The sequence below is a fragment of the Streptomyces sp. NPDC006610 genome, assembly GCF_040611575.1.
Taxonomy (GTDB): Bacteria; Actinomycetota; Actinomycetes; order Streptomycetales; family Streptomycetaceae; genus Streptomyces.
Map to the genome: position 1 here is coordinate 1 of NZ_JBEXOP010000041.1, position 57,671 is coordinate 57,671.

46 protein-coding genes and 2 pseudogenes are annotated in these 57,671 nt (G+C 69.9%); 22 read left to right on the plus strand and 26 right to left on the minus strand.

The features are described from left to right. Window positions 1–149 (plus strand): annotated as a pseudogene (locus ABZY13_RS27000) (alkaline phosphatase family protein); the annotation flags it as partial. Between the two features lie 382 nt (window positions 150–531). On the opposite strand, the gene ABZY13_RS27005 reads toward ABZY13_RS27000, so the two are convergent. The 5 genes from ABZY13_RS27005 to ABZY13_RS27025 form a co-directional block, all read right to left on the minus strand. Beyond that, a complete protein-coding gene (locus tag ABZY13_RS27005) occupies window positions 532–1,695 on the minus strand; it encodes an ROK family transcriptional regulator (protein ID WP_356635166.1) in 1,164 nt (387 codons plus the stop codon). 300 nt (window positions 1,696–1,995) lie between these two features. Continuing rightward, window positions 1,996–3,018, minus strand: coding sequence for a LacI family DNA-binding transcriptional regulator (locus ABZY13_RS27010; RefSeq protein WP_356635259.1), 1,023 nt, complete (start codon window positions 3,016–3,018; stop codon window positions 1,996–1,998). Window positions 3,019–3,058: 40 nt separating this feature from the next. After that, a complete protein-coding gene (locus ABZY13_RS27015) occupies window positions 3,059–4,225 on the minus strand; it encodes a Gfo/Idh/MocA family oxidoreductase (protein WP_356635168.1) in 1,167 nt (388 codons plus the stop codon). Continuing rightward, complete coding sequence (locus tag ABZY13_RS27020) at window positions 4,222–4,986, minus strand: ThuA domain-containing protein (protein ID WP_356635170.1); 765 nt, start codon at window positions 4,984–4,986, stop codon at window positions 4,222–4,224. The genes ABZY13_RS27015 and ABZY13_RS27020 overlap by 4 nt, the downstream gene beginning before the upstream one ends. 289 nt (window positions 4,987–5,275) lie before the next feature. Beyond that, a complete protein-coding gene (locus ABZY13_RS27025) occupies window positions 5,276–5,935 on the minus strand; it encodes a ThuA domain-containing protein (RefSeq protein WP_356635172.1) in 660 nt (219 codons plus the stop codon). 598 nt (window positions 5,936–6,533) lie between these two features. On the opposite strand from ABZY13_RS27025, the gene ABZY13_RS27030 reads away from it, so the two are divergent. Both ABZY13_RS27030 and ABZY13_RS27035 read left to right on the plus strand, forming a co-directional pair. Then, window positions 6,534–7,013: an ATP-binding protein gene (locus ABZY13_RS27030; RefSeq protein WP_356635174.1), complete on the plus strand. Its 480-nt coding sequence runs from the start codon at window positions 6,534–6,536 to the stop codon at window positions 7,011–7,013. A gap of 139 nt (window positions 7,014–7,152) precedes the next feature. Further along, window positions 7,153–7,320, plus strand: a complete 168-nt coding sequence (locus ABZY13_RS27035; protein ID WP_356635176.1) for a hypothetical protein — start codon at window positions 7,153–7,155, stop codon at window positions 7,318–7,320. 80 nt (window positions 7,321–7,400) lie between these two features. Here the strand turns inward: ABZY13_RS27035 and ABZY13_RS27040 are convergent, their stop codons facing one another. Then, window positions 7,401–8,285 carry a helix-turn-helix transcriptional regulator gene (locus ABZY13_RS27040; RefSeq protein ID WP_356635178.1) on the minus strand — a complete coding sequence of 295 codons (885 nt, stop codon included), beginning with the start codon at window positions 8,283–8,285 and terminating at the stop codon, window positions 7,401–7,403. Window positions 8,286–8,497: 212 nt separating this feature from the next. On the opposite strand from ABZY13_RS27040, the gene ABZY13_RS27045 reads away from it, so the two are divergent. The 7 genes from ABZY13_RS27045 to ABZY13_RS27075 all read left to right on the plus strand — a co-directional run bounded on the left by ABZY13_RS27045 (window position 8,498) and on the right by ABZY13_RS27075 (window position 14,215). Further along, the gene (locus ABZY13_RS27045) at window positions 8,498–9,514 is read left to right on the plus strand and encodes a zinc-dependent alcohol dehydrogenase family protein (RefSeq protein ID WP_356635180.1); all 1,017 of its coding nucleotides are present in this window, start codon (window positions 8,498–8,500) and stop codon (window positions 9,512–9,514) included. A gap of 28 nt (window positions 9,515–9,542) precedes the next feature. Next, window positions 9,543–9,953, plus strand: a complete 411-nt coding sequence (locus ABZY13_RS27050; protein ID WP_356635182.1) for a cupin domain-containing protein — start codon at window positions 9,543–9,545, stop codon at window positions 9,951–9,953. Between the two features lie 53 nt (window positions 9,954–10,006). Next, the gene (locus ABZY13_RS27055) at window positions 10,007–10,672 is read left to right on the plus strand and encodes an SDR family NAD(P)-dependent oxidoreductase (protein WP_356635184.1); all 666 of its coding nucleotides are present in this window, start codon (window positions 10,007–10,009) and stop codon (window positions 10,670–10,672) included. Window positions 10,673–10,875: 203 nt separating this feature from the next. After that, window positions 10,876–11,223 carry a cyclophilin-like fold protein gene (locus ABZY13_RS27060; protein ID WP_356635186.1) on the plus strand — a complete coding sequence of 116 codons (348 nt, stop codon included), beginning with the start codon at window positions 10,876–10,878 and terminating at the stop codon, window positions 11,221–11,223. Between the two features lie 98 nt (window positions 11,224–11,321). Next, window positions 11,322–12,089 (plus strand): glucose 1-dehydrogenase, encoded by a 768-nt coding sequence (locus tag ABZY13_RS27065; protein ID WP_356635188.1) that lies wholly within the window; start codon window positions 11,322–11,324, stop codon window positions 12,087–12,089. Between the two features lie 61 nt (window positions 12,090–12,150). Continuing rightward, window positions 12,151–12,918 (plus strand): glucose 1-dehydrogenase, encoded by a 768-nt coding sequence (locus ABZY13_RS27070; protein WP_356635190.1) that lies wholly within the window; start codon window positions 12,151–12,153, stop codon window positions 12,916–12,918. A 178-nt stretch (window positions 12,919–13,096) separates the two neighbouring features. Continuing rightward, window positions 13,097–14,215, plus strand: coding sequence for an alpha/beta hydrolase (locus ABZY13_RS27075; RefSeq protein ID WP_356635192.1), 1,119 nt, complete (start codon window positions 13,097–13,099; stop codon window positions 14,213–14,215). 603 nt (window positions 14,216–14,818) lie between these two features. Here the strand turns inward: ABZY13_RS27075 and ABZY13_RS27080 are convergent. The 5 genes from ABZY13_RS27080 to ABZY13_RS27100 all read right to left on the minus strand — a co-directional run bounded on the left by ABZY13_RS27080 (window position 14,819) and on the right by ABZY13_RS27100 (window position 22,127). After that, window positions 14,819–17,542: a hypothetical protein gene (locus tag ABZY13_RS27080; protein WP_356635194.1), complete on the minus strand. Its 2,724-nt coding sequence runs from the start codon at window positions 17,540–17,542 to the stop codon at window positions 14,819–14,821. Window positions 17,543–17,851: 309 nt separating this feature from the next. Then, window positions 17,852–18,676, minus strand: a complete 825-nt coding sequence (locus ABZY13_RS27085; protein ID WP_356635261.1) for a carbohydrate ABC transporter permease — start codon at window positions 18,674–18,676, stop codon at window positions 17,852–17,854. Between the two features lie 26 nt (window positions 18,677–18,702). Next, the gene (locus tag ABZY13_RS27090) at window positions 18,703–19,632 is read right to left on the minus strand and encodes a sugar ABC transporter permease (RefSeq protein ID WP_356635196.1); all 930 of its coding nucleotides are present in this window, start codon (window positions 19,630–19,632) and stop codon (window positions 18,703–18,705) included. Between the two features lie 30 nt (window positions 19,633–19,662). After that, window positions 19,663–20,988 (minus strand): ABC transporter substrate-binding protein, encoded by a 1,326-nt coding sequence (locus ABZY13_RS27095; RefSeq protein ID WP_356635198.1) that lies wholly within the window; start codon window positions 20,986–20,988, stop codon window positions 19,663–19,665. Window positions 20,989–21,092: 104 nt separating this feature from the next. Further along, window positions 21,093–22,127: a LacI family DNA-binding transcriptional regulator gene (locus tag ABZY13_RS27100; RefSeq protein WP_356635200.1), complete on the minus strand. Its 1,035-nt coding sequence runs from the start codon at window positions 22,125–22,127 to the stop codon at window positions 21,093–21,095. A 110-nt stretch (window positions 22,128–22,237) separates the two neighbouring features. On the opposite strand from ABZY13_RS27100, the gene ABZY13_RS27105 reads away from it, so the two are divergent. From ABZY13_RS27105 to ABZY13_RS27115, 3 genes are all read left to right on the plus strand, one after another. Continuing rightward, a complete protein-coding gene (locus tag ABZY13_RS27105) occupies window positions 22,238–24,367 on the plus strand; it encodes a glycoside hydrolase family 36 protein (protein WP_356635202.1) in 2,130 nt (709 codons plus the stop codon). Between the two features lie 178 nt (window positions 24,368–24,545). Beyond that, on the plus strand, window positions 24,546–25,073 hold the full coding sequence (locus tag ABZY13_RS27110; RefSeq protein WP_356635204.1) for a GNAT family N-acetyltransferase: 528 nt from the start codon (window positions 24,546–24,548) through the stop codon (window positions 25,071–25,073). Between the two features lie 131 nt (window positions 25,074–25,204). After that, window positions 25,205–25,510 (plus strand): transposase, encoded by a 306-nt coding sequence (locus ABZY13_RS27115; protein WP_356635206.1) that lies wholly within the window; start codon window positions 25,205–25,207, stop codon window positions 25,508–25,510. Between the two features lie 64 nt (window positions 25,511–25,574). On the opposite strand, the pseudogene ABZY13_RS27120 reads toward ABZY13_RS27115, so the two are convergent. Both ABZY13_RS27120 and ABZY13_RS27125 read right to left on the minus strand, forming a co-directional pair. Further along, window positions 25,575–25,752 (minus strand): annotated as a pseudogene (locus tag ABZY13_RS27120) (transcriptional regulator); the annotation flags it as partial. A 264-nt stretch (window positions 25,753–26,016) separates the two neighbouring features. After that, a complete protein-coding gene (locus ABZY13_RS27125) occupies window positions 26,017–26,379 on the minus strand; it encodes an ATP-binding protein (RefSeq protein WP_356635263.1) in 363 nt (120 codons plus the stop codon). 517 nt (window positions 26,380–26,896) lie between these two features. On the opposite strand from ABZY13_RS27125, the gene ABZY13_RS27130 reads away from it, so the two are divergent. Both ABZY13_RS27130 and ABZY13_RS27135 read left to right on the plus strand, forming a co-directional pair. Beyond that, a complete protein-coding gene (locus ABZY13_RS27130; RefSeq protein ID WP_356635265.1) occupies window positions 26,897–28,966 on the plus strand; it encodes an RICIN domain-containing protein in 2,070 nt (689 codons plus the stop codon). Window positions 28,967–29,064: 98 nt separating this feature from the next. After that, window positions 29,065–30,096, plus strand: a complete 1,032-nt coding sequence (locus ABZY13_RS27135; RefSeq protein WP_356635208.1) for a LacI family DNA-binding transcriptional regulator — start codon at window positions 29,065–29,067, stop codon at window positions 30,094–30,096. Between the two features lie 60 nt (window positions 30,097–30,156). Here ABZY13_RS27135 and ABZY13_RS27140 read toward each other — a convergent pair whose 3' ends face one another. The 8 genes from ABZY13_RS27140 to ABZY13_RS27175 form a co-directional block, all read right to left on the minus strand. Further along, window positions 30,157–32,529: a glycoside hydrolase family 3 N-terminal domain-containing protein gene (locus tag ABZY13_RS27140; protein ID WP_356635210.1), complete on the minus strand. Its 2,373-nt coding sequence runs from the start codon at window positions 32,527–32,529 to the stop codon at window positions 30,157–30,159. A gap of 79 nt (window positions 32,530–32,608) precedes the next feature. Then, window positions 32,609–33,523 (minus strand): carbohydrate ABC transporter permease, encoded by a 915-nt coding sequence (locus tag ABZY13_RS27145; RefSeq protein ID WP_356635212.1) that lies wholly within the window; start codon window positions 33,521–33,523, stop codon window positions 32,609–32,611. Next, window positions 33,520–34,371, minus strand: a complete 852-nt coding sequence (locus ABZY13_RS27150) for a sugar ABC transporter permease (RefSeq protein WP_356635267.1) — start codon at window positions 34,369–34,371, stop codon at window positions 33,520–33,522. The genes ABZY13_RS27145 and ABZY13_RS27150 overlap by 4 nt, the downstream gene beginning before the upstream one ends. A 92-nt stretch (window positions 34,372–34,463) precedes the next feature. After that, window positions 34,464–35,801: an extracellular solute-binding protein gene (locus ABZY13_RS27155; protein ID WP_356635214.1), complete on the minus strand. Its 1,338-nt coding sequence runs from the start codon at window positions 35,799–35,801 to the stop codon at window positions 34,464–34,466. A 1,300-nt stretch (window positions 35,802–37,101) separates the two neighbouring features. Beyond that, window positions 37,102–38,925, minus strand: coding sequence for a sugar-binding domain-containing protein (locus tag ABZY13_RS27160; RefSeq protein WP_356635216.1), 1,824 nt, complete (start codon window positions 38,923–38,925; stop codon window positions 37,102–37,104). Window positions 38,926–38,991: 66 nt separating this feature from the next. Next, window positions 38,992–39,885, minus strand: coding sequence for a carbohydrate ABC transporter permease (locus ABZY13_RS27165; protein WP_356635219.1), 894 nt, complete (start codon window positions 39,883–39,885; stop codon window positions 38,992–38,994). A gap of 2 nt (window positions 39,886–39,887) precedes the next feature. Continuing rightward, a complete protein-coding gene (locus ABZY13_RS27170; protein ID WP_356635221.1) occupies window positions 39,888–40,838 on the minus strand; it encodes a sugar ABC transporter permease in 951 nt (316 codons plus the stop codon). A 20-nt stretch (window positions 40,839–40,858) separates the two neighbouring features. Then, window positions 40,859–42,223 carry an extracellular solute-binding protein gene (locus ABZY13_RS27175; RefSeq protein ID WP_356635223.1) on the minus strand — a complete coding sequence of 455 codons (1,365 nt, stop codon included), beginning with the start codon at window positions 42,221–42,223 and terminating at the stop codon, window positions 40,859–40,861. 262 nt (window positions 42,224–42,485) lie between these two features. Between ABZY13_RS27175 and ABZY13_RS27180 the strand changes: the two genes are divergently transcribed. Then, window positions 42,486–43,547, plus strand: coding sequence for a LacI family DNA-binding transcriptional regulator (locus ABZY13_RS27180; RefSeq protein WP_356635225.1), 1,062 nt, complete (start codon window positions 42,486–42,488; stop codon window positions 43,545–43,547). A gap of 271 nt (window positions 43,548–43,818) precedes the next feature. Next, a complete protein-coding gene (locus ABZY13_RS27185) occupies window positions 43,819–44,385 on the plus strand; it encodes a Ku protein (protein WP_356635269.1) in 567 nt (188 codons plus the stop codon). 253 nt (window positions 44,386–44,638) lie between these two features. Here the strand turns inward: ABZY13_RS27185 and ABZY13_RS27190 are convergent, their stop codons facing one another. From ABZY13_RS27190 to ABZY13_RS27210, 5 genes are all read right to left on the minus strand, one after another. Next, window positions 44,639–44,974 carry an STAS domain-containing protein gene (locus ABZY13_RS27190; protein ID WP_356635227.1) on the minus strand — a complete coding sequence of 112 codons (336 nt, stop codon included), beginning with the start codon at window positions 44,972–44,974 and terminating at the stop codon, window positions 44,639–44,641. Then, complete coding sequence (locus ABZY13_RS27195) at window positions 44,971–46,260, minus strand: SpoIIE family protein phosphatase (protein WP_356635229.1); 1,290 nt, start codon at window positions 46,258–46,260, stop codon at window positions 44,971–44,973. Before ABZY13_RS27195 ends, ABZY13_RS27190 begins: the two co-directional genes overlap by 4 nt. Beyond that, window positions 46,260–47,063, minus strand: coding sequence for an alpha/beta hydrolase (locus tag ABZY13_RS27200; RefSeq protein ID WP_356635231.1), 804 nt, complete (start codon window positions 47,061–47,063; stop codon window positions 46,260–46,262). The genes ABZY13_RS27195 and ABZY13_RS27200 overlap by 1 nt, the downstream gene beginning before the upstream one ends. 1,425 nt (window positions 47,064–48,488) lie before the next feature. After that, window positions 48,489–49,154, minus strand: coding sequence for a LysE family translocator (locus ABZY13_RS27205; protein ID WP_356635233.1), 666 nt, complete (start codon window positions 49,152–49,154; stop codon window positions 48,489–48,491). A gap of 872 nt (window positions 49,155–50,026) precedes the next feature. Continuing rightward, entirely contained in the window at window positions 50,027–50,596 is a 570-nt protein-coding gene (locus ABZY13_RS27210; protein WP_356635235.1) for a hypothetical protein, read from the minus strand. Window positions 50,597–50,849: 253 nt separating this feature from the next. Here ABZY13_RS27210 and ABZY13_RS27215 point away from each other — a divergent pair, with 253 nt between their 5' ends. From ABZY13_RS27215 to ABZY13_RS27235, 5 genes are all read left to right on the plus strand, one after another. Beyond that, complete coding sequence (locus tag ABZY13_RS27215; protein ID WP_356635237.1) at window positions 50,850–52,298, plus strand: GAF domain-containing SpoIIE family protein phosphatase; 1,449 nt, start codon at window positions 50,850–50,852, stop codon at window positions 52,296–52,298. A gap of 3 nt (window positions 52,299–52,301) precedes the next feature. Further along, complete coding sequence (locus ABZY13_RS27220; protein WP_356635239.1) at window positions 52,302–52,679, plus strand: STAS domain-containing protein; 378 nt, start codon at window positions 52,302–52,304, stop codon at window positions 52,677–52,679. Between the two features lie 194 nt (window positions 52,680–52,873). Then, entirely contained in the window at window positions 52,874–54,025 is a 1,152-nt protein-coding gene (locus ABZY13_RS27225; RefSeq protein WP_356635241.1) for an acyl-CoA dehydrogenase family protein, read from the plus strand. Between the two features lie 4 nt (window positions 54,026–54,029). Next, window positions 54,030–56,093, plus strand: a complete 2,064-nt coding sequence (locus ABZY13_RS27230; RefSeq protein ID WP_356635243.1) for a SpoIIE family protein phosphatase — start codon at window positions 54,030–54,032, stop codon at window positions 56,091–56,093. A gap of 177 nt (window positions 56,094–56,270) precedes the next feature. After that, entirely contained in the window at window positions 56,271–57,392 is a 1,122-nt protein-coding gene (locus ABZY13_RS27235) for a hypothetical protein (protein ID WP_356635245.1), read from the plus strand. Window positions 57,393–57,671 lie beyond the last annotated feature (279 nt).

The following is a 57,671-nucleotide window of genomic DNA, read 5'->3' on the forward strand; positions in this document are numbered from 1 at the left end:
CCACACCCGTCCGCGGCAGCCACGGCCGCCTCCCCGCAAACGACGACGAAGGCCCACTCCTCATCTGCTCCACCCCCCACCCCCTCGGCGACCGCATCGCGGCCACCGAGGTCAAGTCCCTCCTCCTCGAACTCGCCGGCCTCGGATGAGACAGCGGTGCGCCGGCTGTCGCCGAGCGCACCCTGGTCGAGCGAGGCGAGCGTGCCGACGGCAGCGGCGTGGAAGCGCCGGAAGGCGGGTCGGGGAAGGTGCGGTTCGATTTCCTGAGCGGGTCACGCATGGCCAGGGCCAGTGAGCCACGCCGGGCGCCTCACCCGGGAGGGTGACAGCCGTAAGGTTCCGGATCGCGATGTGCCCGGGAGCGCCTGTACGGCTCGGGATGAAGCGCCTCGGCGTGGTCTACCGATGTCGGGGGACTGCCATCGGTAAAGGCTCAGGCGGAACTGCCCGTGCCGATCACCATGATCTCCCGCGCTTATGCCTAACGTCAAGCAAAAGTTCGCCCTCCATCAACCTATAGGGGCTGAGGGCCTACCCGCCGGCTACCGAGCGGTCGATCGCGGCGGGACTGAGCACGTGCTCGATCACCATGAGGGACGCTCCGACCACGCCGGCGCGGTCTCCCATCTGGCGGACACGAATGTTCAGGTGTTGGGTGACCAGGGGGAGGGAGCGGCTGTAGATGACTTCCCGCACGCCTGCGAGGAGGTGCTCACCGGCATCGGAGAGCTCACCGCCTATGACGATCGCGCCGGGGTTGAAGAAGTTCACCAGAGATGCCAGTACGTCTCCGATGTCCCGGCCGGCCTGACGGATCATCTGCATCGCGGCGGCGTTTCCGGTCCGGACCAGTCCCAGCACGTCGCGGCTGTCGGCAACGTCCTCGCCGAGGTCCCGAAGCCGTTCGGCGATCGCCCATCCACTGGCGACGGCTTCCAGGCAGCCGACATTGCCGCATCGGCAGACCCGGTCCGGCGCAGTGGTGACCTGGATGTGGCCGATGTCCCCGGCCGCTCCCTGCGCGCCGCGGTGGAGGCGGTGCTCGGTGATGATGCCGCAGCCGATCTCGGTGCCGACTTTGACGAAGAGCAGGTGCTCGACCTGGGGACTGAGCGCGCCGTGCTCGCTGAGAGCCATCACGTTGACGGAGTTGTCGACCAGGACGGGCGCTCCCCATCTGTGCTGGAACCAGCCCGGCACGTCGAAGCCGTCCCAGCCGGACATGACCGGCGGATTGACCGGCCGGCCGGTCGTGTGCTCTACGGGGCCCGGGAGGCCGATGCCGACCCCGCACACGTCGGCGAGGCTGTGCCCGGTTTCTGCCAGCAGGTTCTCGAATTCCTGGACGAGCCACTTCAGGACGTACTCGGGTCCCTCGGTAATGGCCATGTCCTGGCTGCGCTCGGCCAGCACCTGCGTCGCCAGGTCGGTCACGGCGACCCGGGTCTGTGTGGTGCCGACGTCGGCGGAGAGCACGACCCTCGCGCCGGCGTTGAAGGCGAAGGAGACGGCGGGTCTGCCGCCCGAGGAGATCGCGTCGCCCTTCGGCACGATCCAACGGTGATCGAGGAGGGCGTCGACGCGCTGGGCCACCGTGGACCTGGAGAGACCGGTGAGTTGCACCAATTCGGCGCGGGTCTGCGCCTGGCCGTTACGCAGTAGCGCCAGAAGGGCGCCCGCGCCTACCGGTTCCATGGTCAACTCCGTGTCTCCTCGTGTCGCGATACCTCTCTCCAGGGATAAGCATACAGACCGAGGCACTTATGCTTAAGGCTTCGCGTAAACCCTCCTTGTGATCCAAATTGCGGCCAATATCAGACGGGATTCGGTGAAAGTCCGCGCTGTAGCCATCGCAACTCGGACCGGCTCGCACCATGCTCACCCGACCCGGAACCTCCCGTGAGACGGAGACCCACCACGCCGCGACAGCGCCCACGGGCTGCGTCGAGCGGAAGGGCGATGGGAGCGCTCCCTTGGGGCGGAAAGTTGGCGCCGTCAGGCCTCCTTGTGAGGAGCCGTACTGTCCCGGACCACGAGGGTGGTAGCCAGCTCGACCCGGCGGCTCTCCAGTTCCTCACCCTCGATCAGTCTGAGCAGGGTGCGCAGGGCGCTGCGGCCCATCTCCTTGAGCGGCTGGCGCACGGTCGTCAGAGCGGGATTGACCCAGCGGGCTTCGGGCAGGTCGTCGAAGCCGATCACGCTGACGTCGTCGGGCACGCGCAGACCGGCCTCGGCCAGCGCCTCGTACCCGCCGATGGCCAAGTGGTCGGAGCAGATGAAGAGGGCGGTCGGGGGCTTGGGCAGTGTGAGCAGAGCCCTGACCTGCTCGGCGCCGCTGGCCCGCTCGTAGGTGCCGTGCCGCAGCAGTTCCGGCGACACCTCGACGCCCGCGGCGGCCATCGCCGAGCGGTAGCCCGCAAGCCGGGCTCGGGCATAGAGGTGGTCGGGCGGACCCGTCACCAGTCCGATGCGGCGGTGACCCAGCTCCAGGAGGTGAGCGGTCCCCTCGTAGGCGCCGGCCCAGTTCGTCGTGCCCACGGACATCACATCGGGCGACGGGTCGCTGAGCGGGTCGATGACGACGCACGGTACCTGTGCCCGCCGCAACCTCGTCAGCTGGTCCTCCGTCGGTTCGATCAGGCCCAGAACCACCCCGGCACTGCCGCGTTCGAGGATGCGGTCCACCCAGTCCCGCCCTCGGTGCCTGCCGACGGGCGGGGAGGTGCGCGCCACCGAGATCACCACGTGGACGCCGGCCTCGTACGCCGCCGCCTCCATGCCGCTGGCGACGCTGGCGGGCCAGGAGCCGTCGAGCCCGCTCACCACCAGGTCGACGGTCCGGACGGTCGGCCCCTCGGCGGAGATGCCGCGACGGACGTACCGGTGCTCACGCAGGGCCGAGTCCACCTTGGCGCGCGTGTCCTGCGAGACGTCGGTCCGGTCGTTGAGGACCTTGGAGACGGTGGAGACCGACACTCCCGCCGTCTTGGCGATCTGGGCCAGAGTGGGGCGCGGCAGCCGGTTCGCGGCTCTCAGACCGCTGTCCGCCGACGTGATGTCATCCAGCACGGTTCAGTCCTTTCGGTGTGACGGCCAGAGCTTCGCCCACCGACGGCCAGGCACGCAGACGTGCCGCTTCCGGTCCGGTGGCGGTAGCGAGCGCCTCGGCCATTGCCTCGTCGAGGAGCGGCTCGATGTGCACGCGGCGGTCCGTTCGCGCGGAGGCCACGGCGGCCGTCACCATGGCGAGGCTGAGCACGTTGCGGTGCACTTCCCCGGTGGGCGTGACGCCGGTGCGCAGTGCGTGGACGAACTCGGCCAGCGCGCCCGCCACTCCTTCCGGAACGCCGTCGTCGCTCCCGGTCCCGCTCTGCGGCGGCAGTCGGCCCTCGGACTCGTGGAGCTCGGTCTCGGGCGGGCCCTCGCCGTCCCAGACGGCCGACCCCAGCTCGGCGCTGAGCCGCCAGGCCCCGTTCCAGGAGGTCTCCAAGCCACCGCTGCACCAACTGCCGTTGTACACGTACCTGATGCCGCCGGCCATCTCGAAGACGGCCGTGGCGGCGGCGTCGCCCGCGTACCAACTCCAAGAGGGGTTGTACTCCTCGCAGCGCACCGACACGGGATCGGCGTTCAGGAGCCAGCGGGCGGTGTCGAACGGGTGGATCGCCATGTCGAGCAGGAGCGGATGGGCCATGGTCTCGCGGAATCCGCCGAAATGCGGGGCCCGGAAGAAGTCGGTGGTGAGGATGCCCGGCCGGCCGAGCAGGTGCGCGCGGTCCCGGAGGGCGTCCAGGTGCCGGTTGTACCGCCGGGACTGGCTGACCATGAACAGTTCGCCCGCCGCCTCGGACGCGGCGGCCAGCCGCAGTGCCTCGGGCACCGTGGCGGCTACGGGTTTCTCGCCCAGGACGGGCAGTCCGAGGGCCAGTGCCGCCAGTGTCACGGGCAGGTGGGCCTCGGGGACGGTCACGTCCACGACGGCGTCGGGACGCGTGGCCGCCGCCAGCGAGGCCAGGTCGTGACCGGTGGGCGTTCCCGGCACGCCCAACCGGTGCACGAGGGCCTCGGCGTGGGCGGGGACGCGGTCGACGACGCCCGCGAGTTCCGTGTCCGGCGAGGCCAGGACGGCCCGGATCCAGACACGGGCCATGCGGCCGGCCCCCACGACCAGGACGCGCAAGGGACCGCGGTCGGACGGGATCGTTCTGAAGGTCTGGGATCTCACGCCTGGTCGCCGCCCCGTTCGAACCAGCCGGATTCGCTGTGGACCAGCCTGGGGACCGTCCGGTCGGCCTCGGGCGCCGTCCAGCGCACGGCGTTGGCGATGACGCGGCGGACGTGGGGATGGTGGTAGACGGGATAGTCCTGGTCCCCGGGACTGAAGTAGAAGATCTTTCCGTGGCCGCGCCGGAAGGCACAGCCGCTGCGGAACACCTCGCCGCCGCTGAAGGAACTGAGGAAGACCAGTTCGTCGGGGACGGGGATGTCGAAGTACTCCCCGTACATCTCCTGCTCGTCGATGACGAACGGGTGGGGTACGCCGGCCGCCACGGGATGGGTGGGTGCCACCGTCCAGACCACTTCGCGATCGCGTCCGCTGCGCCAGCGCAGCGTGCAGGTCGTGCCCATGAGCCGGGTGAAGACCTTCGACAAGTGCCCGGAGTGCAGCACGACCAGGCCCATTCCGGCCAGCACCCGGCGGTGCACCCGCTTGACCACCTCGTCCGACACCTCGCGGTGTGCCAGGTTCCCCCACCAGGTCAGCACGTCCGTCGCGGCCAGCACGTCCTCGGTCAGCCCGTGCTCCGGTTCGTCCAGCGTCGCGGTCCGCACCTCGGCCGTCCCGCCCAGATGCTCGGCGACGGCCCCCGCCACCGCCCCGTGTATGCCCTCGGGGTAGCGCGCCGCGACCTCGGGGTTCTGCTGCTCGTGCCGTCCCTCGTTCCAGACGGTGACCCGCAAGGGTCTCGGTGTGGCTGTTGACATGGCTTCTCTTCCACGGTGCGATGCGGGCGACGAGCGACGGCAGATCCCGCCGGGGGAGGGATGCCGTCGTCGGCTGGGTGCGCTGGACGAGTACCGGCACTCGAAATGCAAAAGTTTCGAAACAACCGATACTGAAGCTAGGAAATCATAGTGGACGACATCAGGGCGCCCCTGGAAGCGGCGTGGACGACCCGCCCGGCGTCCGCCGGGACGGACCTCGGGCGCACGGTCCCCGGCGTTGCGGCCTCCGTCACGACTTCCGCCGCTTCGTCCGCCGTTTCAGCGTGCGTCACCGACTGGCCCACAGCAGCCCGCGCTCGGTGAGCGCGCGCACCTGCGGGGTGTCGAAGTCGTCGGGCGCGTGGCCGAAGACGGAGGCGAAAACCCGGCCGCGCCCCCACGTCCGCGTCCATACCGCCGGTACGGACGCGACGCCCGGCCGGTTCTCGTCGCCGTCGAAGGTGACGGTCGCCAGGACGTCGATCAGGGGATCGCTGAGCGGCCAGTACCGTTCGGAGCGGACCTCGAAGTCGGACAACCCGCTGATCACAGGGTGGTCGCTGTGCTCCGCGGCCAGCCGCACCCGGCGACGGCCGGACTCCGACGGGTCGAGCTGGAACCTCCCTCCGACGAGCAACTGGTAGTCGAAGTCCTCCCGGAATGCGTCCACCAGCCCAGCGCCCCAGCCCGCGAGTCCCATGCCGCTCCTGACGGCGGCCCGAAGTCCGGCGCTCTCCTTGGGCGTGATCTCGCCCCCGGGCCAGCACTGGACCACCAGATCCGTCTCGGCCAGAAACTTCTCGTCCTCGTAGACCTCCAGGCAGTCCTCGATGACCACGTCGAACCCGTGCCGGTCGAGGAAGGGCAGGAAGAGGTCAGTGGTCTGGACGGGGCTGTAGCCCTCCAGACCGCCGCGCACGATCAACGCCCGTCGTCTGGCATAGCTCATGGTGCTCCATCGGTCCTCTCGACAGGGCCGGGAAAGGCGGACTGCACGTCGCTCCGAAATTTTGCGCGAAAACAAGTAACGCTGGATGGACTGGACTGTAGGAACCGGCCCGGTCGCCGTCAAGAGATGGCGCAACGCCCATCTGACGGCCCGTGTTCCGGCCGTCCGCGCGGTCGGCGTACGGGAACGTGCCCACCTGCACTCGCAGATCGGGACGGTGGAAGGCGCGGGGCCGCACGGCCGTCCGCGGCCGACGGACGGCCACGCGCAGTGTCGATCGACCGGCTGTGCCGCGCCGCGGATCTGCCGACGGGGAGCTGCGCCTCTCTTTCGCGGCACGACGCGGGCCGCCCCCATCGTAGGCGGCGACCAGGCCGGCCCGAGGCTGAGCGCTGTGCGGTGCCGGTCCGACCCTTCCCATCAGTACGAAAAAAGTTTCGAAACGTTGCTCTTGCGCTTCCTGCCCTTGTCCAGGAACCGTATAGACATCTCCGACGCGAGATGCAGCCGACGGGAACGGCAGCCGATGTCTCGCGAGTTCTGCAGCCGTTCTGTCTCTGCAGCACCTAGGATTCCGTGCCTTCGTGAGGGGCTTCCCGTGTACGAGCGAACACATACTCTGCTGGACCTCCGCGAAGAGGCCCCCCGCAAGCAGGCGACCCCCCGTGAGGTACGGGAGTCGTCCTTCCGGCTGCCCGCGGAGGCTGCCAGCGTCCCGTTGGCTCGCCGTTTCACCACGACGGTTCTGACGCTGTGGAAGGTCGGCGGCGAGCTGCTGGAGGATGCCGAGCTGGTGGTGAGTGAACTCGCCGGCAATGCGGCCACCCACGGCCGGTGCGACCTGACCGTGCGCCTGCGCCTGGACGCGAATGGGCTCCTGCACATCACGGTCATCGATCGTGGCGACGAACCCGAGAGCGCTGCCTCCCCACTGGCCGATGACGAGCACGGCAGAGGCATGCACATCATTCAGGCGCTGGCGGCGCGTATGTATGTGACTCGGCAGAGCCGTAGCAGGCACACGTTGGTCGTCCTTACCCCGGGTGATGGTGGCGCGGACAAGACCGCGCATGCGTGAGGGCTCGGGTTGGAGTCCACGACGCCACCCCGAGCCCGGGCCACCGCGTCCCTGGCCAAAGCCCGTACCCCAGCCCCGACGTGCTGCCCGACGCGGGCGCTGGCCCGCGCCCGCGTCGCAGCAGCGAGACCTGACGCACGTGCGCGCCGAGCGCGACGACCTGCGTACCCGGCTGCAGCTCATGGCGCGGATCGTCCAGGTCCTGGAGATCGAGAACCACCGGCTCAAGGAGGAGGCCCGCAGCCGGCTGGAGGCCCAGCTGGCCAGCCACAGGGCCGTCGCCGACTTCGGCCGGCGCCGACGCTGAAACGGATTCACTGGGACGCCCGGCGCGCGGCGCGTGCGCACGGTCCACACCGGCGGCGCTCTCGGAGAACCCGGTGGTGGTCAGTCGACACCCTGCTCCGCTGGCGAGGCGGTGTTCTGGGTGGAGGCCCAGGAGGCGAGCAGCCGCAGGCCCTCCTCGGAGGCCGAACCGGGCTCGGCAGTGTAGATGGTGAGGGTGAGCCCAGGTGCAGCGGCCATCTCCAGGCCCTCGTAGGCGAGGGTCAGGTCGCCGACGGTGTGGTGGTGGAAGCGCTTGGTGCCGGTGCCGTGGTGGCGGACGTTGTGGGCGCCCCAGCGGGTGCGGAAGTCGTCGCTGCGGGTGGACAGCTCGCCGACGAGGTCGTGCAGGTCCTTGTCATGGGGGTTGCGGCCGGCTTCGGTCCGCAGAATGGCCACCGCGACGTCGGCGGCCTGTTCCCAGTCGGGGTAGAAGCGCCGGGAGGCGGGATCGAGGAACTGGAAACGGGCCAGGTTCGCGTGGTTGCCGGCCGCCGCGTAGACGTCGTCGTAGAAGGCGCGGGCAAGCTCGTTGGCGGCCAGGAGGTCCATGCGGCCGTTGCGGACGAAAGCGGGGCCACCGGTGACGGCGTTCAGGACCCATTGCAGGCTGCGGTGCGCTTTCCATTGCGCGGTGCGGCGTCTCGGGCGGGTGAGGGCATCGGAGCCGTCGGCGGTGTGGGCGAGGTTGAGCAGGTGGGCGCGTTCGGCGTCGTCGAGCTGGAGCGCGCGGGCGAGGGCTTCGAGGACGGCCGGGGAGACGCCGGCGAGGTTGCCGCGCTCCAGTTTCGCGTAGTACTCCACGCTCACGTCGGCCAAGGCGGCGACCTCGCTGCGGCGCAGGCCAGGCACCCGGCGCCGGCTCCCGGAGGGCAGACCGGCCTGCTCGGGAGTGATCCTGGCCCGCCGCGAGGTCAGGAACTCGCGGACCTCTGCTTGGTTGTCCACGCCTTCGACGGTACGTCCCGCCCGCGTCCATAGGGATGTACTGGCGGTACACCCCTTGATGGTGTCTCGCTGACCGCGCGAAGAGCGGGTTACCTGGATGACGTGGTGCTTTTCGCCCGGTCATGACGACGGGACGGTGTACCCGGCCCTGCACTCGGAGACGACTTCGGCCTCCGGGAGCGCACGCCTCGGCACGCGAAGGAAGATCATTTATGCGCGGCGCAGTCATCCACGCCCCCCGCGACGTCCGCTTCGAGTCCCTCGAGGACCCGAAGCTGCTTCACCCCACTGACGCGATCATCCGCACGGCCGTCACCTGCGTGTGCGGCTCCGACCTGTGGCCCTACCGCGGCGCCGAGCCGATCGGCGACCCGCACCCGATGGGCCACGAGTACGTCGGCTTCGTCGAGGAGGTCGGCTCCGAGGTCACCGCGGTGAAGCCGGGCCAGTTCGTCGTCGGCTCCTTCGCCACCTCCGACAACACCTGCCCGAACTGTCGGAACGGCTTCCAGTCCCACTGCCTGCACCGCGAGTTCATGTCCACCTGCCAGGCCGACTACGTCCGCATCCCCAACGCCCAGGGCACCCTCGTCGCCACCGACGAGATCCCCGGCGAGGAGCTGTGGCCCGGCCTGCTGGCCGTCTCCGACGTCATGGGCACCGGCTGGTGGGCCGCCGACGCCGCCGAGGTGAAGCCGGGCTCGACCGCCGTGGTCGTCGGTGACGGCGCGGTCGGCCTGTGCGGGGTGATCGCGGCGAGGGAGATGGGCGCGGAGCGGATCATCGCCATGTCCCGGCACGAGTCCCGGCAGCAGCTCGCCCGCGCGTTCGGCGCCACCGACATCGTCACGGAGCGCGGCGACGAGGGCGTGCAGAGGATCAAGGAGCTGACCGGCGGGATCGGCGCGGACTCCGTTCTGGAGTGCGTCGGCACCGGCGAGGCCATGAGCCAGGCCCTGCACTCCGCCCGGCCCGGCGGCCACGTCGGCTTCGTCGGTGTCCCCCACGAGGTCGCGATCGACGGGCAGGAGCTGTTCTTCTCCCACGTCGGCGTGCGCGGCGGCCCCGCCCCCGTGCGCCGTTACCTGCCCGACCTGATCGACCGCGTCCTCACCCATCGGATCGACCCGGGCAAGGTTTTCGACCTCAGCCTTCCCCTGGACCAGGTCGCCGAGGGCTACAAGGCCATGGACGAGCGCCGCGCCATCAAAGCCCTCCTCAAGCCCTGATCCCGTCGCTTGGGAACAAGGAGCACCCGTGCAGATCACCCGCAGCTCGCTCGACACCGTCAAGGGCCCGGCCGACTGGTTCACCGGCGACGTGTACATCGACCCGGTCGCCGCCGCCCCCGCCCCTTCCCGGGTCACCGCCTCTCTGGTGCACTTCACGCCCGGCGCCCGCACCCACTGGCACCGCCACCCGCTGGGCCAGACCGTCTTCGTCATCGAAGGGGTCGGCCTGTGCCAGCGCCGCGGCGGCTCGGTAGAAGTCATCCGGCCTGGTGACCGCGTCTTGTTCGAGGCCGACGAGGAGCACTGGCACGGCGCCGCCCCGAACCGGCTGATGGTCCACCTGGCCATCAACGAGGGCGACGACGACCACGCCGTCGTGCACTGGCTGAACCCGGTCACCGACGACGAGTACACCGCCGCCCCGGCCACCGACTGACACTGCGGTCCGCCCGGCCCTGCGTCCGCACCGCCTCACCTGAAAGGCTCACCGTGACCACGTTCGCTCTCGTCGGCGCCGGCCCCGGACTGGGGCTGGCCGCCGCCCGCCGGTTCGGCGCCGCCGGCCACCACGTCGCCCTCCTGTCCCGCAACGCCGCTCACCTCGAGGCCCTCACGGGCGAACTCGACGGCGAGGGCATCCGGGCGCGCGGCTTCACCGCCGACGTCCTTGACCCCGCCTCCCTGACCGCAGCCCTGGACACGGCGGCCAAGGAGCTGGGGCCGATCGAAATCCTCCAGTTCAGCCCGGTGCCCCGCGGCGACTTCATGAAGCCGGTCCTGGAGACGACCGCCGACGACCTGGAGGACCCGCTGGCCTTCTCCGTCAAGGGGCCGGTGACCTGTGTGCACGCCGTCCTTCCGGGGATGCGGGAACTGGGCCGGGGCACGCTGCTGTTCGTCAACGGCGGCAGTGCCATACGCCCGAATCCCAAGGTGGCCGGCACCTCGGTCGCGTTCGCCGCCGAAAGCGCATACGCGGCCATGCTCCACGATGCTCTCGCACCCGAGAACATCCACGCCGCCCAGCTCGTCGTCCCCGGCGCGATCCGCCAGGACGCCGAGCACTCCAGCCCCGACGCGCTCGCCGAACGCCTGTACGCCATCCACGCCGAGCGTGGCGCCTTCCGGCACTACGCCGAGCCCATGCCCACATGATCATCCCCGGGACGCCGCTCATGAATCGCGCAGCCCGTCGTGGCCTGGGCCGTGCCGCTTCGGCGGCCGCCCTGCTGCTGGCCGTGAGTGCCTGCTCCAGCGGAACACAGGAGACCACCCCGGCCGCCACCCCCTCCGCCTCCACGGGGCAGCGGGAGTCGGCGGCCCCCACCTCGCCGTCCGCATCCGGGAGGAGTACGTCCATGAACATCCATGTCACCCTCGACGGCCGCCCCGTCGACGCCGTCCTGAACGACAGCCCTGCCGCCCGCGACTTCGCCGCGCTGCTGCCGCTCACCCTGGACCTGAAGGATTTCCACGGCACCGAGCGGATCGCCGACCTGCCGCGCAAGCTCGACACCGCCGGCGCCCCCGAACCGGTCGCGGCCACCGTAGGCGACATCGCCTACTACGCGCCCTGGGGCAACCTGGCCCTCTTCTACCAGGACGGGCCCGCTCCCTCCCCGGATTTGCTCGTCCTCGGCCACCTCGACGTCAGCGCCGGTCAGCTCGGTCGGGCAGCCGGCATCACCATCGAAGCCGCCTCCTGACCCGCCTGCTCGCCGGCGCCGGCGCACCGGTGCCTCCGCGGCACTGACCTGCCTGTGGGCCCTACGCCTGCGGCTCGCCTCCCGAAGGGAGCACACACATGAGCGTCTCCTACGACTTCCAGGACAAGACCGCCTTCGTCACCGGCGCCGCCGGCGGCATCGGCCGGGCCACTGCCCTCGCCTTCGCCTGCGCGGGCGCGCGGGTCGCCCTCGCCGACCTGTCCGACGACGGCCTGCGCGAAACCGCCCGCCTCATTGACGCCAACGGCGGCGAAGCCCTCACCCTCACCTGCGACGTCACCAGCGAGGACGACGTCCAAGCCGCAGTCGACCGGACCGTCGAGCGCTTCGGGAGCCTGGACGCGGCCTTCAACAACGCCGGCGTCGAGCAGCCCGTCCGGTCGGCCGCCGACACCGCCAAGAAGGACTGGGACCGCATTCTCGGCGTCAGCCTCACCGGAGCGTTCCTGTGTACCAGGGCGCAGGTCCGGCAGATGCTGCGGCAGGACGGCGGAGGGGCGATCGTCAACGTCTCCTCCGGAGCCGGTGTCAAGGGATTCAAGGGGCAGGCCGCCTACGCCGCCGCCAAGCACGGGATCATCGGTTTCACCCGATCCGCCGCCCTCGACCACGCCGCACAGGGCATCCGTATCAATGCCGTCTGCCCCGGGATCATCGACACCGAGATGATCCACCGCTTCGGCGACACCCGCCCCGGGGGCCGCGCAGGACTCATCGCCGACGAGCCCGTCGGTCGCCTCGGCCGGCCCGAGGAGATCGCCTCCGCCGTGCTCTGGCTGTGTTCCGCCGACGCCGCCTTCACCACCGGCACCGCCCTCGTCGTCGACGGAGGTCAGACCACCTGAACCTTCCGGCATCCCCGCCCCCAGGACCACCCCGTCGAAATGCGTGCGAGGAACCGTCTCCATGAACCCCACCTATGACTTCACCGGACAGGTCGCCTTCGTCACCGGCGCCTCCTCCGGCATGGGCCTGGCCACCGCCCGCGCCTTCGCCGAAGCCGGCGCCGCCGTCGGCCTCGCCGACATCGACGAGACAGCCGTCAGCGCCGCCGTGAAGGAACTCACCAACGCCGGCCACCGGGCCCTCGCCCTGGTCTGCGACGTCAGCGGCGAGGACCAGGTCGCCGCAGCCGTCGACCACACGGTGGAGACCTTCGGACGCCTCGACATGGCCTACAACAACGCCGGAATCATGGTCCCGCCCACCGACGCCGCCGACGAGAGCGCCGAACAGTTCGACCGCGTCCAGCACATCAACCTGCGCGGCATCTGGGCGAGCATGAAGCACGAACTGCGCCACATGCGCGACCAGGGCAGCGGCGCCATCGTCAACTGCTCCTCCCTCGGCGGCCTCGTCGGCAACCCCGGCCGCGCCGCCTACCACGCCGCCAAGCACGGCGTGATCGGCCTCACCAAGAGCGCCGCCCTCGAATACGGACCCCGCGGCGTCCGCATCAACGCCGTCTGCCCCGGCACCATCGCCACCCCCATGGTCGACGCCATGATCGAAGGCGGTGAACTCGACCCCGCCCAGGCCGAAATCGGCCAGGCCATCGACCGTCTCGGCACCGCCGACGAAATCGCCCAGGCCGTCCTGTGGCTCTCCAGCCCCGGCGCCAGCTACGTCACCGGCGTCGCCCTGCCCGTCGACGGCGGCTACACCGCCCAGTAACCCCCTGCACTGCCGTCAAGCCGTCAGGTCCTCCTCGTCCGATTCCGGCGTGTCCGGGTCATGCAGCACCCAACTCGCCACGCCTGACGCAGAAAGCGGTCTGTGCACATCGCGCCTCGGTCGCGCCCCCGCGGGCCGTCGCGCACTTCCTCCACCGACTGAAGAAGAGGTTCACTCCATGGAACGTCGCAAAGCGCTCGGACTGATCGCCGCCACCGGTGCCGCCGCCTTCACGGCCGCGCCCTCCTTCGGTGCAGAGACCGGCCGCGCCGCGGGCGCCGCAGGACGGAGCGGGACCGCAGCCGAGGGCGGCTACACCTTCGCTCTGGACCCGAACGTCAAGCGGACGTCGGTGCGGTTCAAGAACCGATACGGCATCGAGGTCGCCGCAGACCTTCACGTGCCGAAAAAGGGCAGGGGCAAGTTGCCCGCCCTGGTCGTCAGCGGCCCGTTCGGCGCGGTCAAGGAACAGTCCTCGGGGCTCTACGCCAACGAGTTCGCCCGCCGCGGTTACGTCACCCTCGCCTTCGACCCTTCCTTCACCGGGGAGAGCGGCGGCATGGTGCGTGACGTGGCCTCGCCCGACATCTACACCGAGGACTACAGCGCCGCCGTCGACTTCCTCGGCCTGCAAAAGATCGTCGACCGCGAGCGGATCGGCGCTCAGGCCATCTGCGGCCTGAGCGGCATGGCGCTCACCGCAGCGGCGGCAGACAGCCGCATCAAGGCCGTCGCCACCGCCTCGATGTACGACATGTCGCGGAGCATATCCCGCGGTCACGAGGACTACTACACGCGTGAGCAGCGCCAGGCGGTCGTGGACCACGTCAGCCGGCAGCGCTGGATCGACGCCGAGAACGGTACCTATGCGCGGCTCTCCCACGAGGTCCCCTTCGACGAGAACGGTAACGTCGCCCCCTCCAACCGCGTGTTGCCCGAGACCCTCCCGGCCGACGCCGACCCGGTCACGAAGATCTTCTTCGACTACTACCGCACCGAGCGCGGCTACCACCCGCGCTCGATCAACTCCACCACCGCGTGGACCGGAACCACGCCGATGTCGTTCTTCGCCTTCCCGCTGATGACGAACATCGACATGCTGGCCCCCCGCAAGGCGTTGCTGGTGGCCGGCGCCGATGCGCACTCCCGCTACTACTCCGAGGACGTCCAGGCAAAGGCCCCCGGCACCGTCGACCTCGTGATCGTCCCGGGTGCGGACCACGTCGACCTGTACGACCGCACGGATCTCATCCCCTTCGACCGGCTCGACGAGTTCTTCACCAAGAACCTCGCCTGACCGTCATGCCCCCTACAGGCCCGTGCCGTCACTGGCCTGTAGGGGGCCCTCACGTCGGCAGTCGCCTGGACGGCAGCACGGGGCGGGCCACCCCTATGAGGGCGTGGCCCTGCTGGGAACGCCATGCCAGGTTCATCCCTGATGACAGCTCTTCGCCTGACCATGTGGCTTGACCACGACGAGTGAAATGCTGGTCGCCGACCGTTGCTCGCATCTTTCTCAGGCTTTGCCGTGCATGGCTGCTGCGTGCATGACCCGCTGCGTAGCGTTCGGGTCGTTGATCGCCACGGGGGCGGCCCACCGAGATGGGCGGCTCCATGAAGAACCCGCGCGTTGCGCGTACCGCGCTGACTCTGGCCTGCATGACCCCGGCGACCCTGGTTGCGGCCGGTCCGGCAGCCGCTGAGGACCCGGGCCCGAGGCCGGCGACATACCCGTCGTCGAGACGGTCGCCCCGCCGCAGCCGGAGGATACCGACCTCGTCGAGACCGCGCCCGCCGCAGAGGCGACCGCATCGACCGGTGCCGTCGCCTCGTGTGCTTACGGCCAGAAGGGCTGCCCCGGCCTCTGGCCGGGCAGCCCTTCAAGATCTTCATCAGTCTTCTAGGCGGGGTCTGTGCGGAAACCGTCGGGGGAGAGGGGGGCGATGGTCACCGAGTCGATATCCGGTGCCCAGGCGCCCGGCTCCTCGCTGCCCAGCGTGAGGGAGCCGTCAGCAGTGCTCAGATCGATGTGGACCGAGCGCTCCCAGAAGCTGTCCCAGTGGTGGTTGTTGCGGACGTTGGTGTCGACGCGGCCCTTGCCGCCGGTCTCGGCGATCTGCAGCCTGCGGTCGACGACCTGTGGGTTGTAGGCGTGGCCGCCGCTCAGTTCGGCGTTGGAGTACCGCACAACGACAACGTGGACACCCGGACGGTCGATCCCTGCCTGGCGCGGTAGCTCCAGGGCGTTGCGGGAGTCTTCGGTGTCGTTGCCGAGCCAGCGGACGTAGGCGTTGCCGGAGGCGTTGGTGCCGGAGGCGTCGGGCAGCGTGGCGATCCCCGCCATGCCGTGCAGGGTGGCGTCCTCGGCCTGGACGGTCACGGCCGAGGTATCGGCCTGTGCGTTCCGTGTGGTTGCGACCGCGTAGACGTTGATCCCCTGGGCGGAAGTGATTCCCAGTTCGTTGATGCCCTCGGCGAGGAACACCGGGGCGGTGGAACGCCAGGTGCCGGCCCCGTCGGCCTGGAAGGTGCCGGCTTTGGCTCCGTTGACGGTGAGTGTCGCCGAGGCGGCCGCGGTGGTCGCGTAGTCGATGGCGATGTTGTGGTATCCCGACTTCCAGGCCGTCAGGTACAGGTCGGCCCGCTGTCCCCGGCCTGCGATGCGTGCGGAACCCGCCGTACTCGCATCACCGTAGGCGAGGCGGGCACCGCCCTTGAGACGCATGGTGCTGGCGGGATGAACGGTCGGTTCACCGCCGGTGACGTCGGTGAGGGTGTACTTGTCCAAGCTGATGTCACTGTTGGGCAGCACGTTCGTGCCGTCCCTGCTGGTGCGCAGGGACAGGGTGTGCTCTCCGGCGGGCAACTCGACGTCGACCTCGGTGCTGCCCCGGTAGATCCGTTCGGCCCGGCCGCTGCCCAGGTCGGCGGAGTACTGCACCGTCCTGCTGAACTCACCGTCCACCAACAAGGCATGGCGGCCGGGCGCGGGCGCTGAGCCGATGACCTGGAGGCGATAGGTGCCCGCGCGGGGCAGGGTGACGGTGAAGTCGGAGCGGGATCCGGCCTGGTTGAAGCGGAACACGTCGGCGTCACCTGATGCCTGGAAGGCATGGCCGGTGGCATCGCGCCTCTGCGCACCGGTGAGCTGGGTGTCCTCTGCCTCCGTGGACCAGCTCCAGGGCTGGGCAGCCAGTGTCTGTTCGACGTCGCGTGCCTGGCTCGGGGTGATCAGGACCTGGTAGGCGGAGTCCTCGTCGCGGGTCGGGAAAGTGAGGTCGGGCAGTGTTCCGTCCTGGCCGATCGGCAGACCGTCATGGGCGGCTACGAGGCGCGGGGAGCCCTGTATTCCCTCCGCGCCGGAAAGGGAGATCTCTCTGACCTCGACGTCGGCCGAGTCCCCGAACAGCGACGGGTCGAGGCCACTGGCATGGAGAGTCACGTTGGCGTTCGTGCCGCCGTACAGGACGCTGGCCTTCCTGTTCTTTCCGTCCACTGCGCCGATGCCGCGCAGCGAGTTCCAGACGTCGGCCCGGGGAGGGGTCACCTGAACGGTTTCGGAGCCGGCGAGGTCGCCGTACCACTTGAACAGCCACCAGCCGCCGTTGGCTCCATTGGCCCTGGCCATGTTGTCCGACAAATTGCCGGCGTAGTTCCAGTAGGCGGCCTGGGCGTCGACCTTCGCTTCTTCGAAGGCGTCGAACCAGCGGATCATTCGCCCCGGGGTGCTCATGTCTTCCAGTACGCCCCACTCACTGATCGTGACGGGCAGTTCGGAGTCCGGACCGAGGACGTCGTCCTCCAGAGCCCGGAACTCGCGGTAGTGCTGGCGGAAGGCGTCCGGGCTGGTGAAGAGTTCGTGCCAGACGTAGACGTCGGGCACTACGTCGTGGTCCGCGGTGTACTGGAGGAAGCTTCGCTCACGCTGATCGCTGCCACCGCCCTGCCAGGTCGCGTGACCGGGACCGCCGATGCGTGGAGTGACGGCTCCGTCGAACACGTTGTCGTAGATGCTGTGGATGAGGCGGTGGACCTCACTCCAGTCGGCCAGGAACTGGTTCCGCATGGTGTCCCAGTCCCCGTACCAGATCCAGTCCGGTTCGTTGAAGGGAATGAAGAGGTACTGTTCCGGGTGGTCCGAGTTGGTGGCGATGTCCGTGACGACGTACCGCACGACCTCGAGGTAGTCCCAGGTTCCGTTCCCGCCGTCGGTCCAGGAGCCGTCCGACTGGTCGTAGGTGCGTGTGTCCTGGGGGCGCACGTTGCCGTGGTAGGCCCAGTCGGGATACAGGTCCTGGACATAGACCGCGAGTTCGCGGCCGTGCTTCGCGAAGAAGCCGCCCTCGATGTTGCGGACGTCTCCGCTGGGATGCTGGAGCCCGCCCTGCGGCTTCTGCGAGGAGTTGGTGATGTGAGCGCCGTTGATGATCGGTTGAGTCGGGGAGCCGTCATCGCCGAAGCCGTAGAGCGTGCCGCTGGCACCCCCACGGAAGGAGCCGGTCCTCTCGGCGAAGTCGACGGTCAGCACCTCGGCCTCGGCCGCGGCGGCCCCAGGCGACGTCAGTAATCCGGTTGCGATGGCCATGGCGGCGGCCACGGTCAGGCGGGCGAAGACTTGTCTCATGCGTCAGCTCCTGAAGGTGAGCGTGGTCCGCCCCGTCTCGTGAGCGGCACGGCCCGTAGACGGCTGGACTCACATCTGCGCGTCGTCGCCCGAACAGGCGATCGAGTCGGCTCGTAGGTGTACGGGGCGGCAATCTTTCGGGGACCTGCTTCGCGGAACCGCTGCCGTGGTGGGCAGGCGTTGTTGCCGAGAGCTCCGCCGAGACCGTCCGCACCTGGAGGTGCGTGACACAGGGGCGAGCCCCGGGATGCGGCGCACTCCTGGTGCCGGTCCGTGGCGCTGGCGAGGGACGGCTTGTCGGGCCGTCGGCTATTTGACGGCTCCACTGGTGATTCCGGACACGATCTTTCGCTGCGCCACCAGGAAGATGGCGACCATGGGCAGGCTCATCACCACGATGTACGCGAAGACGAGATGCCAGTTGTTGAGGTAGAGCTGTGCGCTGGCGACCTTGTAGAGGTTGAGTGGGAGGGTCGCCCCGTCTCCGCCGCCGAGAACGAAGAAGGCGTAGAAGACATCGCTCCAGGCGTAGAGCATCACCATGATTGTCGCGGTGGCGATGACGGGCCGGAGCAACGGCATGATGATGCGGATGAAGATCCGCAGGGGCCCGGCGCCGTCCATGCGTGCGGCCTCCTCGAGTTCCACCGGGATGGCCTTGATGAAGCCGGTCATGAAGAAGATCGACGTCGAGAGGTACATCCCGGTGTACACGGCGATCATGCCGGGGCGGGAGCCGGCGAGCCCCAGCTGCCGCAGTTCCATCACGATGGTGATCACGGCGGGCGGCAGCAGCAGCCCGCTGATGCACAGCGCGTACGCGGCGGAGACGAGCTTCGACTTGCGGCGGGCGAACACCCAGGCCGCGGCGGCTCCCAGGATCAGCACGAGGGCGACCGAAGGCACGACCACCAGCAGGGAGTTGGTGAAGCCGCGGAGCATTTCGCCTTGGCTGAGGGCGTCTTCATAATTGCTGCCGGGCTGCCACTGCCGCGGCAAGTCCAGGTTGGGTTTGATCGCCTCGGACTGCGGCTTGGTGGAGGTGAGGGCGACCAGCCAGACGGGTACGCCGACGGAGAGCCCGGCGAGCAGGAGGACGATGGCCGGGCGGCCGTAGCGCCAGGCGGGATGCACGGCCGGAATCGCCTTCGCGGAGATGCTCACAGCACTTGCTCCCTTCGGCGCAGGCCGACGACCAGAGGAATGGCCATGGCGACGACGACCAGGAAGAGGACCAGGCTCATGGCGGAGGCCTGCGCGTACAGGCCTTGGCCGAAGACGCGGAACATGTAGATGTTGAAGACTTCGGTGGAGGCGGCGGGGCCGCCGCCGGTGGTGGCCTGGACGATGTCGAAGGTGTTCATCGAGCCGATCAGCGCCGTGGTGACGTTGAAGGTGAGCGCGGGCGCCAGCATCGGCCAGCGCACCGACCAGAAGGTCCGCCACGGTCCGGCGCCGTCCATCCGGGCCGCCTCGAGCATGTCGCCCGGGATGCCCTTGAGGCCGGCGAGGTAGACGAGCATGGACAGGCCCATCCACTTCCAGCCGTGGATGACGGTGACCACGACCAGCGTCCAGGTCGTCGATCCGAGCCAGGGAATGTCCGTGCCGAGCAGGCCGTTGACGGCGCCGTCCTGGTCCAGCAGGGCTTGGAAGACGTAGCCGGTGGCCAGTGCCGAGATGAGGACGGGCAGGAAGAAGACGGCGCGGAAGAAGCGGTTGAACCGGGAGTCCGCCTCCAGCAGCAGGGCCAGCAGCAGTCCGAACCCGTTCTGGAAGAACGCTGCCAGCAGGGCGTACAGCATGGTGGTGCGGATAGCGCGCAGCAGCGATCCGTCGTCCGCAATGGCCCTGAAGTTGTCCAGCCCGGTGAAGGCGATGTCGGCGTGGTACGAGGACCAGTCGGTGAAGGGGTAATAGAAGTTGAGCAGGTTCGGCGCCAGGAAGAAGGCGGCGAAGACGGCGATCGCGGGGAGCGCGAACCACCAGGGGTGGTGGACGGCTGCGCGCGGCAGTCGTCCCGCCCTTTGCCTCCGGCCCTCGCCGGTCGCCGCTTCGTGTGTGCGTGTTCGTAAGGCCGTGTGCGCCATCGCAAGTCCTTGCCCGTCGGGTCGGTGAGGCTAGAAACCGGGCGCGCCCTGGGCCTTGGCCACCTGCGCGAACTGGTCCTGGATCGCCTGTGCGACCTGCTGCGGGTCCTTCTTGCCGTAGATCATGTCGGCGAGGTACAGGTGTGTGTCGGGAGCGACGATCGCCTTTGCCTGGAAGACGCCGACGGCCGAGGGCAGCGCCTTGAGCTGCGCCTGTGAACTCTGCGGAAGACCGTCCGGGTGGAGCACGAACGGCTGGACGGACGGGATCCTCATTGTCCTGACGTACTCGGGGTAGTTGGGTCCGAGCCAGAAGGCGAGGAACTGGCGGGCGGCGTTGTGCCGCTTCTCGTCGCCGGTCCTGAAGGCGACGACGCCGTTGGTCTGGTCGGGTGAGTACATGCCGGTCGCGGAGGAGTTGGAGATCGGGAACCAGCCGATCTTCTCGTCGATCTCGGCGGTGGAGTACTTGGCCTGCAACTGGCTCTGGAAGGAGGTGACGTTCAGGACCATGGCGGACTCGCCCTTCCAGAGGGAGTCGGCCTGGCCCGTGAAGGTGCCGGTCCTGTAGTTTTTCTGGGCGAGCCCCGCGTCGAGCACTTTCTCCTTGTACTTCTTGATCGCGCCGACGACGACCGGGTCGGTCCACTTCTCCTTGTTCCGGTTGAGGCCGGCCCACCACTGCTCGTCGAGGTCTGTGAGCTGGACCTGCATCTGCCACTGCATGGGCCATTTGTCGCCGCCTGCCTCGTAGAAGGCGGCGGCGGCGGTCTTGTCGACGATGGTGCGGCCGAGCTTGAGCAGCTCGTCGTACGAGGTGGGGAAGTCCTGTTCGGTAAGTCCAGCCTGCTCGAAGACGTCCTTGTTGTAGTAGACACCGAGCATCGCGGGGCTGGTGACGATCGCCGCGTAACGCTTGCCGTCGATGACGCCCAGCGTCCTCTCGGTGTCTCCGAGCTTCGAGGCCCACTCCTCGTTGTCGAGGGTGAGCAGGTTCTGTTGCGGCTGGATGAAGGGCAGCGTCGAGATCGACGGCTGCCAGAACATCAGGTCGGGCCTCTCGCCGGAGGCGAGCTTGGTCGGCACGTTCTGTTCGTACAGGTCCGGTATCGCCTGGGTCTCGACCTCGGCTCCCGTAGCCTTCTCGAAGGCTTCTACGACCTGCTTGGGCGCGTTGAGCGTGTTCTGCGCGGTCCACATCGTCAGCTTCACGCCGTCCAGCCGGGCGGTCGGATCGACCTTGACCTGCTCGTCGCCGGATGAACCGGCGTCGCCGGCGGTGGGGTCGCTGCATGCGGTGGCGGACAGGGCCGCGGCACACAGTAACGCCAGCGCGGTGAGGGTTCTTCTCTTCATGACGTGCCTTTCACAAGAACGGCCTCAAGGAGAGGCGAGGCAGAATCAGGGCAGGGAGCGTGCGCTGGAGGCTTGCAGGACGGGGGCGGGGGACGGGCGGCGGGTCACTCGTGCGTGGGCACTGGTCCCGTGCTCTCCCGAATGACCAGGTGCGGCGCGCAGACGAGGTGAGGGCTCACCGGCGCGGACTGCTCCAGAGCGCCGTGCAACAGGCCGAACGCGGACCGCCCCAGGCCGGTGAAGTCCAGGCGTACGGTCGTCAGGGAGGGGACGAGGTAGGCGGAGTGCGGGGCGTCGTCGAAACCGGCCACGCTCACATCGCCGGGGACGGCCCGGCCCGCCTCGTGCAGGGCGCGGATCACCCCGAGCGCAAGATCGTCGTTGCCGCACAGGATCGCGGTGACGCCGGGGTCCTTCGCGAGTTTCAGGCCCGCCGCATGGCCGCCGTCGGGCCCCCACCTGCCCTGCACAGGGCGGGGCTGAGGTGCGCCGGCTTCCTTGAGCGCCTGTCGCCAGCCCTTGGTCCGAGCACTGGTCCGCCGCGTGCTGGAAGGGATGGCGACGTAGTGCACGGTCTCATGGCCCAGGGAGAGCAGGTGACAGGTTGCCTGGAAGGCGGCGGCGCGGTCGTCGGTCCACACCCAGGGGCGGTCGGCCCCGGGCGGGGTCGCCGGGGTCTCCACGACACCGACGAGGGGCAGCTCTGGGGGCACCGCGTCCAGGGCGCGCACGCCGGCGGGATCGTATGCGATCACGATCAGGCCGCCGCCGGTGTCCGTGGCCCGCTGAACCTGCAGCGCGATTTCGTCGTCGGTGGACTCCAGCACGCTGATACCCACCGCGTAGGAGGCGGCGCGGGCCGCCTCCTCGACGCCCTGGAGGATCGAGGCGTAGCCGTAGTGCGTGGTGTTCGCGGTGAGCACGGTCACGGTCCGGCTGCGTCCGCTGGCCAGGGCGAATGCGGTCGAACTGCGTCGGAAGCCCAGCTCGTCGACGACCGCGAGCACGCGCTCCCGGGTGGCCGGCTTGACGCTGGGATGCTCGTTGATCACCCGGGAGACCGTCTGATAGGAGACCCCGGCTGCGGTGGCGACGTCCCGGATACTTACGGAGCGCCTTGTGTGACCGGTCACATTCATGTCAGAATTGTGACCGGTCACATTTTTCTCGTCAAGAGCCCGTAACGATGGATTCACGCAACAACAGGCCGCCGGTCGCGCGGCTCGGAAGGGAACCGACCTTGACCGTCATGTCCGATGCGGCGGGCGCGTCCCCCGGCAACACCCTCCAGAAAATCATGTGGGGTCACCGCGCGCTGGAGGCGGAGCTGCTCATCGGCGCCGACTCGGTCCCGCGGCTTACCCGACTGGACCGCCCCGGCGACCCGGCGCCCGCACCCGACGCGGACGCGCCACTGCCTCTGGTGGAATTGACCGCCTTCGGTCACGGCAGCGGCTGGTCCGGCCCGCGCTTCACCGGCACCGCCTTCGGCGCGCGGCTCCGCTACCGAGGTCACAGCATCCTGGAACGCGACGGCTGGACCCGACTCACCGTCGAACTTGACGAAGCGCAAAGCGGCCTGGCCGTCATCGTCGAACTGTCGTCGCCCATCGGCCTGCCGGTGCTGCGTTCAAGCGTCCGACTGCGCAACGAAGGCCACCACAGAATGGTCGTCCAGTCCGTCAGCAGCCTGCTGCTCGGCACCCTGCCCTCTCCGGACCGCCTCGACGTCCACCGCGCACGCAACGACTGGCTGGCGGAGTGCCGCTGGTACGCCGAGCCATTGCGCGACACCGTCGTCGACATCAGCGTCGACGCCCACCAGCACGACAGCCGGGCCGCCCTTTCGCTCACCGGACGGGGCAGCTGGCCCACCAGCGGACACCTCCCGATGGGCGCCGCCACCACGCGCGGCGAAGGCCACGCCTGGATCTGGCAGATCGAGTCCCCGGCCGGCTGGCGGTGGGACCTGGGCGAGAACCGCCACGGCACACACCTGGCGCTGAACGGACCCACGGACGCGGAGCACCAGTGGCGGGCCGGACTGGAGCCGGGTGCCGAGTTCACCACCGTGCCCGGCGTGCTCGCCCTTGGTTCCGGACTGGATGACGCCTTCGGAGCGCTGACCTCCTACCGCCGCGCCGTACGCCGCCCGCACCCCGACCACACAGGGCTGCCCGTCGTCTACAACGACTACATGAACACGCTGATGGGTGACCCGACCACCGAGAAACTACTGCCGCTCATCGACGCCGCGGCCGAGGCCGGCGCGGAGTACTTCTGCATCGACTCCGGCTGGTACGACGACGACACCGTGGGCTGGTGGGACAGCGTGGGGGAGTGGCTGCCCTCCCGGCGGCGTTTCCCCGACGGCGGCATCCGCGCCGTCCTGGACCGGATCCGGGAACGCGGCATGGTGCCCGGACTGTGGCTGGAACCCGAAGTGGTGGGCGTGCGCAGCCCCGTCGCGTCCCAGCTCCCACCGGAGGCGTTCTTCCAGCGCGACGGCGTGCGCCTGAGCGAACAGGGCCGCCACCAACTGGACCTGCGACACCCTGCCGCCCGCGCACACCTCGACAGGACGGTGGACCGGATCGTCGCCAGCTGGGGCGTGGGATACCTCAAACTCGACTACAACATCGTCATCGACCCCGGCACCTGCGGGCCGAGTGATACCGCCCCCGGGGCGGGGCTGTTGGGGCACGCCCGGGCTTACCTAGACTGGCTCTCTGGCGTACTGGACCGGTATCCGCACCTCGTCGTCGAGAACTGCGCCTCCGGCGGCATGCGCATGGACGGTGCCACCCTGGCCGTGACCCAGCTCCAGTCCACCAGCGACCAGCAGGACCCGATGCGCTATCCGGCCATCGCCGCCTCCGCGCCGACCGCCGTCCCCCCTGAGCAGGGCGCGGTCTGGGCCTACCCGCAGCCCGGCTACGACGACACCCTCAACGCCTTCACCCTGGGCGGCGCCCTGCTCGGACGCATCCACCTGTCGGGCCACCTGGACCGGATGTCACCGCACCAGCTGGCGCTCGTCCGGGATGCCGTGGCCGTGTACAAGACCATCCGCATGGACCTCGTCGGCGCCGTGCCCTTCTGGCCCTTGGGCCTGCCGGGATGGACCGACGAATGGCTGGCCATGGGCCTGCACGCACCCGACAGTCCTATGGCCTACCTCTCGGTCTGGCGTCGCGGCGGGAAGGCCGACCTGCGCCTGTCGATCCGGCGCCTCGCAGGATCGGAAGTCACCGCGGAGATCCTGCATCCCCTCCGGACCGGCGGCTCTGCGGCGTGGGACGGGGACGGGCTGAAGGTGTCGCTGCCGGACGTGCCCGGCGTGCTGCTGATCCGTCTCACCGCAGTCCGAGCCGTCTGACTCACAACGGTTGTGCTCGTGCCGGCTCCACGCCCACCAGGCCCTCTCCGTGTTGGTCCCCATGCGCGCCTTGCGCTCCGCGGCCGGGAACAGATAACGGCGCGGTGTGCGATAGGGGCTGCTGCGTGCCCGGTCAGCTGTGTACGTGGCTATCGAGGGCCATTGCAATACTCCGGCCATGGATACAAGTGCGAGGGCGGACGGGATGCGGCAGGGCCGGGCGGCGCCCGGGATCGAGTCGGGCCGTCCCGTGGCATGGGTGCTGCGTTCCGCAGAGCTGGCGGATGTCGAGGCGATCGCGGAGCTGCGGGCAACGGTGATGCGCCCGGACCTGGAGCGGTTGGGCCGGTTCGACGAGCATCGGGTCCGGCAGCGGCTGCGGGATACTTTCTCCCCGCAGCACACGTTGGTCATCGTGGCCGATGGCGCCTTCGCGGGCTGCGTCACTTTGCGGCCGGCCGAGGACGGGCGGTGGCTGGAGCATTTCTATCTCGCCCCGAGCCTCCAGGGCCGAGGGCTCGGATCGGCTGTCCTGCGAACACTGCTGAAGCGGATCGATGCTGACGGCGTGCCTGTCCGCTTGAACGTCCTGCAGGGCAGCGCTGCCCGGCGGCTGTACGAGCGCCACGGGTTCACCGTGGAGGTTCAGGACCCGATCGACGTCTACATGGTGCGACGGCCGGGTGCAGGCTCCCTCGGAACGTGAAGAGGATTGTGGATGTTATGGGGGTGTGTCGTCTGTATGGGCCCGTGCCTCCTTGTCGCATCCTGCCTTCACCGGCATCTCCCGTGCGCATCTCCGCGAGCTGATTGAGGAGTTGGCCGGGATACCGGGGCGTGGCCAACGAGTTCCCCGGCCAGGTCGGCGCCCCGCCCCGCAAACCGAAAGACGACGCGCCGCTGGGCGAGAGATACGCCTGGCGTGAAAAGCGTCGCCGACAGTCCTCAACGCGGATCTGCGTGGAGCACACCAACGCCGAGCACAAGCAGTGGCGCCCCCTCCAGCGGTACATCGGCCGCCGTGAACACCATCCGGAGATCCATCGGGCCGTTGCCGGCCTGGTGTCCGACCGCGCCTACCGCCGGGCCGCGAAGCAACGGACGAGCACCGAACTCGTCCTCGTCCGCGCCGCTGGCTGCTGACCTCCCATCAGCCAGACCGCAAGGCCAGCACGTCCGATCCGTATTCGCTCACAACCTCGTAAGCCCGCAGGCTCTTCCCGGTCTTCAGCGCGGCGCCGGCGTCGCCGAGCGCAGTGGACACCGACGGCGTACAGGTCGACCGCGGCGGGGCTGATGCCGAACAGCCAGCCGGCCGGAACCACCGTGGGCAGGCGGCGCGCGGCGCGGCGCGCTTCCTCGCTCATCGCGAGCGCGTCGGCCCGTGGAAGCCGACACCCCTCCAGGAGGTCAACCTCCAGCCGGGGAACACGCTGCACAGGGGGCCAAGTGGACGCGGCTGTCGAGCAGGGCCCAGTCCTCGGCCTCTGCGGACCCGATCGCGGACTTCTTGCCGTGCAACAGATGTCGACGTCGTTGGTGGCGATGCAGCGGCCGTGCCCCTCAGACGAAGCCGGTCTTCTTGTTCGCGCACTGATGATCGCGGCTCGAGCTCTTGCCGCACTCGAACTGGGCCGGGGTATCGCTGCCTATCGCCTCCGCACGGAGGGCCAGTGCACCGACACCGGGGCATCGGGCCAGCAGTGGCCGCTGGTGTCATGGTGAGGGAGAGGGACAGGCGTAGCCCGTTCGTCTTCTGATCCGGCAAGGACCACGACGATCCGCCAGCTGTTGCGGTGCTGGGCGACACGTACGTGCCGCGCCAGGGCCCGCACGATGTGCATCCCTCTGCCGTGCTCTTCGTCCGGGAGTTCCGTGGCAACGCCCGCGCGCGGACCGCCGTGGTCGACGACCGTGAGGCCCAGCTGCCCGTCGTCCTCCAGCGTCAGGCCCAAGGTGACCTGGCACCGTCCGTGCATGGCGGCGTTGCCGGCGAGTTCGCTGACGATCAGTTCGGCGGTCTCAAGGGTCTCCCGGCCGAGCTGCCAGTTTGCCCCGAAAGACTTTCGCTACGCGATCTCCGCGCTGCGCTCTTCAGCGACGGCCGCTGTCCGCGGCCTCGGCGGTCCATGGTGTCCGGCACGTGAGGCACATGCGCTCTGGGAGGCCCGCCGGTCGGCGTCAACTGCCGGGCCTGTCGAAGGTCCGAAAGGCTTTCGTAAACCGACCGGTGACACGGAGACGTCCCGTCCTGATACTTGCCACCAACCAGCGCGCGACTGGGAGGCGCACCGCCGCTTTCGCGCGCCCCTGGTGACATCCCGCCAGCCCGCAAGACGATTCCCGCGCGCATTCAGGCCGCCCAGGACGACGGCCCCGGCACGCGCATGCTAGAAGGAGCCGCAGTTGAGATCTGACTCGATACGCAAGACGTTCGCGGTGGCGACCGCCGCAGCAATAGCAGGGGCGCTCACCCTCACACTCGCGCCGAGCGCGTCGGCGTACCAGCCGGCCCCTGCCGACCTGTACGTGGCGCAGAGCCCGACCTGCAACAAGCGTCCCTGCGTGCTTTACCCGAAGTCGGCGCAGCTGCCGAGCGGCCGGATCGTGGCGGCGTTCGAGAACAGCCAGGGCGATCCGGTCGGGCAGACGATGCCGCTGTACAAGAGCGACGACCACGGCACGACCTGGCAGAAGCTCACCGACCTCAAGGCCCCGGCCTACCTCTCCAGTGATCCGCAGTACGCCAAGTACACGAGCAACTGGACCAACCCCTACCTCTATGTGCTCCCTCACGACGTGGGCAGCCTGAAGGCCGGCACCCTGCTCCTTGCGAGCGTCGTCTCGGGCGACGATTACTACTACAAGGAGCGCAAGGCCGCCGACCCCGACTGGCAGCCCACCGGCGACGGCGACCGCAAGGACGTGTCGATCGCCCTGTACGCCAGCACGGACGACGGCGCCACCTGGAGCTTCGAGAACATCATCGCCGCCGGCGGATGGCAGGGCGGCGGAGGCTCGAACCGCTCGGCCGCCAACACGAACAAGCAGCAGGACCCCGTCTGGGAGCCCTACCTGTACGCCCGGGGCGGCAAGCTGATCGCCTACTACTCCGACGAGAACGAGTTCACCGGCTTCGACACCACCACCGGGGTGCCCGCCCTGGCCCCGGACAACGACACGGCGACGGACCCCGGCCACCAGATCCTCGCACACAAGACCTGGGACGGCACCAGCACCTCCTGGAGCACGCCCGTGGTCGACGTGCCCGGCACGACCGTGGCCGTCAACGGCAGGAACCTGATCGGCGGCGGGCGCCCCGGTATGACGACCCTCGCCCCGACCACCGACGGCAAGTGGCTCATGACGTACGAGTACTGGGGCGGAGGTTCCAACGTCCGTTACCGGATGGGAGACGATCCGCTGAAGTTCCACGCCGCCCACGACGACGCCGTCGGCGAGCTGCCCGTCCCCTCCGGAGGCGGCCGGCTCGCGACGGGCGGCAGCCCCGTGCTCTCCGCGCTGCCCGACGGCCGGATCGTCTACAACGCCAGCGGCAGCGGCCACGTCTGGGTGAACGAGTCCGGCAGGAGCACCGGCACCTGGAAGGAGTACCGGACACCGGTCCCCGCCGGATACAGCCGCAACCTCCAGCACGTCGACGGCACCGGCCGGGTGCTGATCCTGCAGGCGTCCTGGGCGGGTGGAAGCATCGGCCCGGTCAAGTACGGCGAGGTGGACCTCGGGCACTCCGACGGTGATTACTACACCCTCGTCAACCGGAAGACCGGCCAGGCCCTCAGCCCTCAGTCACGCAAGACCCAGGACGCCGACCTCACCGGCGGTGTTGCCGACCTGATCACGAACCCGGTGTCTGCGAGCGAGGACACCCAGCGCTGGCACCTCGCCGACAAGGGCGGCAAGGTGACGCTGCTCAACAAGGCCGGCGGCCGTGCCGCCGGGATCTGGGGCGGCGCCGCGACGGCCGGGGCGAGCCTCGCCCAGTGGGTCGACGACGGCGGCACCGACAAGCAGTGGACGCTCGTCCCCACCAGCGACGGCTACTACAAGCTCCGCTCCGTCGGGAACAGCAGCCTCTACATGAGCGGCACGACCGCCGGTGCGGCCGTCGACGTGCAGCCGGGGATCGATGCCTCCACGAACGCGTCCGCGGACGACGCGCAGGAATGGCGCCTCGTCCGCGAACCACTGCCGGTCGACTCGCCCTTCATTCTCAAGGGCGCCCACTCCAACCGTTGCCTGGATGTGCCGGACGGGCGCACCGGGGTACAGGTGCAGATCTTCGACTGCACCGGCAACGCCAACCAGGCCATCACTCAGACCGCCACGGGGGAACTCCGTGTGGCCGGCAAGTGTCTCGCCGCCGAGGGTGACGGCACTGCCGCGGGCACCAAGGTCATCCTCTGGTCGTGCAACGGCAGGACCAGCCAGCAGTGGTCGTTCCGGCTGGACGGCTCGGTGATCAACCGCTCCAACGGTCTGGTGATCGACGTCGCCGGCTGGGGCACGGCCAACGGGTCCCCCGTGCAGCTGTGGCACGCCCTCGGCAACGACACCCAGCGGTGGAGCCGCGTCTAACACCGCCGCAGCGGGCGCCGCGGACTTGTCCGTCGGCGCCCGCTGCTGTTGGCTTACGCCCGAACGCCCGGTGCCGAGCCGGCGAAGGAAGCAGGACAGTGACTGTTCAGGACAAGGGACAGCTGGAGGCGCAGTACGGGCTGCTGACGAGCATCGCTCAAGAGGCGGGCGTGTCTCTCAGTACCGTCTCCAAGGTGGTGCACCGGCGCCGGGACGTGGGCCGCACGACCCGGGACCGGGTTGAGGAACTGCTGATCCGGCACGGGTACGTGCGCCCGTGGGAGCGGCACCCGGAGGTCCCGCGGCAGATCGTCGCGGTGTTCAGGGATCTTTCGGGCCCCTACACCCTGGAGGTTGTCCGCGGGATCGTCGACGCGGCCGGCGAACTCGGCGTGCACGTGGTCACCGGCACCACCAGCAGGCGCTCCGTGTCCCAGTGGTTCCAGGAGTGCGTGGCGCTGGGCGCCGCCGGGCTGATCATCGTGATCTCGATGCTGTCGGAGGACGACCAGCGCCGCATCATCGAGCAGGGGCTGCCGGTGGTTCTCGTCGATCCGCTCAGCGCTCCGTCGGCGGACATCCCGAGCATCGGGGTGACCAACTGGAGTGGGGCCAGGGACGCGGTGCAGTACCTCGTCGGCCTGGGCCACACCCGGATCGGCATGGTCGCCGGGCGCTCCCACTCGCTGGCCGGGGCGGCGCGTCTGCACGGCTACCGCGCCGCGCTGGAGGAGGCGGGCATCGGCTATGATCCGGCGCTCGTGCGCTCGACGGACTTCGACTACGACGAGGCGCTGGCCGCCACCCTGCACATCCTCGGCACCGAGCAGCCGCCCACGGCCATGTTCGCGGCCAGTGACGCGCAGGCGCTGGGCGTCCTGGAGGCGGCCCGGCAGCGGGGTCTGCGAGTCCCGGGCGAGCTGGCGGTCATGTCCTTCGACGACACCCTGGTGGCAGCCATGGCCAGCCCGCCGCTGAGCGCGGTGCGGCAGCCGTTCGAGGAGCTGGGGCGGGAGGCCACCCGGGTGCTGCTCCAGGTCGCCGACGGCCGCCCGCCCGCCTCCCCGCGCATGGAGCTGGCGACCAGCCTCGTCCTGCGGACCTCGACGGCCCCGCCCGGCGGCGGCTGAGGGCAGCGGAAGGGGGCGGCCGGCCACGAGGGGCCGACCGCCCTTGTCGCATGGTCCGGGTCAGCCGCGCACGACCGTCACCGGTACGCCGTGCCGGCGGACGACCGACGCGTCGCGCGTTCCGCCGGTCAGATGCACCACGGCTTCGGTGGGTGTGTCGGCGCTGGAGGAACCGGCCTGCAGGAGGATGTCGCCGGGCTCGACGATCCGGTGGCCGTCCAGCCCGGTGAAGGCGAGGCGGTCGGTGTGGACGTCGAAGCGGACGGTCGCCTGCTCGCCCGGCTCCAAGGAAACCTTCGCGAACCCCAGTAGCGCCCGCACCGGCCTGGTGACCTGGGCGAGCGGGTCGGTGAAGTACAGCTGAACCGTCTCGGCACCAGGGACCGCGCCGGTGTTGCGCACACGGACCGACGCCGTGAACCCTCCGTCGGTCGGCACACTGTCGTGGTCCACGGACAGCCCGTCGATCTCGAACGTGGTGTACGACAGCCCGTGTCCGAAGGGGAAGGCGGGCGTGGGGTCGAGGTTGGACAGCCAGCTCTGCCGGTCACCCAGGGGCGGGTGCAGATAGGTGTAGGGCTGTCCCGCCGGCGAGGTCGGGATCTGCACGGGCAGTCTGCCGCTGAAGTTCGCCGTGCCCGCCAGGAGTTCGGCGACCGCGCGTCCGCCCTCCTCCCCTGGCAGGAAGACCTGCACCGTGGCCGCCGCAGCGGCGGCGAACCGTCCCACCGCGTACGGGCGGCCGCTGTTGACCACCAGGACGACGGGTGTGTCCGTGGCGAGCACTGCCTCGGCCAGTTCCTCCTGGACGCCGGGCAGGCGCAGGTCTTCCACGTCGCAGCCCTCGCCGGAGGTGCCGATGCCGAACATGCCGGGCTTGTCGCCGACGACCATGACGGTGAGGTCGGCCGCGGCACTCGCCGCCACCGCGGCCGCGATGCCCGAGCGGTCCTTCTCGCGGACCGGGCACCCCTGCTGGAACTCCCAGCGCACGCCCGGGAGTTGTTCGGCCAGCGCCGCCCGCAGCGACACTGCGTCGACGCCGTTGCCCAGGTCGTCGCGGTCGGAGAGGACGTGGTTGGGGAAGCTGTAACACCCGAACATGGTGCGTACGTCGTCGGCGCACGGGCCGATCAGGGCGATGCGTCCGGAGGACGGCAGAGGCAGGCTTCCGTCGTTCGACAGCAGGACGGCACTGGACCGGGCGACGGCACGGGCGAGTGCGCGGCTCTCCGGCTTGTCCAGCTCGAGTTGGCCGGCGCGCAGGGCGGCCGGGCGAGGATCCCAGTCCGCGTCGAGAAGTCCCAGCTCGACCTTCTGCCGCAGCACCCGGCGCACCGCCCGGTCGACGTCGGCCTCGTCGGCATCTCCGCGTCTCACGGCTTCGACGAGGGCGGTACCGAAGCCGCGCTGGTCGGGCAGTTCCACATCCATGCCCGCGTTGAGGGAGAGCGCACCGGCGCCTGACAGGTCGGCCGCCACCCGGTGGGCGTTCACCAGGAACGGCAGCGACCAGTAGTCGGAGACGACCGTCCCCTCGAAGCCCCACTGCTCCCTCAGGACGCTGGTCAGCAGCCACCGGCTGGCGGCGGGGGCCTCGCCGTCGATCTCGGCGTAGGAGTTCATGACGGAGCCCACGCCGGCGGCGACGAGCCGTTCGAAGGGCGGGAGGATGACGTCGGCCAGCTCGCGGCGCCCGATGTGCGCGGGCGCGTGGTTGCGCCCGCCCATGGAATCGGAGTAGCCGGCGAAATGCTTCAGTGTGGCGTACACCCCGGCGCTCTGCAGACCCAGGACGTATGCCTCGCCCATCTCGCCGACCAGGTGCGGGTCCTCGCCGTAGGTCTCCTCGCAGCGGCCCCAGCGGTAGTCGCGGACGACGTCGACGACCGGGGCGAGTCCCTGGTGGACGCCGGCCTCAGCCATGTCGGCGCCGATGGCCGCGCCGACCCGGCGGATCAGGTCCGGGTCGAAGGTGGCGGCCATGGCCAGGGAAGTGGGGTAGATCGTGGCGCCGTAGGCGGTGAAGCCGGTCAGGCACTCGTCGTGGGCCATGGCGGGGATGGCGAACCTGCTCTGTGCCATGATCTGCCGCTGGCGCTCCGCCAGGAGACGGGCGTGTTCCAGGGCAGGGCGGGGCACGGTGCCGTAGGGGCGGGTGAGCTGGCCCAGGCCGTGACGGGCGGTCTCGGTGAGCGGGCCGACGGGGGCGAAGAGGCTGGTGCCGGGGGCGACCTCCGGGCCGGCCGGCTCGACATCCTCCCAGCTGCTGCTCAGCTGGGCGGCCTTCTCCTCCAGGGTGAGGCGGGCGAGCAGCGCCTCGACACGTTCGTCCGTCGGCAGGGCGGGGTCGGTCCAGGGCCGGCCGTCCGTAGCCCGCGGCGGGCTTGCACGGTTCGTCGGCGCGTCGTGGTCAGGAGTGGTGGTGCTCATTCGACTGCTCCTCGTGAGGGCTTCGGGCACGCCGAGGCGGGCCGGGCTGTGAGCCCGGCCGTCCTCCTCTCGGCATGCGCTACTTGGAGAATCCGGCGGTCAGTCCGGCGACCAGCTGCCGCCTGGCCAGGACGAACACCACCAGCATGGGAAGGGTGGACAGGACGACCGCGGCCATGGTCGCGGGCACGTCGATGCCGAACTGACCGCGGTAAAGGGTCAGGGCGAGTGGCAGCACGGCTTTGTCCCCGCTCTGGGTGAGGATCAGCGGGAAGAGGAAGCCGTTCCACACCTGGAGCGCGTCGTAGACAGCGACCGTCATCAGGGCGGGGCGTGCCATCGGCGCGGCGAGGGAGAACAGCATGCGCCAGTCGCCGGCGCCGTCGACGATCATCGCCTCGAACAGCGAGCGGGGGATGTCCCGGAGGAAGCTGACGAGGATCATCACCGTGACCGGCAGCGCGAACGCCGCCGAGGGCAGCACGATCGCGAGCAGGCTGTCGTACATCTGCATGCGGATGATCAGCAGGTAGACCGGGATGATGACCGCTTGCAGCGGGATGGCGAGGCCCAGCAGGTACAGCCGGAAGGACAGGCGGGACCAGGGGTTGGTGTAGCGGACGATGCAGAAGGAGGCCATCAGGGCGGTGACCACGGTGAGCGCGACGGTCGCGACCGTGACGACGACGCTGTTGAGCAGGTAGGTCGTGAAGTCGCCGTCGAGGACGGTCCGGTAGTTGTCGAGGGTGGGGTGGCCGGGCAGGGCCAGCGGACTGTCGCTGGTGAAGTCCGTGCGGTTGCGCAGGCTGGTCACGACCAGCCAGTACACGGGCACGACGACGAGCGCGGTCCACCCCAGTGCGGCGGCGCCGGACAGCGCGCGGCGCAGTGGCGTGCGGGTGCGCCGCGGGCGGGTGGCGGACGGCGCCGGGGACCGGGTGGCATGCTGCGGACCGCGTGCCCTGCGCGCCTTGGCCATGGTGGGGGTGGTCACAGGCCCTCCTGCTGGCTGTCCATCCGGGTGAAGCCGGACAGGCGGGTGGTGAGCAGCGACAGGGCGAGGCCGAAGACGACCAGGAGCGTGGCGAGCGCGCTGGCCCGGCCCATGTCGTGCGCCTGGAAACCCGTGATGTACATGGCCAGGGGCAGCACGCGAGTCGCGTCGCCCGGGCCGCCGGTGCCGCCGGACAGGACGAAGATCAGGTCGAAGTAGGTCAGTGAGCCCACCAGCATGAGCGTGCTCGACGTGACGAAGGTGTACTTCAGCTGGGGCAGCGTGATCCGCAGCAGGCGGGTCACCGGACCGGCGCCGTCGATGGCGGCGGCCTCGTACAGGGAAACGGGGATCTGCCGGATGCCGGCCTGGTACAGCAGGGCGTGGAACGGCACGAACTGCCAGGCGATCACGAAGATCACCGTGTAGAGGGCCAGCTCGGGCGAACCGAGCAGCGGACGGGCCAGCCAGTCCAGTCCCGGTGTGGAGCCGATGCCGAAGGAAGGATCGAGCAGGGCCTGCCAGGTCAGGCCGATAGCGACCGCGGACAGCAGCAGCGGGAGGAACCACAGCACGGCGAGGAAGGCGCGCGTCCGGCCGCGGGGGGCCTGGAAGAGACCCAGTGCCAGCGCCAGCGGTGTCTGGACCACCCAGCTGATCAGCATCACCTTGACGGTGAGCCACAGCGCTTGCCAGGTGGAGCCGTCAGTCAGGACGCCGCTCCAGTTGCCGAAGCCGTGCCAGCCGATGGATCCCAGGCCGTCCCAGCTGGTGAGGCTGAGTACCACGACGCCGCCGAGCGGGATCAGGCCGAACAGTCCGAACAGGATCAGGGCGGGCGCGGCCATCAGCAGGCCGCTGAGGCCGCGCCGCCCGCCACGCACCGCGTCCGGCCGTGTCCCGCGGGGCACGGGCGGACGCGTACGAGCGACCGCGGTCATTACTTCGCCGCCTCGCTCATGTTCTCGCCGAACTGCTCGGGCTTGATCTGTCCCAGCAGCGACTTGTCCACGTTGGTCAGCAGCGGGTCCGCCTGGTCCGAGGGCAGGTCCTGGTCCCAGGAGAGCTGGAAGTTGGGAGCACCCTCCACCAGGCCGTGGACGAAGGACAGCCACTTCCTGTCGTCGGCCGACTTCACCTGGGCGAGGCGGGAGTCCAGCTTGGTGACGGGCGGCACGCTGCCGGAGGTGATGTAGGCGTCGATCTGGTCCTCGTTCATGACGTAGTCCTTCAGATACGTCAGTGCCGCTTCCTTGTTCTTGCTCGCCGAGTTCAGCGACAGGAAGTTCGAGGGGTTGCCGACGATGTTCTTCGGATCGCCCGCGCCACCGGGCAGCGCCGGGAAGGCCATGTAGCCCAGGTCCTTCTTCACGAAGTCCGGTGCCGCCTTGACCAGGTTGGCGTACTCCCAGGTGCCCATCAGCTCCATGCCGGCCTTACCGGTGTAGAGCAGGGCAGTGGAGGCGCCCTGGTCGTAGTTGACGGAGGAGGCGTTGTCGCCGAAGGCGCCGGCCTCGGCGAGTTCCTGCAGGCGGGAGTTGGCCTTGGTGACCGCCGGGTCCTTCCAGACGGCCGTGTCTCCGGCTGCGATCTCCTGGAACACCTCGTGGCCGCCTTCGCGGTCGAGGAGGTACTCCAGGTGCATCAGGGTCGGCCACTTGGAGTTCGCCGCGAGGGAGATCGGGGTGACCCCGTCGTCCCTGAGCTTCTTCACGGCGCTCAGCAGGTCGTCGTAGGTCTTCGGCGGTTCGACGCCGGCGTCCTTGAGGACCTTCTTGTTGTAGAAGAGGACGACCGGAGCGAGCCCGTTGGCCGGGACGCCGTAGACCTCGCCCCCGAACTCGGCGCTCTGCAGCACGCTCGGCATGAACCGCAGCAGGTTGACCTGGCTGTCGGTCACGGCGTCGACCTTGCCCGCTTCCACGTAGTCGTTGAGTGCCCCGCCGCCCCAGTTGAAGAAGAGATCCGGGGCCTGGTTCGCGCCGAATGCCACGCGCAGCTTCTGCTTGTAGTCGTCGTTGGCGAACAGCCGCAGGTTGATCTTCTCGTCCGGGTGGTCCTTGTTGTAGGCGTCCACGGACTCCTTGAGGATCGTCTGGTCCGTCAGCGCCCACATCGTCAGGCCCTCGCCCGAGGAGGTAGTGGAAGGACCGGAGGACCCGCACGCGGCGAGGCTCAGGGCCGTCGAAGCGGCGGCCGCGGACACGACCGCGCGCCGCCACCTGATCCTCGTGGACGTGCGGTCGGCCACGTCACCGCGTTCCTGGTTCCTGTGCATGCTCTGCCTCTTTCTCTTCTGATGCGCTGTTCCTGCTGAGGAGTGCGACAGCTCGCACGAAAGGCTTTCGGATATGCGCGCTGCGGACACGTGCCTGATGGACCGGGACACTGGCACGGGTTTCACAGGCGGTACAAGACGATGAAAACCGTCGGTTACGAAACACTTTCGCAAGGAGGGCGTCGAAGGCAGGGCACGGTCGTCCAGCGGCGCGAGAGGCTCCTGGACGTCAGGCACCATGGTCAGCGACCAGGCACGCGGGGTGCTGCTGGCGCTGGCCCGTTGGGGGGACAAGCGGAGCTGACAGATGTCGTACGAGGCGATGTCTCACGACAACTACGAGAACCACATCGTCTTAGGCCAGTGCGGCTTGGGAGCGCTTGATGTCGAGAACGTCGTCGCCGGCTCATCCAGTGGGAGGCCGGGTGGCCTTCGGTTTCTGGAACGGGGCCCCGGTGCTACCCCGCGGTCAATGCCCAGGCGATCCGCGGGCAGCTGCGCGACCTCCTGGCCGTGATGGCCCTGCAGCCCCAGGACTGGTGGACTCGCACGTTGAGGTGTCGTGTATTCGCTGGGCATTCACGACCTCGGTCACGACGAGTAGCTGGTTCAGGGCGGTTTTCCGCGAGCCAGGCGGGGACAGCGGAAAACCCGAGCTCAAGCGCACTTACCTTGTGTGATCGGCCGGAGCGTATCGGCTCCCGGTTTCTCCGGCTTCGGTGACCGGGCAGGTGATTGTCTTGTCGTGGTAGTCGAAGGCCATTGCGACGACAGGGGCCGGGGGTGTGGGGCGAGCTGTCGGATTGTGGAGGTCCGGCCGCGCTGCGGAGGGACGCCGATGGTCACGCAGGTGGGCCTGGAGGATGACCGGGTTCATCGGCTGTCCGGGCTGGCGGCCGGTGATCCGATGCTGGTGGCGTCAGGCGCCTTCGTACGCCCAGGCCGGCATCGCACCGTTCCGGCCCGGCTGCCCCCTGGTCGAGCGCGAGAGCATGCTGGGGCGCGGCGCGACGCCGGCAGGTTCCCGCTTTTGAGACGCAGGGCGCTGGGAGGAGTCACCCCGCCAGGCGTACGCGCAGGTATGCTGCGCGCCGCCAGGGCCGCCGTGCCCGGACTCGTCACCGCGGCGGCGTGATCACCTCCGCCCGCGTCCTCGCCGCGATCTTCGCCGCGCCGGGCGTCGTGCCCCTCGCCTTCCTCGTGCAGCTCGCCTTCATCGTCGCCTTCGGCGTCCTGCCGGACACCCTGCTGGTGTGGTCGCCCGGGCCGCCTGGGGCACAGGCGGTAGCGGCTGCCGTCGTCACTCCCGCTCCTGGTGCTCGATGGCCGCCGGCCGCAGTTGCGCCGCCCGGATGCGGTCGACGTCGAGCTTCGAGGCGCGGTCGAAGCGGTAGACGCCGTTCTGCTCCTGGAACACGTCGGTCAGCTGGGTGTAGCAGTAGCCGAACATGTTCGGGTCGCTCAGCAGCACCTCGACGAGGCCGCTGAACCGGGCGTGGAACTCCTCCTCGTCGCGGACCCGTTCCCCGTATCCCCAGGAGACGGTGCGGTCCTCGCCGGACCGCTCGGCAGCGGCCTCGGGGTCCCACCAGATGCCGCCGAACTCACTGACGAAGTACGGCTGACCGCGGTACGGCACCGAGTAGGGCGTGCCGCTCTCGTGGGTGTTGACGAACGGCTCGTCCTTGACGAGCCCCGACATCAGCTGCCGGAACGTCTCCGGGTCCTGCTCGTAGTTGTGGGAGTCGTAGACGTCGGTCTCCGCGACCCGGTGGGAGTAGCCGGACGCGTCGATGACCGGCCGGGTGGTGTCCATCGCCTTGGTGGCCAGGAACATCGCCCGGGTCACGTCGTCGAGCTGGGTGATGCGGTCGTGGAGCTTCTGGTAGGTCTCGTTCAGCGGGCACCAGCCGATGATCGAGGGGTGGGAGTAGTCCCGTTCCAGCGCTTCCAGCCACTGGGCGACGTAGGAGGCGTCGGGTTTCTGGTTGTCACCGGAGGAGCCGCCCGTCTCGCAGCCCCAGTCCCCGAACTCGCCCCAGACCAGGTAGCCGAGGCGGTCGGCGTGGTAGAGGAAGCGCTCCTCGAAGACCTTCTGGTGCAGGCGCGCGCCGTTGAAGCCGGCGGCCATGGCGAGCTCGATGTCCCTCACCAGTGCCTCGTCGCTCGGCGCGGTCATCAGCCCGTCCGGGTACCAGCCCTGGTCGAGCACGAGACGCTGGAACACCGGACGTCCGTTGAGGGTCACGGCCTTGCCGCGCAGGCCCACGGCACGCAGCCCCGCGTAACTGCCCGCGCTGTCGGCCACCTGCCCGTCGGCGTCGAGGAGTTCGAGCCGCAGGTCGTACAGGAACGGGTCGCCGGGGCCCCACTCGCGCCGCCGCTCCTCCGGCACCGGCAGATGCAGACGCGGGGCGAGGTCCAGGTCGGCGCGTGCCTCGGCGCGGCTCACCTCGCCCTCGCCGTCGCTGAGAACGGCCCGCACCCGGTACCCCGGGCGGTTGCCGGACAGCGGCAGTTCGACGTGGAAGGCGGAGCCCGCGAGGTCGGGGGTGATGCGGGGGCGCCGCAGGTGCAGGTCAGGGACGGGCTCGAGCCAGACGGTCTGCCAGATGCCGGTCACCCGCGTGTAGTTGCAGTCGTGGTTGGCGTACTGGATCGCCTGCTTGCCCCGCGCCTGCGGTCCCGACTTGGCGTCGCGGGCCCGTACGGTGATCACCACCTCCTCACCTGCCCCGGCGATGTCACCGAGGTCGGCGGTGAAGGGCGTGAAGCCGCCGCGATGACGCGCCACCTCCTTGCCGTTGGCCCACACGGTCGTGTCGTGGTCGACGGCGCCGAAGTGCAGCAGCACGTGCCGCCCGGCCCACTGAGCCGGCAGGGTGACGGCTCGCCGGTACCAGACGGCGTGCAGGAAGTCGGTTTCGCCGATGCCGGACAGCTCCGACTCGGGAGGGAAGGGGACCAGGATCTCCTCGCGCAACTCCCGGCCGAGCAGACCGCGTTCGAGGCCGCTGTCGCCCCGGTCGGTCTCGAACTGCCAGACGCCGTTGAGGTTGAGCCAGTCGCGCCGCACGAACTGCGGGCGCGGGTACTCCGGACGCGGGGCGGAGTGAGAGAGCACACAGACTCCAGTCGGATCGATGGGGGGCCAGGACGGCCGCGCCCGTGGATGAGCGAGGGGAGAAGGTCAGGAACCGCCGAGGCCGGTGGTGGCCACGGAGTCGACGATGCGTCGCTGGAAGAAGAGGAACACCACGATCAGCGGCAGCGCGGCGAGCAACGCGGACGCCATGGACTGCGCGTACTGGATGCCGTAGGCGTCCTTCACGGTGGCCAGGCCCACCGGAAGGGTCATCAGGTCGGAGTCGTTGGTGACGATGAAGGGCCACAGGAAGTTGTTCCACGCCCCGATGAACACGAAGATCGCCACGGCGGCCACGATCGGCCGCGACAACGGCAGCACCACGGACAGGAACACCCGGAACTCCGAGGCGCCGTCGATGCGGGCGGCGTCCTGCAGTTCCCGGGGGATGCCGTCGAAGAAACGCTTGAGGATGAACACCATCATGGGCGCGACCACCTGCGGCAGGATCACCCCGGCATAGGTGTCCACCAGGTCGAACAGCAGCATCTGCTCGAACAGCGGCACCACGAGCAGCTGCGGCGGGATCATGATGGCCGCGACGGTGACACCGAGCAGGGCCCGGCGGCCACGGAACGTGCCGCGGGAGAAGCCGTACGCGGCGAGTGTGGAGACGGCGACCGTGATCACCGTGACCAGCGCCGCGATCAGGAAGCTGTTGAAGGCCCACAGGGTGACGTTGCCGCGCTCCAGGATCTGCCGGTACGCCTCCGCCGTGAACGCGCCCTTGAACGGAGACAGTCCGGGGGAGGCCACGTCCTGTTCGCTCTGCACGGACGTGGCGATCGCCCACACGAAGGGCACCAGCCAGACGGCCGCGAGGACGACGAGCGCGGTCCCGGCCAGCACGCGCGGCAGCCTGCCGTGGCCGAGGAGGAGGGGTGAGCCGGCCGCTTCGCGGGGTGGCCGTGGGCGCGAGGTGGTGGAGATGGCGGACACGGTCAGTCCTCCCGGCGGAAGATGCGGAGCTGCACGAGCGAGACGACGATGACGAGCGCGAAGAAGAGATATGAGACGGCCGAGGCGTAGCCGAGCCGGTAGCCGGTGAAGCCGACGTCGTAGACGTACTCCAGGATCGGGCGGGTCGAGCCGTTGGGGCCGCCCTTGGTGAGGATGTAGATCTGGTCGAACACCTTGAGGGAGGCGAGGATCTGCAGCATCGCCACCAGCGCGGTGGTCCTGTGCAGCTGCGGCAGCGTGATCGACCACAGCCGTCGCCAGGCACCGGCGCCGTCCAGCGCGGCGGCCTCGTCGTAGGTCGACGGGAGGGACTGCAGCGCGGCGAGGTAGAGCAGGAAGTTGAAACCGATCGTCCACCAGACGGTGAGGGCGGCGATCGACCACATCGCCACGGACTCGTCGGAGAGCCAGCCGACGGGCTCGAGACCGAGCGCGCCGAGCAGCTGGTTGCCGAGGCCCAGGTCCGGCTGGTAGAGCCACGCCCAGATGAGGGTCACCACGGTCACCGGCAGCAGATACGGCGCGAAGAAGGCCAGCCGCCACGCCCACTGCCCGGCGATCCCACTGTGCACCAGCAGGGCCATGGCCAACGACACCAGCACCAGCGGGACGCTCGAAATCGCGGTGAACAACAGCGTGTTGCCGAGGCTGCTCCACACGTCCGGGTCACCGAACGCCTCGGTGTAATTGTCGAAGCCGACGAACGCCGTCTCGCGCAGGGCGAGAGAGGTGTCGGTGAGGCTCATCCAGAGCCCGTGCACGACGGGCCACACCAGGAACAGGCCGAAGACGAGCAGGAACGGCAGGACGAAGACGAGTCCCGAACCCGATGTGGCGGTGATGCCGGCACGACCCGTACGGAGACGGCCGCCCGGCCGTCGGGTGCTCGCGTCGCCGGGCGCCTTCGTCCCCGGGGGTGCGGTGGTTGCCATGTGTACGCTCCTTGTCCTCGTCAGGCCACCGGGTTGGGCAGCCGCAGCAGCGCGTCCGCCTCGCGGACCATCTGGCGCACCGCCTTCTCGGCGGAGGTGTTGCCCAGCAGCGCCGACTGCAGCGGCTGGCACATCCGGTTCTGGAAGTTCGACCCGGACCCGGTGAACCAGTTGGGCGGGTCGAGGACCGCCACGTCGGCGGCGTCCGCGTACGAGGACTGCGGATCGAGCGCGGCGTACTCCGGTTCCTCCAGCACCGGTCGGTACGCCGGGATGTGACCGGCGGTGGCCCAGGTCAGGCTCCGCTTGACGATCTCCGCGACATACCGGTGGGCCTCGCGCCGCCGTGCCGGATCGGGGTCGTCCTGGTGCGGGAGGACGAAGGCATGGCTGTCGGTGTAGACGGCCGGCTTGCCGAAGACCTGGGGGAAGGGCGCTGCACCGAGGGGGATGCCGGACTCCTTCAGCGTCGGCAGCTCCCATTCGCCCACCATGATCATGCCGCCGCGACCGCCGAGGAAGCCGGCCATCGCCCCGTTGTAGTCGAGGTTGTTGGGGTTGGTGCGGCCGTCGAACAGCTGCTGCATGAACGTCACGACGCGGACCGCGGCCTCGACGTCGATCTCCGGCGGCCCTCCGTCAGGGAGGGAGAGCGAGGCGCCGGTCTGCGCGTACAGGGCGGAGAACTGGCGCCAGCTCTGCGCCGTGTCGGTGACATGGCCGAACAGGACGCCCGACTTCCCGGTGGCTTCGGCCAGCGCCCTGCCCGCCTCCAGAAACGCCTCGGGCGAACCCATGGGCGCGAGTTCCCCGGCGGAGTCGAGGAGTCCGGCGCGGTCCGCCGCCTCCTTGTCGTAGAACACGATGAACGGGTGCACGTCCAGCGGGATCGCGTACACGGTGCCGTCGTGCCGGGTACGCGACCAGACCGCCGGCGTGAAGTCCCGCTCGGTCACGCCGAACTCGGCGAGCAGGTCCAGGTCGAAGGGGTCGAGCAGGCCGCCGGGGGCGTAGCCCGCCAGCCGGGACAGATGGAGCACGGCCACGTCGGAGGCGCGGCCTCCGGCGGCCGACATGGCGAGCTTGGTGTAGTAGGACGGGCCCCAGTCCAGGATCGTCCGGTCGATGTCGAAGCCCTTCGGGCCACTGGAGACGGCCTTGATCATGTCGTCCATCAGCAGACCGTCGCCGCCCTGGAACAGGTCCCAGACGCTCAGCGCGGAGGCGCCGGAGGCCGAGGCCGGTGTGGCGCAGCCGGACAGCGGTGCCGCGGCGAGCAGCGCCCCGGCCGCGGCCATGCCGTTGCGCATCAGCCGGCGGCGGGAGAGTCCGGGCGCGGGATCGGGCGAGCGCCCGGCTTCTGGGACAGGGGGTCGGAGAGTCATCACGGACCTTTCGACGGCCGGATACGCCTGAACGAGCTGGCGGTGGTCCACGGGCGAGGGTGTGGATCACTGCACAGGGCGGGTGGGGAAGTGCGGGTGACGCGATGCGACGCTGTGTTTTTACATCGATGTACATCTGGCTGTAAAGAGGTCCCGTACGACCGGCTGACAGCCGGGTGCCGGGCCCGCGAGGCCTGCCTTCAGGTGAGTGCCACCGGGACGGGACATAGACTCGGTGGCGGCGAGGGGCAGGGAGGGCGCGGTGGCACGACCCAGCATCAAGGACGTCGCACGGCACGCGGGCGTGTCGGAGAAGACGGTCTCCAATGTGATCAACGACTACGTCCATGTCTCCGACCGCACCAGACGCGCGGTCCAGGAGGCGATAGAGCACCTCGGCTACCGGGTGAACCTGGCCGGCCGTCACCTGCGCAAGGGCCGCACCGGCATCATCGCGCTGGTCCTGCCCGAGCTGGACCTCCCGTACTTCGCGGAGCTCGCCCGGCACGTCATCCGCGAAGCCGAACAGCGCTCCCTGACCGTGCTCATCCACCAGACCGGCGCGGACCGGGCTCACGAACTGGCGGCGCTCACCGGGTTCGGCTCCACCTTCGTCGACGGCGTCATCCTCAGCCCGCTCGCCCTGACCGCCGACGACCTCACCGACCGCCCGCGCGGCGCGCCCCCGACCGTGCTCCTCGGCGAACTGGTGGAGGAGGGCGCGGACCATGTCGCCATCGACAACGAGAAGGCCGCGCGCGAGGCGACCGAGCATCTGATCGGCCTCGGCCGCCGGACGATCCTGGTGGTCGGCGGGCGCGACGAGCCGGGCCACGGCACGGCCCAGGCCCGCACACGCGGCTACCGCGCGGCCCTCGCCGAGGCGGGCATCGCCTTCGACCCGGCGGCCCTGCTGCGCGTGGCGTACTTCCGCACGCCCGACGGCGCCGAGGCGGTGGCCCGCGCCCTCCGCGACGGCGTCCGCCCCGACGCACTGCTGTGCCTCAACGACCAGATGGCACTGGGCGCGTTGCGCACCCTGCACGAGTACGGCCTCCGCGTGCCCGAGGACGTCGCCGTCGTCGGCTTCGACGACGTCGAAGGCGGACGCTTCAGCATCCCCACGCTGAGCACGGTGGCACCCGACAAGGCGGCGGTCGCCAAAACCGCGGTGGACCTGCTGCAACGCCGCATGGACGAGGCGTCGGGGACGGCCGGGGAGAGCGACGCCTCGACCGCCGACCGGCCGCCCCGCGACCTGCGGGTGCCGCACCGGCTCGTCCTGCGGGAGAGCACCGAGGGACGCCGCGGCACCGGCCGCTGATCAGGAACGCTAGGACGGACCCGGCGCGCCGGCTCTGACGGCACGCCCCGGCGCTCGTCACCAGGTCTTCGCCGACGGAGGCGGGGCGATCGCGATCCCGGCGATCCGGCGCAGGTCGGTCGATCTGTTGCGGATCCTGAGACTTCGGCGCGCCCTCGGACGGCACCGGCTTCTCGTGCTTGCGCTGACCGGCGTGCTGGGCCTGCTCGCCGCCACCCCCGCCGCAATCTCCCCCCTGGCCCCCGGCGCGGAGGCCGCCGCCACCTCGCCCGTGGCGTCCGGGGCCGCGGCCTTCCGTCCGGTCACCCCCACTGCCACGGGAACGCCACTGCGAGAGGGAACAGGCCCGCGTCCCCAACCAGATCGGCGAGGGCTACCACCTCCAGCCCTCCAGGTCGCGGCCAAGCCCTACAAACTCCTCGTCCAGGCGCTCGGCCGCTCCAGCAAGGCGGCCGTCGCCAAGTACGCCTGGAGCGGGCGCGAACGCCTCGGCCTGCTGCGGGTGCGCGGTGACGTTCTCGTGCTGCACTCCATGCGCTGGCCGACGAGATCCGCGTCCTCAACCTCACCGGGCGATACACCTAACGAATTCCTGCCGCCCCCGGTGGACGTGCCGGACGAGGAGATCGACGGCGCGTTCGCGCTCATGGACACCATGACCGTCGAAGACCTCGAGCACCTAGGGCGGCGACCTGGTGCGCCGTGCTCTGCAGCTGGCGAGCGCCGTCCTCAGCTCGCTGACGAGGTACGGACGCCGGTAGGAGGCCGAGGTGGCCGAGGTGGCCGAGACGACCGATCGCCCAGGTCGGCGGGAAGGACCCGAGACGGGCAAGGGTGAGACCCGGCGGGAGCGGATCACCTCCGGCCTACGGGGATGGTCCGGGCGCCCGCAACCGCTGAGACTGGCCGAAGCCGACATCATGTCAGCGCGTCTGCTCGGCCGCGGCGGCGCGGCGAGGCCTGTTCGGTCCGAACCGTCCGCGTCTGCGTGAGCCGGCGTTCGTCCGGTGGTCTGCCGCACGGGCGCTGGGTCTTCTCGATGCGCAGCGATCACTTCCCGCGAGTTCTGCCCCGCCCGCCTGTGGTCCGGGTCAGGACATGGCGGCGTCGCTGTCGGGGTGGAGGGCGAAGAGCTGGTCGAGGCCCACCATGTGCAGGACGCGCAGTGTGGGGGCGGGGACTGCGGCGAGTGCGATGTCGGCTCCGGCGGCGTGGGCGATGTTGCGCGCGGCGATGAGGGCGGTGAGGCCGCTGGAGTCGCAGAACTCCATGCCGCCGAGGTCCAGGATGAGGCGTTGGCCGGGGTTGATGGCGAGCCGGGTGAGCAGGTCGCGTAGTTCGGCGGCGCTGTTGTAGTCGAGTTCGCCGGTGATGTGCAGGAGGGGACCGGTTGTGGCGTCTCGTGTGGTGATCTTGAGCGGGGTCATTCGGCGAGTTTCGTGGTGTCAGGGGCGGGGGCGGGGGTTCCGAGGGCGAGGAGGGCGGTGTCGTCGTCGAGTTTGTCGCCGAAGTCGTCCAGGAGTTCGGCCAAGGCCTGGATGACGGCGGGTGCGGGTTTGCCGGCGTGGCGGGCGGCGAAGGTGCGCAGCGCTTCTGCTCCGTACAGGTCGGTGCGGTCTTCGCCGGTGCGGGCTTCGGTGAGGCCGTCGGTGTAGAGCAGGAGGGTGTCGCCGGGGTCGAGGACGGTGTCGGTGGCGGTGAAGGGTGCGTCGGGCAGTACGCCGACGAGCAGGCCGCCGGGTGTGGGCAGGAAGTCGGCTGTGCCGTCGGCGCGCAGGACGAGCGCGGGGAGGTGCCCGCCTGAGGCGAGGCGGACGGTGGCTCGTCCGGTCGTGGGGTCGGGTGCGACGACGCCGAATATGGCGGTGCAGTAGCGGGGGTCGCCACCGGTGTACCGCTCGTGGAGCACCTTGTTGAGGGTGGTCAGGGCGGATACGGGGTCGGGATCGTGCAGGGCGGCGGCGCGCAGGGTGTAGCGGGTGAGCGAGGTGACCGCGGCGGCTTGCGGCCCCTTGCCGCACACGTCGCCGAGGAAGAAGGCGAACCGTGTGCCGTCGAGGCGGAAGAGGTCGTAGAAGTCGCCGCCCAGCCGGTCGGGGGAGGCGGTCCGGTAGTGGGCGGCCGACTCCAGCCCGGGTGCCGAGGGCAGGGTGTCGGGCAGCAGTGACTGCTGGAGCACGGCGAGGGCGTCCTGGAGCCGGGCGCGGTCGGCCTCCGCCTGCCGGCGTGCTTCCTCGGCCGCCCTGCGGGCCCGCAGGAGTTCCTCTTCGTAGGCGCGGCGGTCGCGGGCGTCGAAGACGGTGGTGCGGATCAGCAGGGGTTCGCCGGTGGCGCCGTATTTGACCGCGGAGGAGACCAGCACCTGCATCCGGTCTCCGCCGGCCTGTCTGATCTCCAGGGCGATGCCGCCGATCTCGCCCTGCATCCGCAGCAGCGGCGCGAAGTGCGTCTCGTGGTACAGCTTGCCGCCCACGGTCAGGAAGTCGGTGAACCGCATCCGGCCCACCACCGCTTCCCGCTCCAGACCGAGCCAGCCCAGCAGCGTGGCGTTGATCTTCGCGACGGTGCCGTCCATGAGCGTGGACAGATACCCGCACGGGGCGTTCTCGTACAGTTCCTCGGCGCTGTCCTCCAGCAGCGCGGTGAACGCCGCATTCGATTTCTCCACGCCGTCCGTGGTGTAGGGATCGGGCTGCTGCCCGCTTCGGCACATCAACGCAGGCCCGCCAGGAAGGCGGTGATCGCCTCGTTGGTCGCCTCCGGCGAGGACAGGTGCGGGCAGTGTCCGGTGGCGTCGAGGGTGACCAGCGTCGAGCCGGGTATCGCGCGGTGGACGAAGGCTCCGACCTCGCGGGGAGCGATGACGTCCTGGGTGCATTCCAGCACCAGTGTCGGCACCTGCACGGTCTTCAGATCGTCCCTGGAGTCCGACAGGAACGTGGTCCGGGCGAAGACGCGGGCGATGTCCGGGTCGGTGGCGCAGAAGCTGTTCGTCAGCTCCTCGCCGAGTTCGGGCCGCTCCGGGTTGCCCATGATCACCGGCGCCATCGCTGCCGACCAGCCCAGGTAGTTCGACTCGAGCGATTCCAGCAGTTCGTCGATGTCCTCGGCGCCGAACCCGCCCCGGTACCCCTCGTCGTCGATGTACCTGGGGGAGGGGGCGACCATCACCAGAGCCCCGATGCGCTCGGGAGCCATGCCGGCGGCCAGCACGCCGATCATCGCGCTGACCGAGTGGCCCACGAACACCGCGTCGCGCAGGTCCAGCGCATCACAGACCTCGACCACGTCCTGGGCGTAGCCGTCCAGGGAGGCGTAACGTTCCTCCGAGAACGCCGACAGGTCCGAGCGGCCCGATCCCACGTAGTCGAACAGCACGACCCGGTAGTCCGCAGCCAGTGCAGGCACCGTCAGCCGCCACATGTTCTGGTCGCAACCGAACCCGTGGGCCAGCACCACCGCCCGTCCCCGCGGGTTTCCGGTGACCGTGACGTTGTTCCTGCGGACGATATCCATGTCCCCACCCTCTCAGACGCTGCGAACGGCTCCCGGGCGGCCCCCACACTCGTCCCGGCCCTGGGGGTTTTCTGCATGCTTGGGCTGTGTGAGGGTTGTGAGGGAAGGACCACGGCCCCCAATGGTTCGGGCGCTCCCCAGGCCGGCTCGGAGTGAACGACGACACAGCCCTGGCAGCTCTGTGAGGTCACCGGACGACCTCGCCGGCCCGGCTGTCGAGGGCGCGCATCGGGCCGGCGAGTTCGATGCAAGTATCCCCGGCCGGATGATCGCGACTTGAGTCTGTTGCCGGGAGGCGCCGCTCAATGTCGGCGTGCAGCATCGGCAGCGGATTGGGCTGCCTGCATACGGCTGCCTCACACGTTCTCGTGTGAGCGGCTGGGTGGGGATTGATCCACTGTCTCGGGTGGAGGCGCGGGGTTCATGGTGAACGCTCTGGTTCCCTCTCAGCGCAGACGCCCCAGAAACTCTCCTCGCGCGGGTCCAGCCCCTCAGGTCCACGCCATAGAAGCCCGAGCCCGCAATTACAGCAGCCCATCGCTCGACCACTCCGTTCATCAACCAACGTGACGGGACTGAGCAGCTTGGTACCAGGGGCCTTCGACGGCCCCCGGACCCCGCTGCCCCGTCACTTCCCGGCGCGAATCCGCATCGTCGTGGTACGGGCCGTGCGCCCGGAAAGCGCCGGGGTCGTGTGGGCACGCCGAAGAAGTGGGCCCGTGAGCTTCGGCGGGTTCGGTCGAGTGTCAGCTGTGGACCGGAGCCGGTTGCCGGGCTTGGGCTGAGGGGTTGCGGTCGGCTGTGAAGCGAGCTGCGCACAGTCGGCACAGGACGCGGGCGCGAGCGGAGGCTGCACGGTGGTACGTGGCACCGCCTGTGCCGTGAGGTGAACGGCGCGGATGATGACGACGTAAGAGCGCGAAATCTCAGAAAATGCCCTGACCTGGGCAAATGACTCGAACAACCAAGATCGGCAGATCTGCCAGGCAGTTCCCCCGGCAGCAGAGGACTGTCCGTGGATCTGAGTGCACAGATCTCTCGATCGTGCCGACCAGTTTCTGCATACGCGGATCCGGTTCTGCTGGACTGGGGCAGCGATCCACAGATCTGCCACACCGGCTGCAGGATCTGGATGCCACGATCCCTGGACAGCACCAGATTGACGTGACGTACATGAGCACGGTCCCGGACGCATCGGGTCGGGACGGTCCGTGAATGAGCGCGGAGGCAGGCGACACGGCCGAAAGGCGGAGTCGATTGACTTCCTGCTCATGTACGTTGCGTTCATCTGGTCGGCCTCACAGCCGTCCCTTGTGAACCGTCCATCAATCCCTCTGCGTGGAGGGGTCGTTGGGAGCAGTACGCAGACTGGTCGACGCCGACACGGGCGAGCCGGTCCCCTATGCGCCTTCCTCACCCGCCGTCTCAGGAGGCCGCGACACCGACACCGATGGCGACGAACAGCCAGCCGGTTGTCAACTCCCAGCGGTGGCGGATCTTCGGCCGGGCGAGGAGGTCCCGCAGCCGCGAGGCAACGGCGATGAGGGCGAACCAGTAGACGACGCCGATCAGGACGTCGAGGACGCCGAGGAAGAGGATCTGCCGCGCGACCGAGGCGCCGCCGTGCACGAACTGCGGCAGGATGCTGAGAAAGAACAGCGCCGCCTTCGGGTTGAGCACATTGGTGAGCAGGCCCTCGACGAAGCCGGGCCGCCACCCGCCGCGAGCCGGCTCGTCCGGCACCGAGGCGGCGGCAGGCCCCTCCAGGCCGTCTGCCGCCGCTGTCTCGGCGCCGCGCTCGCGGGCGGTCATCCTGGCGGCCCGAACCGCCCGGATCCCGAGGTACACCAGGTAAGCCGCGCCGAGCAGCTTGACGGCGTCGTAGACCATGGGGGAGCGGGCGGCGATCAATGACAGCCCCGCGACAGCCGCCAGCATATGAACGCACAGCCCGGTCTGGGCGCCCAACGCCGCGGCCCGTCCCTTGGCGGGGTTCTCGGCGGCCGAGCGCACCACTACGAGGAAGTCGGGGCCGGGAACCACGTAGGCCACCAGCACCACCCCGAGGAAACCCGTCAGGTCGACCGACATCCGCGTTCCCCTTCGCTCGCCCCGTGGCCCCTTCGCCACCGAGGGGTCGTCAGGGAACGGTTCCCGGCCTGCCCCGTCCCACTCGGACCGTGAGCGCTCGCCTGCCAGCCACCGAGTCGACGGCCCGCCGGATGCACCAAGGCTCTGTCCCGGATGCTCGTCCGCCACGGCCGGCAGTGGCGGGACCCCGGCCACCTCGCCGTGGGCCCGGCCGTCTCCAGCAACAGGCCCGCCCGCGGGTGCACGGCATCGCGCACCTCGCGAGCCGCGCCGGGGCGGCCACAGGGCAGGCCGCTGGCCGGACCGTGCCTGCGCGAGGCGGTCGGCCTGTGCCGGTGGGCGGTCCCGTCGAGGGCGCGGCGGCGCACCCGCTCGCCCTGAAGCGATGGTCGGCTCTCCGGGTCGCAGTCGGACCAGGACGGCTTCGGCACGCACGGCCCCAGTGACGACCGCGGGGTCGTGCCCGCAGGGCGTGCCGCGGTGCTCGCCGGGCTTTCCCACGTCCTCGGGCCCATGAGCGTCAGGGCCATGGGCGCCCCGTAGCGGCAGATGGACGCGGAAGGCAGACCGGACGGGGAGCGATTGCGGCCGTCTCGCCGCCCGCCCGCCCTCATACTGTCCGCCGCCCCGCTTGACCCCGACGACTGTCTCGACACCCGTCTGCCGAGCCGAGGGCTGACCTCCGCGGACGCAGACGTCGCGGAGATGCCGGGCGGGGGAGGCCGCTCATGCCGGCGACGGTGCCCGCAGCCGCTCCGCGACGTCCCGGAAACAGGCGTCCCCTCGGCGGCGGCCACGCCGTGCGCCGCCTGGTGGAAGGCCGGACGGAGTGTCGCCGTGCGCCGTCCGGCCCCGCGCCACGAGGTCTCTTGCTAGTGCATGAGGTGGGTGGTGGAGTGGACGCGTTCCCAGATGCCGGGGATCTGCTCGGTCGGGCGCTGCTGTTCGCCGTGCAGGGCGTTGAGGACCACCAGGCATCCGGTCAGCGCCGGGACTGCCCACTGGGCGTAGGCCAGTTGCCGCCGTGCTTTTTCCAGGTCGACGGGGTGTTGCTGTGCCTTCTCGGCGTCGGCGGGGTCTGTGGAGGAGGCGAGTTCGACCTTCTTGCCCAGGACGCGGGCGTAGGCGGTGGCGGCCAGGGCGGCGGCGGTGACGACGGTCTTGGCCGCGGTGGAGCCGCCCACGCCCTGCTGGGTGGCGACACGGTGGGCGTTCGCGGCCAGCAGTCCGCCGCCCCCGAACAGGTGCGCGCCGATCGCGGCGGCGTTGACCGGCGTCCACTTCGCCCACCCGGCCGAGGAGATCCGGTCCGTGGTGGACTGTGTGCCGTCCGCGTCGTGCGCGGCGCCGTTGAGGCCGATCGCGCCCATGAGCGAGCCGCCGAACCAGGCGGCCAGCCCCAGGTCGTGCAGGCTCCGGATGAGGGTGTTGCGCTCGGACATGACAGCGCTCCTTGAGCAGTGTGATCGGGCAGGCCGGTACGCGGCCGGGTATGTCCCACCCTCCCCGGGCGGCGGCCGCGCTGCCATCGCGACTGCGCCGGACGGGCGTCGCCCGCGCCTCACTGCTCCCGCACCGGGCGCGGGCTCGACCGGTGAAAGCTCATCGGCAGGCGGGTTCCCCCGCTGCCGTAGGGTCGGTGGTCGAGGACTGGGCGCCGGGACCGGTTCCGTCGCGGAAGACAGGAGCTGAGCGATGGCAGGTGCGCCTGAGGTTTCGCCGGGTGAACCGCGGCTGAGGCGGGTGACGCCGGACGAGGTGGAGACGGCACGGATGGAGGCGGTGCGCCGCTACGACATCCTCGACACGCCGCCCGACGGGGCGTTCGACCGGGTCGCGGCGATGGCCGCCCGCCTGTTCGACGTCCCTGTGGCCAGCGTGACGATCGTCGACGCCGACCGGATCTGGTTCAAGGCCATTCACGGCCTGGAAGGGGTCGAACAGATCGGCCGGGACCCAGGACTGTGCGGGTCGGCGATCATGCGCGACGACGCGCTGGTGATCCCCGACACCCTCACCGATCCGACCGCCCGCGGCAACCCGCTGGTCACCGGTCCTTTGGGGATCCGGTTCTACGCGGCGGCGCCGATCATCACCGTCGACGGCCACCGGCTGGGCACGGTCAACATCCTGGACACCAGACCGCGTCTGGTCACCGAAGCCGACACCGCCACACTGGCCGACCTGGCCGCGGTGGTCCTGGACGCCATGGAGCTGCGGCTTTCGGGTCTGCGGCTGCTGCGCGAGGAGCAGGAACGCCGCAGGGGGGAGGAGGAGGCGCGGGCGCGGGCCGAGCGGGACACGGAGGCGATCACCGCGTTCGCCACCACCCTCCAGCGCACCCTGCTGCCTCCGGCGCTGCCGCCGGTTCCGGGGCTGGAGCTGGCCTGCCACTACCAGACCGACTCGCCCCGGGACGTCGGCGGCGACTTCTACGACGTCTTCTCCCTGGGCGGACAGCGCTGGGCGTTCTTCCTCGGGGACGTGTGCGGCAAGGGCGCCGAAGCCGCCGCCGTCACCTCGCTGACCCGCTACACCCTGCGCGCGGCAGCCCAGCACCACGACGATCCCACCGAGGTCCTCGACACCCTCAACAGCGCCCTGCTGCTCGATCCCTCGATGGGCAGCCGGTTCTGCACCTGCGTCTTCGGCACCCTGCAGCCCGCGCCGGACGGCGGTTTCACCGTGACCGTGGCCACGGGAGGCCATCCTCCCGCCTTCCACATACAGCACGGGGACGACGGCGCAATGGCGGTGAACGGGGTACGTCCCAGGGGAGGCATGCTTGTGGGTGCACTGGAAGGCGCCCGGTTCGCCGCCCACACCTTCCACCTCGCCCCGGGCCACGGCCTACTGCTCTACACCGACGGGCTCACCGAGACCCGCCTGCCCGACGGGACCATGCTGGGTGAGGAAGGCGTGGCCGCCTTCCTCACCACCCGCGTCACCCCGGACGCCGGACGCCTGATCGAGGACACCATCGCCCTCATCACGGACCTGCCCACCGGTCCCGGTGACGACATCGCCCTGCTCGCGCTGTCCGTACCCCTGGCCCCGGCCACCGAGCAGACAGCCGCCGCATCCACGGCCCGCACCCTCGCCACGCCCGCCGTCGGCACCGCCCGCGCCGACCAGGAGCGCTGACCCGTGACCGACGATCTCACTCTCACTCTCACCACCACCCACACCGACGGACGCCTGGCGGCCCTCCGCGTCGGCGGGGAGATCGACACACGGACCGCTTCCGCCTTGCGCAGGGAGGCACTGCACGTCATCGCCCGAGGACACCCGCACCTGATCCTCGACCTGACCGGGATCACCTTCTGCGACTCCTCCGGCTTCAACGCCCTGATCGGCATCATGCGCTGCGCGACGGCCGCGAACGGCTCCCTGACCCTGGCCGCGGTCCCCGACCGCCTGTCCCGCCTGCTCGATCTCACCGGCCTGAGCACCATCATGCCGTCCTACCCCAGCACCGAGGCCGCGATGAACGCCCGACTCCCCACCACGCCCGGACCCGCCTGACCCGGCCCGTCCAGCGGCCACACCGATCTGTCCGGGACCGACGGGCGGCCGCGGTGGCCGTGCGGGTCACGGCCGGGTACGCCGTAGGGTTGCACATCCGTGGGCGTCTGGCAGAAGTGCGCCGAGAGGATCATCATGCCCGCGGACGTCGTCACCGGGCCTATGGAAAGTAACGGAGTGCAGCGGTGGTGCGAGTGGAACTCGGGACTGCGGTGTCCATGGCGCGGGAGATCGGTGAGCAGGTCCTGGCCCCGCAGGCGGCGGCCGTGGACGAGGAGCGAAGATGGCCGGAGCAAGGTATGGCCGCGCTGCGGTCCCGGCTGGGCGGGCTGGTGGTGCCGGCCGAGTTCGGGGGAATGGGGCACGGGCTGCTGGCGGTCGCGCAGGTCGGCGAGGCGACGGGACGGGCCTGCGCCTCGACGTCGATCTGCTTCGGTATGCATCTGGTCGGCTCGGCGGTGATCGCCGCGAAGGCCGGCGGCCGGCAGCAGGAAGCCTATGTGCAGCCGATCGCTGCTGGTGAGCATCTGACGACTCTGGCTCTGTCCGAGCCGGGGACGGGCGGAGAGTTCTGGCTGCCCCAGCTGCGCATGGAGCGTGTGCCGGAGAACCGGCTGCGGCTGACCGGAGCGAAAAGCTTCGTCACCAACGCCGGCCACGCGGACTCCTATGTCGTCTCGACCCTGGCCGCCGGGCCGGGCACGCCGCCGGGGCAGCTTTCCTGCGTGGTGGTCGACGCCACCGTGCCGGGGCTGGAGTGGGGGCCGCCGTGGCAGGGTTTCGGTATGCGCGGCAACGCCTCGCGAGGGCTGGAAATGCGTGGTGTGGAGATTCCCGACTGGTGCCTCCTGGGGGAGGAGGGCGACGAGATCTGGTACGTCTTCAATGTCGTCGCCCCCTACTTCCTCATGGCGATGGCCGGCACCTATCTGGGAGTGGCCGCGGCCGCCCTGGAGGAGGCCCGCGCCCACCTGCTGCGGCGCAAAGGGACACGCACGGGCCGGGCCGCCGCGGGCCAGCCGGTGGTGCAGCACCGACTGGGCACGATGTGGGCCCGTGTGGAACGCACCAGGCGGCTGATCTACCACGCCGCCGCCGAGGCGGAGATCGGAGCGCCGGAGGCTCTGCTGGGGCTGGCCTCAGCCAAGGCCGAGGTCGCCGAGGCCGCGGAGGCCACCGTCAATGACGCCCTGACCCTGGTGGGCGGGATCGGCTACGGTGAGCACTCGTCCCTGCACCGCCTGCTCCGGGACGCCCGCGCCGCGCACGTGATGTCTCCGGTGACCGATCTGCTGCGGGTGTGGACCGGCAGAGCCCTGCTCGACGAACCGCTTCTCGAGGGCTGACACCATGGACCAGGGTCTGCCCCTGCTGCTGTTCGTCGACGTCCCGCCGGAGACGGCCGACGCCATCACCGCCGAACTGGCCCCGACGTGCGAAATCGTCCGGACCACGGCCGAGGACGTGCTGGCCCACACCGGCGGAACCCCCGGCCGGCGTCGGCCGACGGTGGCCGTGATCGGGGAGACGGTCACGGCGCCTGTCGGCGTCGTCCATTCCCTGCGGCCGCACCCCGCGGACCTGGCAGTCGCGGTGACGGCGGTCCCTGCCACGGAGCAGAGACTCGCCGTGCTTCCGCTTCTGTTCTCCAGCGATGTCGTCCGCCGCGTGGAGGGCAGCCAGGCAGCGCTGCGGATGCCCCAGGTGGTGAGCGTCCTGCTGCAGCAGCTCAGTCACCGTCGTGCGCACGCCGCGGCGCAGGCCGCGGCCCAGCAGCACCTGTCGTCGAGCGTGTCGATCGACCGACAACTGGGGGAGCGGCTGCTGGGACAGTTCCTGTCCCAGGCTCCGATCGGTGTGCTCATGCTGGACGGTGACGCGGTCATCGCCTGGAACCCCCGGGCCGCCGACATCCTGGAACTGACGGAGCCGGATGCGCTGCACCGGCCGGTGACCGACCTGTTCCCCGAGGACCAGCGCGCGGTACTGCACCGCCACCTGGCCGCTTCGGGGCCACCCGGTAATGCCGAACCGGATGCGGTCTTCGAACGCATCCGCGGCGACGGGACCTCCCAGGCCCTGAGCATGGCCGTGCGGCAGGTGGTGGACACCGAGGGACGCAGCCGCACTCTCGCCCTCACCGAGGATGTCACCGACCGTCTGCACGCCCAGCGCAAGCTCGCCGAACGCACCAGCCACGCCCTGCTCACCGCGGAAGTCGCGGCCGCCATGACGGCGTCGGGGCCACTGGAGGAGCGACTGCACCGGTGCGTGCGGGCCGCCACCGACCGCCTGGGCGCCGACCGCGTCTGCATCTGGACCCTGAACACCCACGGCGAACTGCTCCACGTCACCTGCGCCGAGAACGACACCGAACACCCCGACACGTCCCTGTGCCGAACGGCTCAGCGCACCCTGGTGGAACAGGTCGTCGCGGCACGCCGCCCGCACCTGGACGTCCCACCCCACACCGACCCGCACGCCTCCCAACCTTCCGGCGGCCGCGGCCTGTTCGCCGGCTTCCCGCTCATCTCCGGCGGGGAGCTGCTCGGCGTACTGTCGGTGACCACCCGCCTGGCAGTGCCCGGCTCCGTCCTGGCCACCCTGGAGAACATCGCCGACCAGATAGCTGTCGGCACCCAGCAGGACCGCCTGCTCAACCGCCTCAGCGAGGCGACCCGTGCCCTCGAGCGCCCCCTGCTCCCACCCCGACTGCCCGACCTTCCCGGCTTCGACCTCGCCGCCCGTTACACCCCCTTCAGCCAGGGCCTGCACATAGGCGGCGACTTCTACGACGCCTTCACCGCCCCCGACGGCCGCCATGTCCTGGTCCTGGGAGACGTCTGCGGCAAAGGCCCCGACGCAGCCGCCATCACCGGCCTGGTCCGCCACACCCTGTGGACCGCCGCCCAGCACACCAGCGACCCCACCCACGTCCTGAGCCTGATCAACACCGCGCTGCGCCGCCAGAACACCCCCTTCTGCACCCTCGTCTACGTGGTCATCGACACCACCCACGCTCCCGCCCGACTCCAGATCGCCGGCGCCGGCCACCCCGCGCCGCTCCTGCGCCGAGCCAACGGCCTCACGGCACCGCTGGAGACACGGGGCCCCCTGCTGGGCGTACTGGACACTCCACGCCACCCGATCACCGAAGTGACGCTGAAGACCGGCGACACTCTGGTGCTCTACACCGACGGCTTCACCGAAGGAGCCGGCGCCGAGGATCAGCGGACCCCGGAAGACCTCGCCGCCATCGTCGCCTCCCTGCCGCCGACCGAAGCACCGGATCCCGCCGGCAACATGGCCACCGCCTTGATGGACGACGCCCACCGCTGGTGGGGCGAACGGCTGCGCGACGACCTCGCCGTCCTGACCCTGACAGCAACCGGCGATCCACGACCTGCCCGGTGAAGCCGTCCGCATCGCCGTCTGCTTCCAGCACTTCTTCGACGTCGTTCCTCCTGGACACGGCTGTCTCGGCCTGAGCTGCGACCACCGCGGGCCAGCGATCACGCCGTAGAACAAGGGCCATCGGATGATGTCGGCCACCGCGCCAGCGGCGTGGGCAGGCCGGCCCCGCTTCACGACGTGCTGGCCACCCGGCACCGTGTGCTGCGCACCGCGCGCCGCTACGATGCGTCGATGCAGCAGCAGTGGGTCAACGCAGCGGCCTCCACGCTCGCATCCGAGACCGACGGGGAACTGCCCGACGGGTGCCGCAGCGAAGCGCTGCCGCCCGTCGCCGTGGTCATCCTGGCTGCGGAGAAGGACATGTCCGGGCTGGACGTCTGTGTGCGGGGCATACTGGCCCACTGCCTGAACCCGGTCACCACGGTGCAGGTGATCGCCCAGCGCCGACCGCGACGACTCCCCGGCGGCATCGACTCGCGCGTCGTGTGGTGCCCGGAGCACCGTTGCACCGTCAGCAGCCAGGCGGTGCGCGCGTACCTGCGGGCGCTGGGCAGGGACTCCTCCACGGCCTCCTGGTACTTCCAGCAACTGGCGAAACTGCTGTGCTTCGCAGTCCTCCCCGTCGATGCACCCCAGCACATCCTGGTGGTCGATGCCGACTTCGTGTTCCTGATGGACACGGCATTCGTCGACAACCGGGGAAGGTCGGTGCTGCCGTACGGCTACCCGCTTTCCTGGCACCCGGGGCCGTCTGATGCGCACCGGTTGCCGGCCCGCCACTCGGCGCTGGAGGCGGCGGGGAGACTGGTACCGGGCTGGGTGCCTGTCGATGCCTACAGCGGTATGCAGCATCACATCGTCTTTGACCGCGATATCCTCAACGCTCTCCTTCAACAGGCCGAGGACGCCCACGGCATGCCGTTCTGGCAGGCCTTCCTGCGCACCGCCGATCCTGGCAAGTGGACCGGTGCCTCCGAGTACGTCCTCTACCGGCATTTCGCCGCACGCTTCTATCCCGGACGCGTGCGCCACAGGCACGTCGACGCCGTCGATGTCATACAGGGCGAGGGCCCCGGCGGTTTCATCCTGCCCGAAGTGGCTGCCGCTGCACAGGGCTCCTCCCTGCGTGCCGTCGGCTGCCACCGCTTCCTGTACTACACCGAACGGCTCGCGACCATGGATTACATTCCCGCCGCCTTGCGCCGCACCCTGGGCCCTGTCCCAGGACCCCTGCGACTGCGCCTGGAGGACGGAACGCTGACCATCGGGCAGGCGGTCCGGCCTCTCACTCTCGTCTGAAGACGCCGACCACAGAGCCGGAGGGGTGGTGCGGCCGGGCCCTGGTGCGTGGGCGAGTTGTCCGGCCGCAAGGAAGCCGAGCCGGGAACGGTAGTTGGGGTGGGAGGTGCACCCGTCGCCCGCTCGGTGCCAGCCGTGACGCGACAGCGCCTCTCCAAGCGCTGTGCCAGCGGACCTCGACCGTCAGCGCACTGACACTTCGTCGGGGCGGGACGGAGCGAGGCGCGCACGAGTTGCCGACGCTGTCGGGCCGCCGTCGTCGTTCCCCTCCTCCCGGAC

Coding starts and splice junctions, on each gene's coding strand:
- ABZY13_RS27100 (WP_356635200.1), bottom strand. CDS start 22,127: ATGAATGTGACCGGTCACACAAGGCGCTCCGTAAGTATCCGGGACGTC.
- ABZY13_RS27215 (WP_356635237.1), top strand. CDS start 50,850: ATGGCAGGTGCGCCTGAGGTTTCGCCGGGTGAACCGCGGCTGAGGCGG.
- ABZY13_RS27175 (WP_356635223.1), bottom strand. CDS start 42,223: ATGACTCTCCGACCCCCTGTCCCAGAAGCCGGGCGCTCGCCCGATCCC.
- ABZY13_RS27095 (WP_356635198.1), bottom strand. CDS start 20,988: ATGAAGAGAAGAACCCTCACCGCGCTGGCGTTACTGTGTGCCGCGGCC.
- ABZY13_RS27080 (WP_356635194.1), bottom strand. CDS start 17,542: ATGAGACAAGTCTTCGCCCGCCTGACCGTGGCCGCCGCCATGGCCATC.
- ABZY13_RS27195 (WP_356635229.1), bottom strand. CDS start 46,260: ATGTGCCGAAGCGGGCAGCAGCCCGATCCCTACACCACGGACGGCGTG.
- ABZY13_RS27190 (WP_356635227.1), bottom strand. CDS start 44,974: ATGACCCCGCTCAAGATCACCACACGAGACGCCACAACCGGTCCCCTC.
- ABZY13_RS27065 (WP_356635188.1), top strand. CDS start 11,322: ATGAGCGTCTCCTACGACTTCCAGGACAAGACCGCCTTCGTCACCGGC.
- ABZY13_RS27060 (WP_356635186.1), top strand. CDS start 10,876: ATGAACATCCATGTCACCCTCGACGGCCGCCCCGTCGACGCCGTCCTG.
- ABZY13_RS27075 (WP_356635192.1), top strand. CDS start 13,097: ATGGAACGTCGCAAAGCGCTCGGACTGATCGCCGCCACCGGTGCCGCC.
- ABZY13_RS27105 (WP_356635202.1), top strand. CDS start 22,238: ATGTCCGATGCGGCGGGCGCGTCCCCCGGCAACACCCTCCAGAAAATC.
- ABZY13_RS27205 (WP_356635233.1), bottom strand. CDS start 49,154: ATGTCGGTCGACCTGACGGGTTTCCTCGGGGTGGTGCTGGTGGCCTAC.
- ABZY13_RS27110 (WP_356635204.1), top strand. CDS start 24,546: ATGGATACAAGTGCGAGGGCGGACGGGATGCGGCAGGGCCGGGCGGCG.
- ABZY13_RS27155 (WP_356635214.1), bottom strand. CDS start 35,801: ATGCACAGGAACCAGGAACGCGGTGACGTGGCCGACCGCACGTCCACG.
- ABZY13_RS27070 (WP_356635190.1), top strand. CDS start 12,151: ATGAACCCCACCTATGACTTCACCGGACAGGTCGCCTTCGTCACCGGC.
- ABZY13_RS27210 (WP_356635235.1), bottom strand. CDS start 50,596: ATGTCCGAGCGCAACACCCTCATCCGGAGCCTGCACGACCTGGGGCTG.
- ABZY13_RS27045 (WP_356635180.1), top strand. CDS start 8,498: ATGCGCGGCGCAGTCATCCACGCCCCCCGCGACGTCCGCTTCGAGTCC.
- ABZY13_RS27005 (WP_356635166.1), bottom strand. CDS start 1,695: ATGGAACCGGTAGGCGCGGGCGCCCTTCTGGCGCTACTGCGTAACGGC.
- ABZY13_RS27140 (WP_356635210.1), bottom strand. CDS start 32,529: ATGAGCACCACCACTCCTGACCACGACGCGCCGACGAACCGTGCAAGC.
- ABZY13_RS27025 (WP_356635172.1), bottom strand. CDS start 5,935: ATGAGCTATGCCAGACGACGGGCGTTGATCGTGCGCGGCGGTCTGGAG.
- ABZY13_RS27230 (WP_356635243.1), top strand. CDS start 54,030: ATGGACCAGGGTCTGCCCCTGCTGCTGTTCGTCGACGTCCCGCCGGAG.
- ABZY13_RS27020 (WP_356635170.1), bottom strand. CDS start 4,986: ATGTCAACAGCCACACCGAGACCCTTGCGGGTCACCGTCTGGAACGAG.
- ABZY13_RS27170 (WP_356635221.1), bottom strand. CDS start 40,838: ATGGCAACCACCGCACCCCCGGGGACGAAGGCGCCCGGCGACGCGAGC.
- ABZY13_RS27200 (WP_356635231.1), bottom strand. CDS start 47,063: ATGGATATCGTCCGCAGGAACAACGTCACGGTCACCGGAAACCCGCGG.
- ABZY13_RS27090 (WP_356635196.1), bottom strand. CDS start 19,632: ATGGCGCACACGGCCTTACGAACACGCACACACGAAGCGGCGACCGGC.
- ABZY13_RS27150 (WP_356635267.1), bottom strand. CDS start 34,371: ATGGCCGCGCCCGCCCTGATCCTGTTCGGACTGTTCGGCCTGATCCCG.